Genomic DNA, 48,617 nt, shown 5'->3' with positions numbered 1-48,617 from the left:
CTTTGATTACTGCGCTTTTCAGCAATTTTCTCAAACGAAAAAAGCTCCTATTTATTTTTTTAGGAGCTTTTATATGAGAATATTCAATCACCATCAAATAAAATTTGTTTGATTCGTTCCTTCAGTCTGTATTTTTCCATCCTTGTCACATCCTCACCTCTTAGATGTCGTTTCAGTAGTTTCCGGTATGAAGGTGTTAATTTTGTTATTACTTCCTTTACAAGACTGTCATAGACTATTATGTCTTCGGGGTTTGAGTTACTGGAATTAATTTGATTTTCAGATTCGTAAACATCAATACTCTCTGCATTATCCCAGATTCTTTTTTGCGCCTGTGATTTTCTAATCACGTCTATTAGCTTTTGTCGATATTTGACTTTAAAGTGAATGTATAGTTGTGACTCCTTACATCCTGAATTTAATATTTCATTTAATGTAATTAGACCCTCTTGATGATAATCCTCTGTAGTCCAAAAATTGATTTTTAATGTTCTCATAGATTTTGAAACGATCGGTTTCAATTTGTCATATATGTCGATTAATTCTTCGATTCGAAATCCCTCACTTATTAGTAATTATCTTAAAATATTTTTGTGTTTATTGACTTTGTTTTTAAGGTATATTTCAAGGCGGTTCAAAGTGAATATATTTCATAGCAGTTCCTCCTTCTAAATTAGATAATCTGAAAAACAGGATTGATTTTAAGATATTTAATAGTAGAAAACGAAGAATTAATGTCCTAATTTAATTATACAAGAATTTCCAACTATATTGAAATGATATACGTTTTTCATTATTAAGTTTCCACTACTTATTAACACTATATTAAATTTAAATTTTTGCGTTTTTTAATTTTCCATATCATTTTCAACAGAAATTACATTTATTTGACTGCTGTGGATAAGTCTGAAAACGTCTGCTGTTTCTATCTTTATGATAGTATCATATTTTTGGTTATCCACGTTATCCACATTTTTAGGTTATTTTATTCACATTTGTGGATAATTAATTTTCTTATTAAAAAGTTGTGGAAAAATATTTTTTATAATGATATAATGAGTTATCAACAATCAAGAATAAAGGAGTATTATGCCTCTCCTAAAAGAAAACCACGAATTTTGGACTAGGGTTAAAGAGTTGGCACAAAAAAATATTAAGTCAGGAGCTTATGAATATTTTATTGATCCAGCTCAATTATTAAGTATTGAGAATGATACAGCTAATATTTTAGTTGAATCAAGCTTTCATAAAGATTATTGGAGAAAACAGTCGGACTTGATTAGTACGGCCGGTTTTGAGGTTTTTGGAAAACCGATTTCTTATGCTTTATTTTCTAAGGATGAGTTATCGTCGCATGAACTTGAAGCCTTATCAGATGAGTTTCAGGAAGAAAAAACCTCATCCAAGATAAGTGAGCAAGCCACTCCTATTTTGACAGGTTTGAATGGAAAATATACATTTGAAAATTTTGTTCAAGGACCTGGAAACAGGTGGACGCTTGCAGCAGCTGTTGCAGTTGCCGATAAACCAGGTGATACCTATAATCCTCTTTTTATCTATGGTGGAGCAGGACTTGGTAAGACACATTTAATGCATGCGATTGGTAATGAAATTCTAACTGATAACCCCACTGCTAAGGTCAAATATGTTTCTTCAGAAAATTTCGTTAATGACTATGTCAATGCGACACGAAAGAATCAGATGGAAAGTTTTGAGCATACATACCGTAATTTGGATTTATTATTGCTCGATGATGTCCAGTTCTTTAGTGATAAAGAGGGGACAAAAACTGAGTTTTTCAATACTTTTAATACATTATATGAAAAAGGCGCCCAAATAGTATTGACTTCTGACCGTATTCCGCAGGAATTAAATAACCTGGAAGAACGTCTTGTAAGTCGATTCTCATGGGGATTGACTACTGATATTACAGCGCCAGACTATGAAACTCGTATGGCTATTCTATTAATAAAATCTGAAGCAAGTAATCTGGATTTTCCAAGTGAAACACTGAGTTATATTGCAGGTCAAATTGATTCAAATGTCCGTGAGCTTGAAGGCGCATTAAATCGTGTTGAATTTGTAGCAAATGCAAATAATGTCACGCGCGTAGATATTGAAACTGCAAGTCAAGCTTTACGATCTTTGAAAAGCCAGGCTAACCAGTCCCTATCAAATCTTACTGTTAAACGAATTCAAGACGAAGTTGCCAAATACTATCACATTTCTCTTTCTGATTTAATTGGACCAAAGCGTCCTAAAGAAATTGCTTTTCCTAGGCAAATTGCAATGTATTTGGTTAGGGAATTGCTTGGAACTAGCCTTCCAGCTATTGGGAATGCATTTGGAGGCCGTGACCATACAACTGTTATGTATGCCTACAAACAAATTTCGGATAAGATGAAAACAGAAATTGATGTCCAAAAAGATATTGATAACATCAAGCGAAAATTTTTATGATGTGGATAAGTTTCAACTTATTCCCAGGTTTATTAAAAAGTTATCCACAATGACTCAGTGATGATATGACTGTATCTTTGATGTTATCCACATACTCACTGGACCTATTACTACTACTAAATATATTTATATTAAATAAATAAGGAGTCTCATGATTAAATTTACCATTAACAAATCAGCATTCCAAAATGCATTAAGAATTACAAAACAAGCAATAGGATCTAAAGTAGCCATTCCAGCTTTGACTAAATTAAAAATTGTAGTCGCTACTGAAGGAATCACACTTGTCGGATCGAATGGTCAGATTTCAATTGAAAACTTTATTCCTGCCGACAATAAAGATGCTAATATGGTTATCGAAGGAACTGGTTCAATTTTGTTAGAGGCTTCTTTCTTCGAAAGTGTTGTTAGTCAATTACCAGAGGTTGTTTTAGAATTTACTGAAGATGACCAAAAACAAGTGGTTTTACATTCAGGAAAATCTGAAATTACATTAAAAGGTCTAGATGCTGAAGTTTATCCTCGAATTCAAGCCATTTCAAAAGATACATCTTTGAAAATTAAAGTGGGACATTTGAAATCTTTATTCAGTGAAACTGTTTTTGCTGTAAGTAATCAGGAGAACCGTCCTATCTTTACAGGTGTCCATTTGCAAGTCATTAATGACAATGAATTAAAAGCCGTCGCAACTGATTCTCATCGCATGAGCCAACGCATTTTGGCACTTGATGAATCAAATTTGTCATTTGATGTAATCCTTCCAAGCAAATCAATTAATTCTTTCAAAAATGTTTTTACAAATGATGAGGAAGAAATTGAAATTTTCATCAACAATAGTCAAATGTTGTTCAAAAATGAAACAATTAGCTACTATAGCCGCTTGATTGAGGGAAATTATCCTGATACTAATCGTTTGATTCCTAAAGAATCGGATTATAGTTTAGATTTGGTATTTGATGTTGCAGAGTTACGTCATTCGATGGAACGTGCACGTTTATTGACTACTCAAACAGCGAATGGTACTGTTAAATTAACTGTTTCAGGTGACTCAGTTATTACAACAGCAAATTCACCTGAAGTTGGTTCTGTACATGAAGAAATTTCAACTCTTGAAAAAAATGGTTCTGATTTGGCAATTAGTTTCAACCCTGAATATTTAATTGATGCTTTGAAAGTTATCAAATCGCCTGAAGTACGTATTCGTTTCATTTCAAATGTGCGTCCATTTACTTTACAACCTAAAAATGATGAAACAAGTTTTATTCAATTAATTACGCCTGTTCGTACAAACTAATGTTAATGGATATGGTTATTTAGATTAAGAAAATTTGATATAATAGACTTAACGAAAGTTGGGTTTATTTTTTATGGAAATTTTATATACCGACATTACACAGGATTTGACTGCAAGTTTGCTTGAAATAGCTGAGCAAGAAGTGGCAAAAAAGAAGAAAGTCTATTATATTGTTCCTTCTTCGATGTCTTTTGAAAAGGAGAAGGAAATATTAGAGCGGATCAACAATGGAGCTGATGCCGCCGTTTTTGATTTGATTGTTACGAGATTTAAGCAAATTCCATATTATTTTGATAAAAAGGAAATTCTTAGAGATCAAATTGAACTCAGTCCTGCTGGAATGACAATGCTTTTTAGAAAAGTATTGAAATCATTCAAAAAAGATGAAATTCCTCTTTATTTTGGTTTACAGAACGCATCTAGTTTTTTTGATTTACTCGTCAATTTACGAAATGAATTAGAAAAAAGTAATCTTGTCATTGATGACCTTCCTGATAATGAAAAAAATCGCGAATTAAAACTTATTTTTAATCAATTTGAAGAAGAATTGGCACTACATTTTGCAAATTTTTCAGATTTTAATGAATTTATCGAAAGAGGGATTGCACACGAATTCGATTCAGATTTAGAAAATACAGTATTTATAGTCGATGGCTATAGTCGCTTTAGTGCGGAAGAAGAAAAATTTATTTCTTGCTTTAATTCAAAAGTAGAGCGTTTTATTATTGGGACTTTTGCTGAACAAACTAACATTCAAGATGAGGATTCGGTTTATGCTAATGCTTTGGAAATGATGAATCGATTTTCATCAAAATATGCTGCAAAAAGAAATCAACTTGATAAAAAAGGTGTAAATAAAGTTTACAATAAGTTGACGGAACTTGTAAAACAAGATCAATCATATGTTCTAAGTGATAATCCAATTGTCATCACTGACAGTGAAAAGGATACTTTCGAAATTTGGGAAGCTGTAAACCAAACAGCTGAAATTGAAGGACTGGCAAAAGAAATCAGAAGAAAAATTTCAGAAGGTGCTCGATTTAAGGAATTTACAATTTTATTAGGTGATCCACAGCAATATGAAATTTCAATGAAAGAAATCTTTGAATTGTATGAGATTCCTTTCTTCTTTGCTGCTGAAGAAAAAATGAGTCACCATCCATTAATTGTTTTCATGGAAAGTTTGTATGCTATTAAATCAAATAATTATCGACCAGATGATGTTGTTAATTTAATCAAGTGTCAACTTTATTTTCAATCTGAAATTAGCCAAAATCAAATTGATCATTTTGAATATTTTGTTCATCAGAATAAGATTCAAGGCAAGAAGAAATTTAATAGTCCTTTTGAGGAAACAGAGGATGCAAAATTCCTAGAAATTGAAAATTTACGTCAACGTTTACTTGGGGAAAACTCTCCTTTAGACGATTTTCTTTCAAATAATCATGCTGTTAGTGGAAAAACATGGGTTACAAAATTTCAAAAATTCATGGAAGATGGACGAATAATTGATGAATTGAATCAACTTTATCAGGACTCGGAAATGTCAAATGATCATCAAATGGCGTCAAAACATGAACAAGTCTGGGCCCTTTTTATGTCTGTTTTGAAAGAATTTTTGGGTGTTTTTGCTGATACGAAAATGAAAATTGTTGACTTTCTTGATATTATCTTGGCTGGACTTAAAAATGCCAATTATCGTCAGATTCCAGCAAATGTGGACGTAGTTAATATCAAAGATTACGAACTTGTTGGGCCTAGGACAAATAAATATGTCTATGCAATTGGACTAAGTCAAACGAACTTTCCACGAAATAAAATCAATTCGACTCTCTTATCCGATGATGAACGTGCTGAAATTAATCAAACGAGTAGTGATAATCAGTATATTGAGCAATTGAATGTTGTAAATTATCAAAAAGCGACGTCAACTGTTCTTTCGTTGATGAACGCAGCTACAGAGAAATTGGTTCTTTCCGTCCCTAAAATCGTTGACAATGTTCAAGACGACATTTCTCCAATCATTCAACTATTGATTAATCATTCTGAGCCAGAAATTAAGAGAGTAATTCGGCCAAGTAATGCAGAAGAGTCAATTGAACACATTGGAAATGCCCGTGCAGTTATTGCGACAATTGGAAAGATTGAACGGGAAATTAATGAAAATAATACTGAAAATCAACCCAATAAAGTATTTTGGTCAAGTATTTTTAGACTTCTAACTAAAAATAATCATGATTTTCAACGGTTACTAATTGATCTAGATCAGGATATTGAACCAGTCAATCTGTCAGCAGCGACAATTGCCCAGCTTTACAACAAAAATATATATGCTTCTGTTTCTGCTTTTGAACGCTTCTATAATTGTGAATTCCAATATTTCATCGAAAATACTCTGAAACTTGAGATTTTTGAAGATATTGATATTAATTCTAAAGTTGTAGGAAATTTTTTCCATAAAGTATTTGAAACCCTTCTTGCTCAGCCACAATTAAACAGTGATAATTTTGATGCAACATTGAAGGCGGTCATTACTGATATCAATTCCGAGTATGGACGCTATATTAAACGGGATGCCACTTCACGCTTTAAATGGCAAAATCTCGAGGAAATCATTTTGCAAACAGCAATGATGATTAAGCGAAATGTAGTCTCACCACGGCTTCATACTAAAATGACTGAGAGTAGTTTTGGTATGGATTCCAGTGTATTAGGTGATTTTGTCGTCGATGACATTCATTTACGTGGACGAATTGACAGGATTGATGAGATTGAAAATCATAGCCTAGGTGCTATTGATTATAAATCAAGCTTACATCAATTTAAACTACAAGATGCCTACGATGGCACTAGTTTACAGTTTTTGACTTATTTGGATGTCTTAAATAATGCATTTAGCGACCAAAATATTTGGGGAGCACTTTATTTACAATTTCAAAATAATACGATTGATTTGTCTAAAATAGCCCAATTGTCAGATGTTTCAAAATTACTCGATAAGACAATGAATTACAATGGTCTGATTTTGTCAGAAAGTCTACCTGAAATTAAGAAGATTGACGAAATAACAGTAAGTTCAACTAATATTTATGACAATGATGAATTTAATGCGTTGCTCAAGATTAATGAGCAACATTTCAAAAAAGCAGGGAAACGACTTCGACAGGGAAAAATATCTATTAATCCAGTGATGAAGAGAAGTGAAGGAATTAATGCTTCAGGTAATGTTAAAGGCTGTAGCTTCTGTCCTCTCAAGTCAATTTGTCGATTTGAAGCTAATGTCCACATGAATGAATATGCGCGTGAAATAGGTCTTAAAACAAGCGCAGAAATTAAATCAGAATTGAAGGAACAATAAACCATGGCTGAGTTAAAATTAACACCAGAGCAAACAGAGGCAATTTTTAGTACAGGTCAAAATATTCTTGTATCAGCAAGTGCCGGTTCAGGAAAAACTTTTGTCATGGCTAATCGGATCGTTGAAAAAGTAAGACAAGGAATTGATATAGATTGTTTATTTATTTCTACCTTTACAAAAAAAGCAGCGGCAGAATTAAAAATTCGTCTTGAACGTGATTTGAAAAATGCTCGTAATTCAACAAATGAACCAGATGAAAAAAGAAGGTTTACACTTGCTTTACAAAAACTGTCAAACGCTGACATCGGCACAATGGACAGCTTTACGCAAAAATTAGTTCGACAACACTTTAATCGAATTAATATTGATCCAAATTTTAGAATTCTCGCTGATAAAGCAGAAAGTGACTTAATTAAACAAGATATTTTTGACCAACTCGTTGAAGAATATCTAGCAAATGATAAAGTCAATACTGACGGTTTGAGCAGTTCAGAGTTTAAAAAGTTGATTAAAAATTTTTCTAAAGACCGAAATATCACAGGCTTTCAAGAGATGGTTTACAGTGTTTACAACTTTATGACAGCAACGGAAAATCCATTAGGATGGCTTAATAATGAATATTTGACAGGCTTTAAGAAGTTTCAAAAATTTAATGATACTCCTCAATCAAATCCATTCGATGTCCTTCAGAATTGGAATGAACTATTTGAACTCCTCGAAACATCATTGACAAATGGAGTCCTCTCGGGTGCTGGAAGTGTGAACAACGCAAATGCTATATTGGATAGCAAAGATGAAATAATATCAACACTAACAAATCGAGATTTTTCAGCTTACAAAACATTATTTTTACAACTAAAAATTGATTTTCGATTTGGAAAAAAATCCTCCGATGAAATTTTACAAGCACAACGTGAAGAATTTAAAGGAATAAAGTCAGAATTAGTGGGCACAAAATCGAGTCCAGGTGCAATTTGGCAATTCTATGATCAGATTAAACACACTGACATTATTGAAAAATATCAACCATATGCATTCGAAATTGTTATTTCACTCCAAAAATTCATGAAAACCTTTTATGAAAAATATCTTGATAGAAAAATTCAAGAGAATGCTTTTGACTATTCAGATATTGCCCATTTTGCCATTCAAATTTTAGAAGAAAACCCAGATATTAGAGCTGATTTACAAGCTCATTATCATGAAATCATGATTGATGAGTATCAAGACACCAGTCATACTCAAGAAAGAATGTTAATTCTTCTTTCAAACGGTCATAATCTATTTATGGTTGGGGATATTAAACAATCAATTTACGGATTTAGATTAGCAGATCCAGGTTTATTTTTGGAAAAATATAAAACTTATGATGATGAAGAGAATCCAAATCAATTAATTCGACTGAAGGAAAATTTTCGTTCAAGAGGCGAGGTTTTAAACTTCACTAATGATGTTTTCAAACACCTTATGAATGAAGAAATTGGAGAAATGACTTATGGAAAAGAAGAAAAATTAATTCAAGGAAATACAACGGATTATCCAGTAGAAATTGACACTAATTTTTATCCAGAACTTCTTCTTTATGATGAAACTCAGAACGAAGGCGAGGGTGAGGAGGAAGTTGAAGATGAAACTCAAGTTCAAATCTCTAATGGTGAAATTAAGGTTGCTGCGCAACGCATTCAACAACTCATACAATCTGGCGTGGCACCTAAAGAAATTGCAATTCTTGTACGTTCTAAATCTTACAACAACAAAATTGAAAATATCTTAAATTCTTATGGCATACCAGTTGTTTTAGATGAGGGGCGAGTTGACTTCTTAAAATCGATGGAAGTACTTGTAATGCTTGATGTTTTAAGAGCAATTGACAATCCTCTTTACGATATTTCAATTGTTTCCATGCTTCGTTCACCTTTGTTCAAATTTAATGAAGATGAATTAACACGAATAAGTTTACAAGCAGGTAATGACACAAGGTATTGGGAAAAAATTAATTTAAGTCTTTCAGAACAAGGATTAAAACAAGAATTAATTGGTCAAGAATTAAAAAGCAAACTTGAAAAATTCAATCACAAGTTTACAGGTTGGCGTAAACTTGTAAATAAAATTTCAATTCACGAGTTGCTTTGGAAAATCTATGTTGAAACCTATTATTTTGATTATGTAGGTGCCCTTCCAAATGGTGAAATGAGACAGGCGAATTTGCAAGCTCTATCAGTTCGTGCTGAATCATATGAAAGTTCCGGGTTTAAAGGACTCTTTAAGTTCATTCGACTCATTGATAAATTTATGGAGCAAAATAATGATTTGGCTGCTGTTAATATTAAGCTTCCACAAAATGCAGTTCGGGTAATGACTTTTCACAAGTCAAAAGGATTAGAATTTGATTATGTTTTTCTGATGAATTTACAAAGCCGTTTTAATGAACGTGATTTGAGAGAAAATGGCATTATGACACGTGAAAATGGAATCGGAATTAGGTATGTTGCCGATTTAAAAAATGAGCCAGAAGTGTCGACTGATTTTCCATATGTGTTGGTTAAGATGGAAACATTTCCTTACCTTGTGAATCAAGAAAAGAAAAAAAGAGCGAATCTTTCAGAAGAAATGCGTGTCCTGTACGTAGCTTTTACTCGTGCAAAGAAAAAACTTTTTATGATTGGAAAAATCAAAGATTCTAAGGATAAGTCATTTTTTGACCAGTACAATGATTCTGTACTAGTACAAAATATATTAACTGATAAATATAGAGCAAATGCAAGTGGTTTTCAAAATTGGATTCTTGCTCTAAGCAATGCTACCAAGCTTTCAATGAATTTGCATATTTATTCAAAAAAAGATTTAGAGTTTGCAGATAACGATTTTCATGAGCCACTTGTCTTTAAAAATCTATTGAAATCATCTGAAGAATACGATGGACTGATGGAATCATCTGATCAAATTCAAAAGGCATATTCAATTATGAATTACCAATATCCAAATCAAGCAGCAACTGAACTATCAAGCATTCAAACACCTAGCCAAGTGAAAAAACGTTCCTATGAGAAAAAATTGGAACTTGGTGATGTACAACCTGTCGGAGAGTACATTAGAGCTAAAAAATTCACTTTTTCTGACCTCAAACCTCAAAAAGTTAGTGCTACAGAAATTGGCTCAGCGACTCACAGTTTGATGCAATTAGCTGATTTTTCTCAGCCGAATAAAGAAAAATTCGAACAGATATTAAATTCGATGCCTGTTGATGAATTAATCAAAAAACAAATTAATATCACTAAAATATTAACTCTATTTGAGACCGAATTTGGTCAGTTTTTGATTGACAATGTTGAAAATACGGTTAAAGAAGCTCCGTTTTCGATGCTAAAAACAGATTCAATAGCAAATGAGCAGTATATTGTTCGAGGAATATGTGATGGATATGTTAAAATAGATAAAAAAATTGTTTTATTCGATTATAAGACTGACCATTTCTCACGAACTAACCAAATCAATGAAATCAAAGAACGCTACCAAGTTCAGATGGATTTATATGCGGAGGCATTGCTTGATGCTTTTAAGAATGTAAACAAAGTTGACAAGTATTTGATTTTATTGGGTGGTCCTGGAAAAGTCAAAGTTGAAAAATTGAATTGATAGGGGGAGAAGGATGGCTGAATACCAACTTGGCTCAATTGTTGAAATGAAGAAACCACATGCTTGTACAATCAAATCAACTGGAAAAAAGGCAAATCGTTGGGAAATTACTCGTCTTGGAGCAGATATAAAAATCCGCTGCACAAATTGTAACCATGAGGTAATGATGGGGCGGTTTGATTTTAATAAAAAGTTACAAAAAGTTTTAGAGAATTAAAAAGTCCAGATAGCTGGATTTTTTTGTTTTTAGTGATAGATTGATTTCATATTGTATTTTAGAGAGTTGACAGTCCATTGTAAACTTAATTTAATTCCCCATAGAATAAAAGGAATGAGTAAAAAACCAACGAGAAACATTAAAAGCATACCGAAAATTTGGTACCAAATAAGTCCATTGGACAAAGTTCTACCAAAAAAATAGGATTGCTTTGATTTGATTGAAAAATATTTCGTATAAAACCACAAATGGTATGGAAAGTAAAGCTATCTCAGCCATGATAACACTAATCAAAAAAGATAAAATTATCATGACTATTGGTATGCCCAAAAAGCTATTAAATACAATAACACCAATGAGTGTAAAGGGATAAAAAAATTTATATTTTGAGGGACTTCTATTCCTGTACTAATTGTGTTCAATTCGCCTGATAAAATTGAGCTAGTTTGATCAGGGGATATATTGGGGATTGTCTTTTCCTGTTCTCGTCGAGGAATTGCTTGTCTTGTGTGAGTAAAATAGGTTGACACTGGATAAACTACTTATCCTTTGCAGATATATCGGTTAAGTGTGCCTGATCTATTTCTCATCTTGATACAATTTGTCCTGTAACAAATAATTTTTCCGAGCCCTCTTCTTGTGTTAGGTTGACAGTTTGTCGGGAAATTTTTAGTTTTCTCAAAAAGTATGTTCATCTTTGTTAATTCCCTCTCTCATTTTATAAATTTTATTTTAGCTAAAATATTAGTAAAAACAAGCAACAAACCTGTTACAACGAAGGTTTCTTTGTCTTTTTTACTGATTTACGATATAATTGAGAAAGATAATTTTACAAAGGAAAAAATAATAATGTCATTAACAGCAGGTATCGTCGGACTTCCTAACGTCGGCAAATCAACTTTATTTAATGCAATTACAAGGGCAGGTGCTGAAGCAGCCAACTATCCATTCGCTACAATTGATCCAAACGTTGGGATGGTTGAGGTACCGGATGCACGTTTGGATTCAATTGCTAAAATTTATAATCCTAAAAAAATAGTACCTACAACATTTGAATTTACCGATATTGCTGGTATTGTTAAAGGGGCATCACGAGGCGAAGGTCTTGGAAATAAATTTTTGGCCAATATCCGTGAAGTAGACGCAATTATCCATGTCGTTCGTGCCTTTGATGATGAAAATGTTATGCGTGAAGCAGGTCGTGAAAGTAATTTTGTTGACCCAATGGATGATATTGACACCATTAATTTAGAGTTAATTTTGGCAGATTTAGAATCTGTAAATAAACGATATACGAGAGTAGAAAAAGTTGCGCGGACAGTTAAAGACAAGGACGCCATCGCAGAATTTAATGTTTTGAAAAAAATTAAACCTGTCCTTGAGGATGGAAAATCTGCTCGTACGATTGAATTTGATGAAGACGAAAAGAAAGTTGTGAAGGGGTTATTCCTTTTGACAACTAAACCAGTTCTCTATGTTGCCAATGTCTCTGAAGATGAAGTCGGTGATGCTGACAACATTGAATATGTGAAACAAATTCGTGACTTTGCGGCAACAGAAAAAGCAGAAGTCGCTGTCATTTCCGCTCGTATTGAAGAAGAAATTGCAGAATTAGATGATGATGAGAAAAAAGAATTCTTGGAGTCAATTGGACTTGAAGAGTCGGGTGTTGATTTATTGACACGTGCAGCTTATCATTTACTCGGATTAGCAACATTCTTTACAGCAGGTGAAAAAGAAGTTCGTGCTTGGACATTTAAACAAGGTATGAAAGCTCCACAAATGGCTGGTGTTATCCATTCAGATTTTGAACGTGGTTTTATTCGGGCGGTCACGATGTCCTACGATGACTTAATGAAATATGGTTCAGAAAAAGCCGTTCGAGAAGCTGGGCGTCTTCGTGAAGAAGGAAAAGACTATGTGGGAAAAGATGGAGACATGATGGAATTCCGTTTTAATGTCTAAATTTAGAAGGTATTAAACAAAAAGTGTAAATTTTACACTTTTTTTGTTTCACGTGAAATCGAAAAACATAAATTTGAAAGGTAGTTTAAGCATCTGTACAAAGTAAAATCTGTCAGTTCTGAAAAAAAGAGAAGTTGGGTTTACAGCAAGTTTACAGCTGCCTGTTTACTAACAGTAAACAGGCATGAAAAAGGTTTTATTGATCGGCTGTTTTCAATGGTATTTTTCCTAACTCCTGAGACTTAAAAGAAGGATGGAAGCAACCTCATCAGACTTAGTTCTAAGCTAATTATCTCCAACAGGATTATATGGTACAGACTTGTAGCATCAATTTTTTAAACAATGACTGCAATAAAAAGGCTCAGTTTTTCAATTAGTTATTTTAGAGAGCTTCAAAAATAAAGAAAAAATTTATTGATAAAGTTGTAAGTTATTCAATATGATGGATAAATATTATGTTTAAATTTAATAATATTTTTTTAACCGAAAGATGAGCATGCAAAAATAAATTTTGCTATAATAAGACCAATAGCTGATTTAAAAAAATCAGCCTTTTGGCGTTTTTTGTAGAAAAGGAAATATAATGACAAAAATGATTGTTGGCTTGGGAAATCCAGGAGACCGTTACGATGGGACTAAGCATAATATGGGCTTCATGGCGCTTGATCTTTTAGCAAAAGAGTATCAAACAGATTTTAAAATGGAAAAAACTTTTATTGCAGAAGTCGCTCAAACATTTGTAAATGGAGAAAAAGTGTTTCTCGTGAAACCACAGACTTTTATGAACGAATCCGGTCGTGCTGTAAAGCCTCTGTTAACTTATTTTAATATTGATCCTGAAGATCTGAGCGTTGTTTTTGATGACATGGACTCGCCTGTTGGCCGTGTTCGTCTTCGACAAAAAGGTTCTTCTGGTGGACATAATGGTATTAAATCAATTTTAACTCATGTTGGAACGGAACATTTCAATCATGTTAAAATTGGAATAGGCCGACCTAAAAATGGGATGAAAGTAGTCAATCATGTATTAACAAAGTTTGATTCTGAAGATAATTCTGAAGCACAAGATGGAATCTTTAAAGCAGTAGACGCGATTAAATATTATATTGAGAACAATGACTTTACGAAAGCAATGAATAAATTTAACTGATGAATATTATTGAATTTTTTGACCAAAATCGAGAATTACAAATTTGGCAACGGAGTTTTTCTAAACGAGAACGGCATTTATTGACAGGACTTTCAGGAACTGCTAAAGCAATCGTCATGGCTAATGCATATGAAAATAATCCTGATAAATATATTGTTGTTACAGATACACAATTTCATGCCAATGAACTATACGATGAGTTGTCGTCATTAATTGATGAAGAAAAAGTCTATCAATTTTTCAGTGATGACAATGTCTATGCTGAATTCGCATTAGCATCAAAAGATAGAACAGCCTATCGACTAGAGGCGCTAAATTTCCTGTTGGACACCAATACAACAGGCTTTTTGGTTGTTCCATTTATGGCTTTGCGAAGTCCATTACCCAATCCTGATCACTACTCAGAAAATTATTTATTTTTGACACCGGGAGATGAATATAATTTGTCAGAACTGACCAATCTATTGGTTGGGGCTGGCTATGAAAAAACACAGCGCGTGATGACACCAGGAGAGTTTTCGCAAAGAGGAGATATACTTGATGTTTATCCGCTTGATGCAGAAAATCCAATTCGTGTCGAATTTTTTGGTGATGAGGTTGATGCGATTCGCTCTTTTGATGTAGAAAATCAGCGTTCAATTGCTAGTCTTGATGCCTTAGAAATATACCCTGCGAGTGATTTAATCATTACTGATAAAGAGTTTACGAACGGTGTAAACTTATTGTCAATTTTGTCTGATAAATTGGATGATGAAAAATCAAAATCATATTTTGAAGAAGTTATTTCAGCGAGCAAAAACAATAATATTCACAAAGATTTACGAAAATTTTTAGAATATTTTTATGAAAAACAATACTCTTTACTAGATTATTTTCCTAAAGGAGTACAAGTATTTATAGACGATTTCCAAAAAGTTAATGAAATGAATAATAAAATCGAACTGGAATTAGCAGATTTTATCCTTTCAGAAAAATCAATGGGACGATCATTTGAAAATCAGCACTACTTATTAGATACAATTGCAAAACTGAGGAATTATAAACCTGTTAGCTTCTTTTCAAATTTTCAAAAAGGACTCGGAAATATTAAATTTGATGGTTTACACCATTTCAATCAACATTCTATGCAACAATTTTTTGGGCAATTAGATTTATTTTACACCGAGGTTGACAGATATATTCGACAAGAATTCACAGTTGTTTTAGCTGTGTCCAATGAAAAATTAAGAAAAAGTATTCAAGAGTTAGAGTTAAATATTCAAGAAGTTGAAAAAAGTGCTCTTGAAATTGGAAAAGTAAACTTAGTAAATTTGGCCTTATCAAATGGTTTTAATTTTATTGATGAAAAACTTGTTGTGATTACAGAAGGTGAAATTTTCGGTAAGGTTCGCAAGAAAAAAGCACGTCGACTTAACATCACAAACGCAGAGCGACTAAAAGATTATAATGAACTCCAAGTTGGAGATTATGTTGTTCATAAAAATCATGGGATTGGTAAATATTTAGGGATTGAAACCATTGAAATTGATGGCATGCATAGGGATTATTTGACAATTCAATATCAAAATAATGATACCATTTCGATTCCTGTTGAACATCTCGAATTACTAAGTAAATATACCGCTGGTGAAGGTAAAACACCTAAGATCAATAAATTAAATGACGGACGTTGGCGTAGAACAATGACGTCCGTTAGTAAACAAGTCGAAGATATTTCGGATGACTTGATCAAGCTTTATGCTAAAAGACAGTCCCAAAAAGGATATGCTTTTTCACCAGATGATGCCAACCAAGACGAATTTGACAGTGGCTTTGCATATGCAGAAACAGAGGATCAAATCCGTTCGATTAATGAGATTAAAAAAGACATGGAATTAGAACGTCCCATGGACCGTTTGCTCGTAGGTGATGTTGGCTTTGGTAAAACAGAGGTTGCTATGCGTGCTGCTTTTAAAGCAATTAATGATGGCAAACAAGTTGCTGTATTAGTTCCAACAACCGTTCTAGCGGAGCAACATTATTCAACAATGACCGAGCGATTTGTAAACTTTGGTGTCAACGTAGCTGTACTCAGTCGTTTTCAAACTAAAGTTCAACAAGAAGAGATTTTAGCTAAATTACGAAAAGGACGCATTGATTTAATCATAGGGACACACCGTTTACTTTCAAAAGATATAGAATTTTTTGACTTGGGGTTAATGATAATCGACGAGGAACAACGCTTTGGTGTAAAGCATAAAGAAAGGCTTAAGTCGCTTAAGTCACAAGTTGACGTGTTGACACTTACAGCTACACCGATACCAAGAACGCTTCATATGTCTATGCTTGGAATTCGAGATTTATCAGTGATTGAAACACCCCCGACCAACCGTTACCCTGTTCAAACATATGTCATGGAAAATAATTATGGTGTGGTAAGGGACGCAGTCCTACGGGAAATTTCCCGTGGTGGACAGGTTTACTATGTTTACAACAGGGTTGACACTATTGAACAAAAAGTTTCTCAATTAGAGGAACTTATTCCAGAAGCGAGAATTGGTTTTATTCACGGTCAGATGGGGGAGGTTCAGTTAGAAAACAACCTACTCGATTTTATTGCAGGTGATTATGATATTCTCGTTGCTACTACTATTATTGAAACGGGTGTGGATATTCCAAATGCAAACACTTTATTTATCGAAAATGCTGATAATATGGGCTTATCACAACTTTATCAATTAAGAGGTCGTGTAGGACGTACCAATCGAGTCGCCTATGCTTATTTTATGTATCGTCCAGAAAAGATTCTTTCTGAAGTCTCAGAAAAGAGACTTGACGCGATAAAGGGGTTCACAGAACTTGGATCGGGATTCAAAATTGCCATGCGCGATTTGTCGATTCGAGGGGCTGGCAATTTATTAGGTGCAGAACAATCAGGTTTCATTGATAGTATTGGTTTTGATTTATATTCTCAACTTTTAGAGGAAGCTGTCCAAAAAAGGATGGGTCATTCTCCATCAAAAAGAAAATCCAATGTGGAAATTTTACTCGGATTGGATGCTTTTATTCCTGGATATTACATTTCAGACGAACGCCAAAAGATTGAAATATACAAACGAATTCGTCAAATTGATAGTCGCCAAAACTATCAGGAATTACAAGATGAAATTGTCGATCGCTTCGGTGAGTATCCAGACGAAGTAGCTTATTTACTCGAAATTGGTTTATTAAAATCATTTGCTGACAATGCGATGATTGAAAAAATTGATAAAACAAAATTTGAAATAATACTAACAATGGAAAAAGTGGCAAATACGATTTATGATCCTCAAGAGTATTTTGAAGCACTAGCTAAAACAAAAATGAAGGCCAGTGTTGGGGAAATTAGAGGAAAGATGACTTTCAAATTTAAGATAGAAAATAGAAAATCAGTTGTCTTATTAAGTGAAATCATGCAATTTGTCGAGACTTTATCAGCACTTAGAAATAAACATGAAGCAAAAAATTAATAAAAACAAAGCTCTTAAAACTGGAGAGCTTTTTTACTATAAATTTTAGTCTAGCCATTTTTCAAAAAAAAAGAAATATGTTATAATCTACACATGAGATTAGATAAGTTTTTAAAAGTATCACGTTTGATAAAACGTCGCACAATTGCTAAAGAAGTTGCTGATAAAGGCCGTGTAAAAATCAACGGAAAATTAGCCAAATCATCAAGCGATGTAAAATTTAATGACTTGCTTGAAATTCGTTTCGGAAATAAGGTTGTAGTTGCTAAAGTATTAGAAACTAAAGACTTCACAAAAAAAGAAGATGCTGAAAAAATGTATGAACTAGTATCTGAAACGAGAATCAAAGAGGATGAGAACGATGGATAATAAACAGATTATTCGTTTGAACAATGATTACACGAATGCAAAATTGAAAGAGAAGAATAAGGATTTGCCACCCAAAAGACGTCACCTCGGGCTTATCCTCATTTTTGCTATGGTTTTATTCAGTTTATTAAGTATGAGTTTAGTTCATGCGTATCAAAATCTTCAAAAACAACTTAAACTAGAACAAGTTGCTATTAAGACGAATGATCAATTAACTCAGGAAACAACTGCAAAGAGTCAGGAAATTCAAAAAATGAAAGACCCAGACTTTTTAGCAAAATATGCACGTACTCAAGGATACTCAGAAAGTAATGAAAAAATCTTTGAGATTCCAGGGATGAAAAACAATAGTAATAACTAATGATTGGTCAAATTTCAAATATAACAAAATATGGTGTATTTGTTCGGTTTTCTGAACAAAGGGAAGAAAATTTCAAAAAACTGGAAAAAGGACAAGATAAACGTGTTGGTTTAATCCGTTGGTCAGATGTACCCAAAAATTTACCTAAATTTCAAATTGGTGATTTTATCGGCTTCGAAATCATAAAAGAATATGATAATGACAAAATTGATTTGAAATTTGTTGATAAGGATTTTAAGAGCACCTTTGGCGCTTTTTTAAAAGCGAGCGATGAAAAAATCAAAGCATTGCACGTTATAAATAAGGAGATAAAATGAGCACAAAAAATGGAAACTTAAATGACGGACGTTCAGTTTTTTTTGGAGGAAGGAAAATTGATGATTTATCAAAAGAACCTGTCTTTTCTAAAACTTTAAAATATGTGCAACGTTATTATGAGCTTCAAGATGAGGATCCAGAAACTTTTCTTTACGAAGAGAATGGACAAAAACATTCAATTCTTTTTATGCCTACTTTAACAGTCGAAGATTTACAACATAAGCGGAAAATATATGAAAAAATCGCACGTGAATCATTTGGTTTCTTAGGACGTACACCAGATTTTATTGACACTGGCGTAGCAATCATTGAATATTACGCTGATGTTTTAGGTAAAGATGATCGTACAGATTATGCTAAAAATGCGCGTGATTGGGCCAAACGAGTTAAGGATGAAGATTTATTTATTTCACATGCGATTCAAAACCCTCAAGTTGATCGCCAAAAAGGTCTAGCTCAACTTTTAGAAGAAGGGCAAGAATTTGCTGCCGTTTGGATTAAGGAAAAACGTGATGATGGTATTATCGTTCGTGGGGCTAAACAAGTTAATACATTAGCACCTTTAGCAGATGAACTTTTAGTCTTTAATTTACCTGGCTTGAATGCTATTGACGAGCAATTTGCACTTGCCTTTTCATTACCTTTGGCTACAGATGGTGTTAAAATGGTTTGTCGCAAACCGACGATGAAAAAAGATTTTTCTTTGAAAGATTACCCATTATCTGGTGCTTTTGATGAAATGGATGCATTTATCATTTTAGATGATGTATTTGTCCCAAATGAAAATTTATTTGTTTGCGGTTCTGTTGAAAAATCAAATGCATTCTTCCCTGGTTCAGGTTTCTTCGTCCACACTGCTCATCAAGATGAAGTCAGAGGTTTCGTCAAGCTTGAATTTGTAACTGGATTGGCGGTTAGACTTGCCGAAAAGCTAGGTTTAGCAGGATTTATGCGTGTTCAAGAGATGCTAGGAAATCTAACTGTAAACTTGGAAATGATCAAATCCAGCATCATTGCTAGTGAAGTGACTGCACATTTGGAAAATGGAGTTATGACTCCTAATATGCAGGTATTACTCGCGGTTCGTGCAAGTTTGACCAAATATTACGATGAGGCACTACGTGTTATTGCAGAATTATCAAGTGGTTCTGTGATGGGAATTCCTGATTTCTCAGAATTTGATAATAAAGAAATATCAGATATTTTGAAAAAAAGTATGACTAGTCCTTTGATTGATGCTGAAGATCGTTCGTTACTTTTGAATTTGGCTTGGGATATAACAGGGGAGTCATTTGGACAAAGACAAAGAACTTATGAGTTCCTTCATGGTGGAAATCCAATGTGGATTAAAAATATGCACTGGTTAACAGAAGATCTATCTCAAGCTAATCAGATGTTGGATAAGGTTTTAAATAATGCAAAAGCTGAGCAGTAAGCTGAATATCGGAGTGGGCTTGGCGATGATCTTAATGATCATCCCAAGCTTTTTTACTTCATCATCACACAACCTAGCAGATATCAATAGAAAAATTGATGTCAACGTTTCAAGTTCTAAACAAGTTTCAAGAGATACAATATATTGGAAAAGCATTCCAGAGAATGCAGTTGCTAAATCAGCAATAATTCAATATAAAGATGCAAACTTAACACACAAAGTGGGGCAAATTAAGCCTAATACTGAACTTGAAATTGACAAACTAAAAAATAATAGCTTTGAATTGACAAATGGAAATTACATTTCAGCGAGTAAAACTCTTGTTAGCGATTTGGTTAGTAGTGTAAAGATTGAAAATATAACAGCCTATACCAAAGGTACTGTAAAAGTATTTTACAATCCATTTACAGCTTCCGATCAATCCATTGTCACAACTCTTGCACCAAATCTTGCTTTGAGAATTGATAAAATTGCCCAGACGAATTGGGGAGATTACTACGAAGTTCTTCTATCTGATGGTCAGAAAGGATGGGTTGAAGTTAGTGAGACCACATTGGAAAATCCAAAGTTAATTCAAGTTCAGACCTTACTAAATCAAAAATATAATAAATCTAATTATTCTATTTATGTCAAATTGCTTGATAGCAAGTTTACAGTTGGTGTAAACCAGACAAAACAGATGTATTCCGCAAGTTTATCCAAAATCCCGATATTATATTGGACACAGAAAAGTCTAAATGAGGGGACAGCCAATCTCTCAGATGGCTTACTTTATACAGATAAAATTAATTCATTTTATGGAGCTTTCCAGCCTGCTGGGACAGGAAATATTCCGAAAACAGCAAATAACATTATTTATAACCTCCAAGATGTAATCAATCGGACTGCCAAGTTGTCAGATAACGTGGGAAGTAATTTATTGGCTTATTATGAAACAGGTCAATTTAGTCCAACGTTTCAAAATGAGATTACAAAAATAGCAGGGCAACCATGGAATCCAAAAACGCGATTGGCATCGTCAGAGATGGTGGGGAAAGTTTTAGAAGCACTATATAACGAGGGCGGAGCTTCTTTTGATGCATTGTTCAATACAAATTTTGACAATATAAAAATTCAAGCTGGTCTTCCTTCAAATGTTTCAGTGGCTCACAAAATTGGAAGCGCAGGTAGCGATAATCATGATGCGGCGATTGTTTTTTCTTCACAACCCTATGTTCTGGTAATTGAAACAGAGGGGGGAAGCGATGAATTAATAGAACAAATTTCTAAAGATGTATATGAGGTTTTGAAATGACTAATTCCAGGAATAAATTTTTAAAAATTATTAAAGATAATCATTATTTCGATAAGCATCATAAAATACTAATTGCACTTTCGGGTGGGTTAGATTCGATGACTTTATTTAATTGGATGTATGAACTTAAAGATGTTTTGGAAATTGAAATCGGAATTGCACATATCAATCATGGATTACGTGAAGCATCAAATTTTGAAGAAATAGAAATCAGAAAAATTGCGAAAGCGCGCAATGTTGACTTATTTGTAGGGAGGTTTACAGGCAAGTTTACTGAGCAAAAAGCCCGTGATTTTCGTTATTCTTTCTTTGAGGATATCATGTTGAAAAATGGCTATACAGCGATTTTAACAGCTCATCATCAGGGAGATCTGGTTGAAACATTCCTTATGCGTGAAATTACCGGTCGTGCTTTACAAAGTTTACAGTCAATTCAAGCAGTTCGTCCGTTTGCCAACGGAGAGCTAATTCGTCCGCTTTTACAATTCAAGAAAAGTGAATTCGACGCACCATTGTATTTTGAAGACCAAACAAATCATGGCCTTGCATATTTCAGAAATCGGGTTCGCAATCAAATTATTCCTGAACTGAGTAATGAAAACCCAAAATTTTCGGACGGAATTGCAGACTTATCAACTGAAATTGAAATGGCAATGACAGTGATTAATGAAAAAATTGAATCTTGTTCTCTTATCGGTGAAAATGACAATAAAATAAGTATCTCCGATTTCTTGAAAGAATCTGACTCATTGAAATATTTTATTTTACGAACTTATTTTGCTAAATTTCCTCAAATACAATTGTCAAGGGCCAAGTTACAGGAATTAATTCACGTTATTAAGCGTCCCCAGCAATATCGTTCTGAATTAAATCGGGATTACTTTTTTGTAAAAACAGCCACTTCTTTTTACGTTGAAGAAAAAGATTATATTATTGCTTCTGATAACTGGCAAGATTTTATTGAGATTTTGGAAGAGAATCCGCATGACAAGTCTTATCAAGTTATTCATATACCTGAAAAAGGGAAAATTGAAATCCGTAGAAGAATGCCACATGATGAGATATTAATTAGAGGAAAACATAAAAAATTAAGGAAATTTTTCATTGATGAACATATTTCTTTAGAAGATAGAAATAATTTTCTTATTTTAGTTGAGAATAATGTATACGCAATAGCGAATTTAGCGTGTTCTGATTTGAGTAAAGTCGCTAAAAATGATAGAATGGGTAGGACATTATGGGTAAGACCCGTCCTAAGAGAGGAAAAATAAAAAATGCTTGAAAAAGATATAGAAAAAGTACTTGTGTCCGAAGAAGAAATTCGTATCCGCTCAACTGAGTTGGGTAAAGTACTTACTGAAGAATATAAAGATAAAGATCCATTGGTTCTTGGGATTTTGCGTGGTTCGGTTCCTTTCATGGCTGAACTTATTAAACATATTGATGCCCACATGGAAATGGACTTTATGACTGTTTCAAGCTACCATGGTGGTACAAAATCAAGCGGTGAAGTGAAATTGATCATGGACGTTGATACTGCCATTAGAGATCGCGAAATCCTAATTGTTGAAGATATTATTGATACTGGTCGTACCCTCAAGTATCTTAAAGAATTACTTGAACACCGTGGTGCACACGTAAGAATTGTTACTCTTCTTGATAAACCTGAAGGACGTATTGTTGAAATCGAACCAGATTGGACTGGATTTACAATCCCTAATGAATTTGTTGTTGGGTTTGGTTTAGATTACGAAAATCATTATCGTAACCTTCCATATGTCGGTGTTTTAAAAGAAGAAATTTATTCTAACTAATTTTTATCTCTCCTGATAAAAATGTCAGTGCTTACAGTCAAAAATCAGACTAAAGTATGAAAAAGAGTTTGACCAATACTTACCAATAGAATTTCGTTAAGAAATATGTTATAACTATTACAAAATGGTGCTGTTTTTACAGTGCTAAATAAAATAAAAGACAAGGAACTTATGAATAATAACAACAAAAAAAATGGCGGATTCATTAAAAATACATTTTTATGGGTTCTATTAGTCATCCTTGTTGTTGTCGGAATCAACTATTTCGTTAGTAACAATAACACCAATGTTGATAAGATTAGCTACAGCGAGTTAATGACTAAACTCAAAGATAGTGACATCAAGACAATCACGATGCAACCATCGGACAGTTTACTTACTGTAACAGGGGACTATAAACAGGCAAAAAAAGTTGAGACTAGCACTCCTTTAATGGGGACAACAACATCGGAAGTTACATCATTCCAAGCCTACATCATTCCAACTGATAGTGTCATTCAAGATATCCAAAAAGCCTCAGATAGCAGTGGTACAAAAGTTAATGTTATTCAAGCTTCATCAAGCGGAATCTGGCTTTCATTACTTTCACCATTGTTGACAGTGATTTTGATGGTTGGTATTTTCTGGCTCATGATGGGTGGAATGGGTAACCGCGGTGGCGGTGGCGCTGGAAATCCAATGTCATTCGGTAAATCTCGTGCAAAACAACAAGATGCTAAAACTTCCAAAGTACGTTTTGCTGACGTTGCTGGTTCAGAAGAGGAAAAACAAGAACTTGTTGAAGTTGTTGATTTCCTCAAAAATCCGAAAAAATATCATGATCTAGGTGCTCGTATTCCTGCAGGGGTCCTCCTTGAAGGCCCTCCAGGAACAGGTAAAACATTGCTTGCCAAAGCAGTTGCTGGTGAAGCAGGAGTACCTTTCTATAGTATTTCTGGTTCTGACTTCGTCGAAATGTTCGTCGGTGTTGGTGCCTCACGTGTACGTGATTTGTTCGAAAACGCAAAGAAAACAGCTCCATCAATTGTCTTTATTGATGAAATCGATGCCGTTGGTCGTCAACGTGGCGCTGGTCTTGGCGGTGGTAACGATGAACGTGAACAAACATTGAACCAATTATTGGTTGAAATGGATGGTTTTGCTGATACAGGTGAGTCAGTCATTGTAATTGCAGCAACTAACCGTTCAGATGTGTTGGACCCAGCATTGCTTCGTCCAGGCCGTTTTGACCGTAAAGTTTTAGTTGGTGCGCCAGATGTTAAAGGACGTGAAGCTGTCCTCAAAGTACATGCTAAAAACAAGCCATTGGGTGCAGATGTAGATCTTCATACTGTTGCTACCCAAACACCTGGTTATGTTGGTGCCGATTTGGAAAATGTTTTGAATGAAGCTGCACTTGTTGCTGCTCGCCAAAACAAAAAAGAAATTGATGCTGCAGATATTGACGAAGGTATGGACAGAGCAATGGCTGGTCCAGCTAAGAAAGATCGCATCCAGTCACTACGTGAACGTCAAATTGTTGCTTATCATGAAGCTGGGCATGCTATCGTAGGCCTTGTACTTGAAAATGGTAGTACGGTTCGTAAAGTCACAGTAGTTCCACGTGGACGTATTGGTGGCTATATGTTGGCCCTTCCAGATGAAGAAATTATGCAACCTACAGACAGCCATCTCAAAGACCAACTTGCTAGTCTTATGGGTGGTCGTTTAGGTGAAGAAATTGTCTTTGGTGTAGCTACTCCAGGTGCTTCGAATGATATTGAAAAGGCAACACATATTGCGCGTTCAATGGTAACTGAATATGGAATGTCTGAAAAACTTGGTATGGTTTCATATGAAGGAGATCATCAAGTCTTTATTGGTCGTGATTATGGACAAACGAAGACGTATTCTGAAGCAACAGCTGTTATGATCGACGACGAAGTACGTCGTATCTTGGGTGAGGCTTATGACCGCGCTAAAGAAGCAATTGAGACACATCGCGAACAACATAAAGCAATCGCAGAAGCTCTTCTTAAATATGAAACACTTGATGCGAATCAAATCAAGTCACTCTTTGATACTGGTAAAATGCCAAATGAGGCCGAAGCAGAAACTGTTCCAGAACCAAAAACATTTGAAGAATCACTTTCTGACAAAAATGATTTTACAAATCCCAATGTCTATACTGGTGGTGTAACGAATTCTTCTGATGAACCAAAAGTATCCGATGACAATGATAATAAAAAAGAAACAGAAACAGCTGAATAAGCTGTTTTTCTTTATATTATCAGGCTTTTTGAGTCAATAACCGAATTAACTTAAAAAAAAACAAAAAAATTCGTACTTTATTCTTGACATATATCTATAATACTGTATAATAGAGAAGTACTGTTTTGAGAGGTACGGATCAACAAGGTCGGTTGGTCAAGGGGTTAAGACACCGCCTTTTCACGGCGGTAACACGGGTTCGAATCCCGTACCGACTATTGATATTATATATCAGCCATGGAGGATTACCCAAGTCCGGCTGAAGGGAACGGTCTTGAAAACCGTCAGGTGTGTAAAAGCACGCGTGGGTTCGAATCCCACATCCTCCTTTTTATTTTATCGCGGGATGGAGCAGCTAGGTAGCTCGTCGGGCTCATAACCCGAAGGTCATAGGTTCAAATCCTATTCCCGCAATTACAATTTAATTTGTTTAGGCTCGGTAGCTCAGTTGGTAGAGCAATAGATTGAAGCTCTATGTGTCGGCGGTTCGATTCCGTCCCGCGCCATTGATGATATTAATCATCTCAATAATACCATGCGGATGTAGTTTAGTGGTAGAACTTCAGCCTTCCAAGCTGACCATGCGAGTTCGATTCTCGTCATCCGCTTAATATTTAGGGAGACTAGCTCAGTTGGTTAGAGCACTGTGTTGATAACGCAGGGGTCTCAGGTTCGAATCCTGAGTTTCCCATATTTGGTGATAATGCCATAGGAGATACACCTGTTCCCATGCCGAACACAGTAGTTAAGTCCTATCGGGTCGGAAGTAGTTGAGGGTTGCCCTCTGTGAGATAAGATCGTTGCCAAGTTAGATTGCGGTTTAGCTCAGTTGGTAGTAGCGCATGACTGTTAATCATGATGTCGTCAGTTCGAGTCTGACAACCGCAGTAAGTAAAATCAGCTTTGGCTGATTTTTTTGTTGTTTTGGTTTATATGGTAGAGGGTGTGATATAAATGAACTTCCTAATGTAAAGAAAATCAACCAGAAGGTTGATTTTTATTTTATATTAATTAATGAAATTATTTGTGAAGCAAGCTTATCATACGTAAGTGGAATTTCAAGCGTTTGACTACTATTCAGTAATTTTTTGGATTCTTCATTGACCCATGTTGGATCGTTGAGGTATCTTTCGTCTTGATAGTGGTTAGGATTTTTGTAAAATTTGATGGAACCATTTTGATTTGAATGATATGTAATATTTGTTGTTCCTGCCATTGTATTGTCATAGCTGAAAGACAGGGTAACAGTATCCTCAGGTATGGTTATTGAACCTTTATATGGGAAAACGTGGTGATTCTGACCATTTTTGGTAACTTCAATAGAGACAGGTTGGTAATCCCCCTTGTAATAATGAATAATTGCTTCTGTAACGCGTGCATATTCAATTTGGTCCTCGCTGTAACCGGAGAATAGAGTTGTTGCTGAAATACTTTCTTCAGTTTTTACTTTTGAACTAGATAGCACAGATTTACTAGAGCTTGAACCATCATTAGGATTACTTTTAGAAGATGCACTATTCTTATCTGAACAGGATGAAAGCACAACAATACAAAAAAGGGAAATCAATAAAAATCGTGTTTTTTTCATAACTCATCCTTCAATACATGATAAGGTAAATTATATCATAATATTATCTAATATTATTTATATTTTCCAATAAATTTTTTTAAATATCAAATGATTCTTTTTATCTAAAATGACTAAAAATCCTTTTCCAAAGTCAAAACTTGTGTTATAATCTTGACGTTGGGAGGGGAATATGAAAAAAAGAGCTAACAAATACCAGAAAAAACACCATGGCATAAGAAATGTAATATTTCTTATATTTTCGATTCTTTTAATCACACTAATTGTCTATGGGATTTCAGCTGTTTTGAATAGAGGTGAAGCTTCGGGAAGTAATTCAAAAGTTCCTCAAACCTCTTCGAGAAGTAATAGTAACAGAAAAACATCCAGCTCGGGACAATCGGAAACGACAGGTCCCACACAAAAATGGCTACAATCAAAAACTGACAATGAATTACCAATTTTAATGTTTCACTATGCTTCATCACAAGCAGCTGATTTGGCTGGTGGGAGTAACTGGATGCCTGATTCGACACTAGAGGCCGATCTTCTGGCTTTAAAGAATGCTGGATATACGACTGTTACTTCAGAACAGGCAATTAAGATTATGACTTCTCACACCAAACCGAGCAATAAAATGGTCTGGTTGACTTTTGATGACGGTTCATTGACACTTTATCGGGATGTTTTTCCATTGCTGAAAAAATATAATATGCATGCCACAGGTGCTATTATTACTGGATTTGTTGATAATCATCAGTCTGGAATTTTGACTTGGGAACAAATTAAGGAGATGAAGGCAAGTGGCTTGGTCGATTTTATAAGTCATACAGTGAGTCACTTGGATTTAGGGACATTGAGTACGGCAGATGCGACTTATCAACTTCAACAATCAAAAAAAGAATTAGATAGTGAACTAGGTCAGGATACGAATATTATCTGTTATCCAGCAGGGGGGTACAATCAAGAAACAATTCAAATCGCAAAAAATTTAGGTTATTCTTATGGTATCATCGATCCTGGACGAAATGGTGCTGTCGCAAAAGAAGCCACTGCTTCGGATGGATTGATGACACTGCCCCGCTTTAGGATGGCAAGTACGACTGGACCGAGTTTAATGATGTCCTATGTCTCGCCAGCAACAACCTTTAATGAACAAAATACAATGAAGTAAAACTTTAATATAAAATTAATCAGTTGAAAAATCTTGACACAGAAAAATGTGCCAAGGTTTTTATTTACAGGAAAAATGAAAACAGTTACAATTTAAGTATAGAACTTATTATTAATAATTGATATGAAATTTCTAATGAAATTATTATATCTGGAGGAGATACAAATGACTGAAAAAGTTAGCATGAAAATAAGAGTACAACGATTTGGTACTTTCTTGTCAATGATGGTCATGCCGAACATCCCTGCGTTGATTGCTTGGGGATTCTTGACATCATTATTCTTAACACCTGGTGGGTGGCTAGTTTCGTTATTCCCAGCGACAAAAGCATTCGACTTGGAGATTGCAAATGTTATTGGCCCAATGTTAGGATACATGATTCCACTATTAATTGCCTACACGGGTGGTAAAAACGTCTATGGCGGAGACCGTGGTGGTGTCGTTGGTGCAATTGGTGCTTTCGGAGCCTTTGTTGCTGCTGAAGTTGGCCCTGGTATCCCAATGATTCTTGGAGCCATGGTAGTCGGCCCTCTTGGTGGATATCTTCAAAAGAAATTTGACGAATGGGTTCAACCTAGAGTTAAAACTGGTCTTGAAATGTTAGTTAATAACTTCTCAGCTGGTTTTATGGGATTATTCCTTGCTGTTATTTCTTATAAAGTTGTAGAGCCATTTGTTTCATTCTTTACAAATATTGCGCATGATGGTGTTGATATCTTGATTTCAAATCATTTGATTCCACTTGCAAACTTATTCATTGAACCTGCAAAAATCTTGTTCTTGAATAATGCAATTAATCATGGTATATTGACACCTCTTGGTTTGGAACAAGCTAAGACGGCTGGAAAATCAATCCTCTTCCTTCTGGAAGCAAACCCTGGACCTGGTCTTGGTATCCTTATTGCCTTTTGGCTCTTCGGTAAAGGAACTGCAAAAGCAACAGCTCCTGGAGCAATTGTTGTTCAATTCATCGGTGGTATTCACGAAATTTATTTCCCATATGTTATGATGAAACCAGCCCTTTTCCTTGCTGTTATGGCAGGTGGTGTTACTGGTACGTTCACAAATAATATTTTGAATACTGGTTTAGTTGCTCCAGCAGCACCGGGTTCAATTATTGCTATTTTTGCTCAAGGTTCTTCTCCTGAGGCAGGTGGCTTAATGAACTTCGTGAAAATTTTCATTGCAATCATGGCTGCAGCTGCCGTATCATTCATCATTGCTGCAATCATCTTGAAACGTGATAAATCTTTAGTTGATGATACAGCTTTCGAAGATGCTAAAGCTGGTGTTGCTGCAGATAAAGCAGTTTCTAAAGGACAAGCTGTTCAAAGCAATACAAATGCTAACTTCGGAAATATTCAACACATTATCTTTGCATGTGATGCCGGAATGGGTTCTTCAGCAATGGGTGCTTCAATCTTACGTAATAAAGCTAAGAAAGCTGGCCTCCCTCAAGACGTCACAAACGTGGCTATTGCGAATCTAAAAGCAGGCGCCGATACAATTGTTGTCACACAAGAAGAACTAGCTCCACGAGCTGCGACAATGGCTCCTGACTCTATTCGATATACAGTGGCGAACTTTATGAGTTCTCCTACATATGACCAAATCATTGATTCGTTGACAGGTTTAGCTACAGCAGCAGCAACAACAACGGCATCTGTAAGTGCTGACGATATTGAAGATGATATTGATTTGAACCAGATTGACGAAGTCGTATTTGCACATGATGACGCTCATTTGGGATCAAGCGTAATGGGTAAAGAAACACTCAGCTCAATTTTCCGCAATCACGACGTTAAAATTCCTGTTTCTGAAACGAACTTTGTTGGCCTTGGCGCTTTCAATGCATCAAATATTATGATTGTTACAACAAAAGAGTTTACAGACCAAGCGCAGAAAGCAGCACCTAATGCACAACATTTGTCAGTTGAGAGCTTAATTACAACACCTGAATACGATAAAATGGTTGCTCGTTTAAATAAATAAACATCCTGTCAGCTCTGATTCTACCGTATCAGGGCTGATGATGCTTTTAGTAAACTAAAAGTGTTAAAATATAATAAAAAGGTATTTCAGGAGTATTGTGATGATAATTACAAGCCGCGAACAAAAACTTATTCAAGCTTTTATTAGCCAAGGCTCACTCACGATAGCGGAGATGCTGAAGGTTACAGAAACAAGCCGTCGTACACTTTACAGAGACTTAGAAAAATTACAGAATTCATTACCTTCAGGAATTGAGCTTAGAACAGATGACGAAGGATATTCTCTAAAAGGAGATTTGTCAGTCCTTATAAATGCCCAGGAGCTTATTGAATATTCTGTCACTGAACGCTTATTCGGTGAATTATTGATGCTTATTGACAACAAAGCTTCAATTCTTACACTGACCGAAAAATTTGGAATAAGTCAGCCAACAGTAACGAGTGATTTACGTTTGATTCAAAGTGTTTTGAATGAAAATGGTTTATATCTAAAACGTGAGCAAGGGTTGGAAATAGAAGGGAATGAAGAAAAAATTCGATCGGTTCTAGTATCTAGTTTGAACGCAATCAGTCATATTTCAGACATATTGACTGGTGAAATCAGCGAAAACAAACTGATCTCATTATTGGATTTAGAACAATTATTGATTGCACGAGAAGCTTTTCAAAAAGTTGACCTGCCTGAAATGACAGATAAAACACAGGCTTTAATGCAACTGTTCTTTACAGCAAGTTTACTTCGTTTACAGCAAGGAAAAACGGTCAGTACTGATGGAGTCCGGCGCCCAAGTAAAGCCGCATTGGCTTTTGTCAATCATTTAATTTCAAATCTACAGACGAGAGCATTTACGATTTCCGAAATTACATATCTTGCTGTTGTCTACGATGTTCTATACTTCGGCTTCGGCCGAGAAGTCTTATTCATGGAAAAATTCGATTCTGATTTTTCATATAAAATCAGAAAATTAATTGATACTGTTTCTATGGAGTTAGGTTTACAATTCAGTAAAGATGATCGTCTTTACGGATTGCTGTATGCTCACCTGAAAGAGACAGATTTGTTGCCGGATTTATTTTCAGAAAAGCAAAGTGATTTTGTGAAGAACATTGAATCAGATAATCCAAAAGTTTACGATGTTGTAAAGCAAAGTTTACCTTCTGTTTTTAAAAAGAACTTCTCTAGCATGGAAGTGGCTTTTGTTACAATGCATTTTGTGGCTACATTGGAGCGAAGTGATTTAGTTTTTCCATTGCGTTCGGCCTTGGTTACTAATAGGGGCTGGATTTCATGTGAATTACTTATGAGCAGTTTACGGAAAAATTTCCCGTTTCTTAAAAAAATTGATTTGATTCAACCTTCTTTTGATTTTGACAAAACAAGATATGATGTTATTTTTACTACGGAAACCAATTTAGAGGATTACATTTATGTCAATCGAACGCTTGAGCAGAACAATTTGGATGAAATTAGACACAAATTACGTGCCATTCAACAAAACACTAAACCTGTCATTAGTGATGAGAGCGAAAAAGAATTTGTCAATTTGAACCAGCTTTTCAGTATTGGAAATTCAATTTTGACCGATTTTGAGATAGTAAATCTCGAAAATCGGTCCTCTTTGACAGATGTAGTCAACCAAGTTGTCACACATGTCAACACAAGCAATCCTTCAGAATTGGCTTATGTGCTAAAAAAACGATTTGATGAGACGCATCTGGCGATTCCAGAGACTAAAATAGCACTTCTCCACGGTGTACATAAAACAGTTGAAGCACCACTTTTTCAAATTTTTGATTTAAGCCAAGAAATTGAAGTGATGGCGATGAATCGTAAAATGATTAGAATTAATCGGGTCTTATTGTTACTTTCACCACCTGAGGTTGCTGATTATGCGGCTTATCTCCTTGGGAAAATTTCAAGCTCGATTATTGAAAACAAACTTTACACAACGATTTATAGTTCAGGAAACTATGCCGTTGTAATTGAATTATTGAGACAAATAATTACAGAATCCATTCGAAAGTATGGCGAATAGAAAGGACGTGCAGTCTAAAGTTTAGCGACTGCCAAGTATAATAATGGAAATTCAAAAAAATCTTATTCAATTAAACAAACATTTTGAAAACAAAGAAGAGGCAATTAAATATTGCGGAAGCCTTCTTGTTGAGGGGGGCTACGTAAATCCAGAATATGTTCCTGCAATGATTAAACGAAACGAAGAATTATCAGTTTACATGGGGAATTTCATTGCAATTCCTCACGGTACCGATGAAGCCAAAAAAGAAGTTCTTAAAACGGGTATAACTATTGTACAAGTTCCAAGAGGTGTAAATTTTGGGACGGAAGAGGACCCTAAAATTGCAACAGTCCTCTTTGGTATTGCCGGTGTAGGCAACGAACATTTAGACTTAATTCAAAAAATCTCTATTTTCTGTGCTGATGTGGACAATGTAGTCAAAATTGCAGATGCAAAGAGTGTTGAAGAAATTGCTTCATTCTTTGAAAATTAATTTAAACAAATAAACTTTGGCACTTGTTTTTGTGCCAAAGTTTTTATTTAAAAGTGAATTAATTCGCATTATAATTAAGAGGTAGATAAAAACGGAAGAAGGAATTTAATCATGAAAAAAGCGGTACACTTCGGTGCAGGAAATATTGGACGTGGCTTTATTGGTGAAATTTTGAGTCAAAACGGATTCGAGATTGTCTTCATTGACATGAATGAAACTGTTATTGATGCACTCAATGCGCGTGGTAAATATGAAATTGGAATCGCTAGCCCAGAGCATGAAAAAGTGGGCGTCTCAGGTGTTCGAGGCATAAATAATGGGAAGAATCCAGAAGAAGTCGTTAAGGCAATTTCTGAAGCAGACGTAGTTACGACTGCAATTGGTCCAAATATTTTGCCTTATATCGCTGAGTTGATTGCCAAAGGTATTCAAACACGAAAATCAGCTGGTTCAAAGGCTCCACTTGATATAATTGCTTGTGAAAACATGATTGGTGGGTCAACATTTTTGGGCGATAAAGTCGATGAATATTTATCAGATGAAGATAAGGCTTATGTTACTGAATTTATCGGTTTTCCTAATGCAGCCGTTGACCGAATTGTCCCAGGACAACACCACGAGGATCCTCTTTATGTTGAAGTTGAGCCTTTCCATGAATGGGTAATTGACGAAAGCCAGTTAAAGAATTCTTCTTTCAAATTAGATGGTGTTCACTATGCCACTGATCTGGAACCTTTCATCGAACGTAAATTATTCTCCGTCAATTCTGGACATGCTACGGTTGCTTATAATTCAGCTTATAAGGGATACAAAACAATTCTCGAAGGATTACAAGACGAAGACATATTAGCTGCCTTAAAAGCCGTTCAGGCAGAAACACGGGCCTTGCTCCTTTCAAAATGGGGAGAATATTTCACTGAAGAAAGTCTTGTTGAATATCACAATGTTATCATCTCACGCTTTGCCAACCCTGAAATTATTGATGAAGTGACTCGAGTTGGAAGAACACCAATTCGTAAACTTGGCTACGATGAACGCTTTATTCGTCCCATTCGTGAACTTAAAGCGCATGGAAAAACTTATACAGCTCATCTAGATGTCGTCGGAAAAATTTTCGCTTATGATGATCCAGAAGACGCTCAAGCGGTAGAATTACAAGAAAAATTGGCTTCAGCAGAACTGACAGACGTTATCAAGGAGGTCACCGGACTTTCAGATAATGATTTGATTACAGAAATCGAAACTGTTGTCAAAAAATATGCAAAATAAACATAAAAAACCGCTTCATAAGGCGGATTTTTGTGTTTTTTATTTCATTCGTTTGAATTGCAGAAAGACATTAAAAAAACGTTTACAGTTGAAAAAAATTATATAAAATGATAAGATAAAGACATAGAGAAACACTGGAATGTGCGAGCTTACTCTTTTAATTGACCGACTATTTTTTGTATTGCATAGGGGTTCATGAGACATTCTACAGCATGGCATACCTTCGGGGAGCAGCTAAGTAGAAGCGAGAACACCCACCTGGCTTTTGAGCGGGTTCAATACGTGGGTGAGCATACGGCATTCAATCAGTGTTTTTTCTGTTCTCAATAATAAAATAATAAAAGTTATGGATTTGGATATCCTACTTTTTTTTCTAATTATAAGCAGAGCTTGTGAAATTTTTTGTTTTATGTGTTTTAATTAATCATCAAATAAAAATAATAGAGGTATTCGATGGATTTACAGCAACATTTAAAAAATGCAATGGAAAAATCGGAAAAAGTTCGTCCAAAAGTTGGAGGTTTTCCTTACCTAGCAGAGTGTTTGAGACGAGAAGGTTTTTTAAAGAATATGTGGCAACTCCCCTCCGCAACCAGTTTTTATATTTCGGAAGATGATGCTTTAGTGATTCCAGGAAAATCATTGATTGATGGTGCGTCTACCTGTCCGAAATTTAATAAAGAAAAATTAATAGCAATTCTCCGGATTGATCAGGCGGGACAAACAACTTTTCTTGAATTTCTAGAAAATACTTGGGGAGCAGGTGTGGTCAAATATGAAGTTGATTTTATCAACCGCAACGTTATTTACTATGGTTTAAATGGAGAGGAATACAGAGAGGATTATATGGCTGTGAAAATTGATTGATATTTTGAATCCTACTGAAAAAAATAAATTTTATCTGCAACTTTTTAAATTCAATAATATCAATATTTAACAGAGTGTTAGCAACGGACAGTTGCGCAAATTTCTCTTACTTTTGCTTTTTTCTAATTAGATTTATGATAGAATCATGTCAACAAACGAAATATAGCAGGAGGAAATATGATGGCAATAATTATTGGAGAACAAATTAAGAAGTTAAGAAAAGAACAAAATAAATCACAAGACTGGCTTGCGGAACAATTATTCTTCTCGAGGCAGGCTATTTCTAAGTGGGAATCTGGTGATTTTGTTCCTGATGTAGAAACATGTGAACGTCTATCAAAAATTTTTAACGTGAGTCTTGATTATTTAATTTCGGGCATCGAAACAAGTGGTCCTAAAATTGACCCTCAAGAATTTATTTATGATCCAAATAAAAATAAATACATCAGAAAAAGGGAAGAAATGAATGGTTGGCAATTTTTTGCAATGTACTGGTGGTTGCTTTTTCCGATTGGTGGATTTATTGACTTTGTGTTAAATATTAGGTAGGCTATGGGTCATATAATAAAAAAAGCACTCCTAACGGAGTGTTTTTTTAGTTTACTGTAATGTTTGTAGCTTGAGGTCCACGTTGACCTTGTTCTACTTCAAAAGAAACTTTTTGTCCTTCTTCAAGTGTTTTGAATCCAGATGTTTGAATTTGTGAAAAATGAGCGAACAAATCTGTGCCATCTTCCGCAGTGATGAAACCGAAACCTTTAGTTGGGTTAAACCATTTTACTGTACCTTGTGTCATTTAAGTGTATTCCTTTCCTTAAATTTTGTAAATCCCATTTTGAGAAAAGAATATCCTAAAATATATTACTAAGAATAAAATCTACTTGCTAATAGTAACACTAAATGTCAAGAATGTCAAAGGCTCATTCCAATTTGGCTTGAGTTCTATTTATCCAATTTCATGAGTTTCGAAGGAGAGTCAATCAAGAAATCTGGTTGCTCAGACTTTAAGCTTACGACATCATGCGCTCCCCACGTAACGCCACAAGTGTGAACTCCTGCGGCTTTTCCCATTTGGAGGTCAAAAATAGCATCTCCAATCATGATTGAATCCTTGGGTGATAAATGGTATTTGTCGACTAAAGCATTAATTCCGTCGGGTGCTGGTTTATAATTTTCAACCTGATCAGATCCAATAACGGCCTTAAAAAAATTGAGGATACCAAGCTGGTCCAAATTTCGTATTAATGATGAAGAATGCTTACTTGAAACGACGAATAGGTTTTTATCATTTTCAGAAAGATGAATGAGTGCCTCTTTGATACCGTCAAACAAACTCAAGTACTGATTTTCATAGGACTGGTAGAAGTCTCGAAAGGATTGCAATAATTCATCAAATTCAGCTGATGTGAATTGATGAGGTTCACTCATTTTTTTAAAAGATATTTCAATAGGAATCCCCATATAATATTGAATGGTTTCTGCGTTTGGAATATCAAGAGAAAAAGATTTGAAGGCCGCCTGAATTGCCATTATTCCAGTTTGCCCTGAATCCGCTAATGTGCCATCAAAATCAAAAAAATAGTTTTTCATTTCTGCTCCTTATCTTTCAAAATTATGGAATAAAAAAAGAGAATTGTCAAATTGTAATCTTATTTCGAATGGACGGAGTAAAACCAATGATTTTAATGGTTTACACTTTATAATTAATGTATAATGGTAAGAGGATAGTCACTTAAAAGTGTTAGAAAGTTTAATGATGATCACAATTATTTTAAAATCCACTGTTTTGTACTGGGCGACAGCGCTTGACTTACTGTTAATTTTAACCGTTTTATTTATTAAATTTGACAAGAAGAAACATGCTGCAATTGCTTGGGGGCAGATTGTTGGTTCGAGTCTTTTGGTATTAGCGAGCTTAGTTTTTGCACTGGTATTACAGTTAGTTCCACAACAATGGATTTTGGGTTTGATGGGATTGATTCCATTATCTTTTGGCCTGAAATATTTGTTTGTTGGTGATGATGACGAGGACGAGCTCGACGAGCTTTTAGAAAAACGAAATCAAAAAAATCTATTTGTAATGGTTGTTTTTCTTTCATTTGCAAGTTGTGGAGCAGATAATATAGCATTATTTACACCATTTTTCATGACTTTACATACTCATATACTCCTTATTTCGATCATTACATTTATGGTAAATATCTTTATTCTAGGATTTATTGGCCAATATCTAGCAAGGATACCGCATTTTCATGATCTATTGTCTAGGTACAGCAGATGGGTGCTCGCAATTGTTTATATTGGCCTTGGACTTATGATTCTTATTGAGACGAAGGCTTTAAGTCATTTAATTGATTTTATTAAGGCCATTTTATAGGAGGAATTAAAATGACATTGACATCGGAACGCATTAGACAGTCTCGTAAGGACAAGGCATTAACCTTGCAAGAGTTGGCTGAAATGATGAAAGTAAATAAAAGTACGATTGTGAAATGGGAGAATGGTACAAACGTTCCACGGATTCAGACCATAGAAAGCTTGTCTCAATTTTTAGAAGTCGATAAGGGTTATTTGTTGGGAACCCAAAACGAGCGACGGACAATGTCTCTTACCGAGTTTGTTGAATCGATTGACGAGAACCAATTGGTGTACAATTACCGCCATTTATCAAGAGAAAATAAAGTGATTCTCAAGGGAATAACTGACTTAATGCTAGAAAATCAAGAATAAATTCAGTACGAAAGTAGAGTATAGCCTATGAAAATTAGAGCATTGGAGCGAACGGATTTAAAAAATATTCATATTATCGATAATAAGGCTGAGACAATGCGTTTGTGGTTTGAGGAACCGTATGAGTCGCTTGATGAGTTAACAAGCTTGTACGACAAACATATTCACGATACGCATGAACGTCGTTTTGTTGTTGATTTAGATGGTATATTTGCGGGAATTGTTGAATTGGTCAGCATTGACTACATTCATCGGAACTGTGAAATACAAATTGTCATCACTGACAAATTTTCGGGTCTCGGGTATGCTCAACAATCTTTGAAAAAAGGTGTTGATTATGCATTCCATACGCTCAATATGTACAAAGTATATTTGTGGGTTGATGTCGATAATGCCAAAGCAGTTCATATATACAAAAAGCTCGGCTTTCAGATTGAAGGAACGATTAAACAACAATTTTTTGCTGGTGGTAAGTACCATGACTCTTATTTTATGGGAATATTGAAATCAGATTATATAAGGAGAAATGAAAATAAAACTAAAGTTAATAATTGAGAATTAATTTTCTCTTTTTTATTTCTTTGTTATCAATATTAAAACAAATTATCATAAATTAATTTTAGTCAATGCTATAATGTTGGTGTATAAATGTTTTTAATTAAGGAGGCGCTTATGGCGAACATTAGTATCTTTGGTAAAGGCAGTATGGGTAAAGCAATTGGTGATAATTTTACAAAGGCGGGCAATACTGTTCATTATCTCGACTCAAAAACACCCCGGACAAGTTTGGGGGATATCGTTGTTCTTGCAGTTCCTTATCCTGCGGTTTCAGACATTATTGAGCAGTATAAAGATGAATTGAAGGAAAAAATTGTTGTGGATATTACAAATCCGGTTGATTTTACAACTTTTGATGATTTAGTTGTCCCTGCTGATAGTTCGGCAGCGGCGTTAATTGCTGAAAAATTGCCAGATTCTTCTGTAGTAAAAGGGTTTAATACAACATTTGCTTCAACTCTGGTCACCAAAAAAGTAGCGAATGCCACCCAAACTACAGTTCTTTTTGCTGGCGATGATGTTGAGGCCAAAAAAACGTTGAAAAATGCGTTAGATGGCAGTGGACTGGCTGTTCTTGATGCAGGCGGCTTGAAACGTGCGCGTGAGTTGGAGTCCATTGGTTTCTTGCAAATCTCATTAGCTGGGGCCGAAAAAATTACATGGGGCGGCGGTTTTGCCCTTTACGAATAAGTTGAAAGTTAATCCCAAAGCGATTTGGGATTTTTTTATTGTGAAAGTCTTTCAGATGTAGATGAGAAAATTCTTGCAATTATTCCAATTTGTGGTAAAATAATAAAGTACGTTCTGTGAACGAATTCATATTTGGCCCGGTAGCTCAGTTGGTAGAGCAGTAGACTCTTAATCTATGGGTCCAGGGTTCGAGCCCCTGCCGAGCCATCACCTTTCCGTGAGTCGTATTTTACGATCTCACTCAAAAATTTCTAATCTTAGGATTAGTTTTTTTTATTCCTTCAGTTATTTGTTGTAATCGTGAAAATTATCAGAAAAAAGTATATAATGGAACGCAAATAGTTTTTATCGGAGGCTTTTATGGACTTAACAAAAAAATTCAACCCAAATTTAGACAAAATTGCTGTTTCAATGATTCGACAGTTTGACCAACAAGTATCTAATATCCCAGGGATTATCAAATTGACATTAGGTGAGCCTGATTTTTACACACCTGAACACGTTAAACAAGCAGGAATTGCAGCAATCGAAGCCAATCAGAGTCACTATACAGGGATGGCTGGCTTACTTGATTTAAGAATTGCAGCAAGTGAATTTTTGGCGTCAAAATATGGGTTACATTATAGCCCTGAAAATGAGATTTTGGTTACAGTTGGTGTTACAGAAGCAATTTCCGCAACCTTGTTGTCCATTTTAGTGCCTGGGGATGAAGTTTTGATTCCTGCTCCTGCCTACCCTGGCTATGAACCGCTCATAACGCTCGCTGGCGGAACTTTGGTCGAAATTGACACAACGGCTAATGATTTTGTTTTGACGCCTGAAATGCTCGATTCTGCGCTCACAGCGCATGCTGGAAAAGCTAAAGCGGTTATTTTGAATTATCCAGCTAATCCTACTGGCGTAACCTATAGTCGAGAGCAAATAAAAGCCTTGGCTGATGTAGTTAAGCGCCACGAGGTTTTTGTCATTGCTGACGAAGTTTATAGCGAACTGAATTACACTGACGAAGCGCATGCATCTATCGCCGAATTTGCGCGTGAACAGACGATTTTGTTGAACGGCTTATCAAAATCGCACGCGATGACAGGATGGCGAATTGGCTTGATTTTCGCTCCGTCAGAATTGACAGCGCAGATTATCAAGACCCACCAATATCTTGTCACGTCAGCCTCAACGCAGGCTCAATTTGCGGCGATTGAAGCGCTGAAAAACGGGCAGGACGACGCACTGCCAATGAAAGTCGAGTACCTCAAGCGTCGCGATTACATCATCGAGCACATGGAAAAGCTCGGTTTCGGGATTATCAAACCTGACGGTGCCTTTTACATTTTCGCCAAGATTCCAGCTGATTTGATTCAAAATTCGTTCGATTTCTGCGTAGATTTTGCCAAATCAAAAGCAGTTGCATTTATTCCTGGGGTCAGCTTCGGGCAATTCGGCGAAGGCTTTGTTCGCCTGTCTTATGCGGCTTCGATGGAGGTTATTAAGACTGCCATGGCGCGGTTGGAAGATTATGTAGCGGAGCAGCGGGGGTAATGGCTTGTGTATTTTGCGAGCTCACTCAAATATTATTTGAAAATGAATGGGAAAAATGTTTTCTTGACCAAAATCCAGTTTCAAACGGGCATATTCTAATTGTGCCCAAACGGCATGAAGCTAGCTTTTTTGAACTCACGAAAGCTGAAAAACTAGCGATTGACGAGCTACTAGAAAAATGCAAAAAATATGACGATGAAAAATTTAACCCGGATGCCTACAATGTCGGAATAAACATTGGCGAAGCTTCAGGGCAAACGGTTTTGCACTGTCATGTGCATCTGATTCCACGTTATGAAAATGATGTCGAAAATCCAATTGGTGGCGTTCGTGGCGTGATTCCTGAAAAACAAAATTATAAGTAATTACGGAACTTCTGTCAGTACTGACAGAAGTTTTTTGATATAATTAAACTAACAAATAATTAAAGTTTACACTACTGTAAACCAAGTTGATACAACCAATAGAAAGGAGCAAAATGAGAGACGCTGAAACACGAGCATTAGTGCTGTACAGTCAGAATTACAAAGAAAAAGACAAGCTTGTCAAGATGTTTACAGAAAGTTTCGGCAAGCGTATGTTTTTTGTCAAGAATTTCAGTAAATCTAAGTATGCGAGTAGTTTACAGAACTTTACAGCGGCGCAGATTAACGCAGTCATTAATGACGAGGGCTTTAGCTTTTTGGACGATGTTGGCGACACGACGACTTACAAGCACATTTCTGAGGATATTTTCGTCAATGCTCACGCGAGCTATATCATCAGCCTTGCGGACGCCGCGATTGCTGACAACCAGTACGATCCAACGCTTTACAGTTTTCTGATTCGGGCGCTGGAGCTGCTTGACCAAGGTTTTGACATGGAAATTATCACGAATATTTTCGAGCTGCAAGTCCTCGGACGTTTCGGAATTTCGCTCAATTTTGCCGAATGTACCTTTTGCCACACCACGCAAGGGCCGTTTGATTATTCTTACAAATTTAACGCCTGTCTGTGCCACAAGCATTTTAGCGAGGATTTACGCCGTTCACATCTCGACCCTAATGTGATTTATCTGTGCAATTTGTTTCAAGAAATTTCGCTCGAAGAGCTAAAAAAAATCTCTATCAAGCCAGAAATGAAGCAGAAGCTCCGTCAATTCATTGACGGACTCTATGACGAATACGTCGGGCTACGCCTCAAATCAAAGAAGTTTTTGGACAGTATGCAACCCGGCTCATGGGCTGATATTATGAAAAGATAAAGAAAGCGAAATATAATGGTTGAAGAATCTTGGGGCGAAACGTTCAGAGAATTAAGAGAATCTAAAAATTTATCATTGTCAAAAGTATCTGGAGATTATAAAAATTCTCCAAATTATATTACCTCAAAAGTCCAACTTTCTCGATTTGAACGGAATGAATCAGATATTACGCTGACTAAAATTAGCAAGTTGGTCGAAAAATTAGGAATAACTTTTGAAGAATATTTATCTTATGTGCGAGACTTTGAACAGTCTGAAGCATCAAACTTTATTGATGAATTACAACGCTTAACTGAGCTAGGTAACTATGAAGAAATTGAAAATTTGTATGAAAAATCAATACAAAATTTTTCAAAAATGAATCAAAAAATCTATTATTGGAATAGTTTGGAAGCTAAAGCTATACTTGCGTCAAATCATATCAAAAATTACCAAATTACTGAAAATGAAGCTCAAGAAGTTGCTGATTATCTCTTTTCTATATTAGAATGGGGACAGCAAGAAATTTATTTATTTGGAGAACTTCTTAATTTTTTGAGCGAAGCATTGATCTTTGAGTTCATAATTGAATTGTTAAATCGCAAAAGTTACTATAACAAATCCTCTCAAAATAAAGAGCTCATTATTCTGCTCACTAAAACGGTTACGCTCTATTTTATTGAAAAAAGGAATAAACAATTCTCAGAAAGTCTCATCAATAAATATCGTCAACTCTTAGACAGTCCTACTATGGATATTCATAACCGTAAAGAATTCATGTATGTTGAAGGTTGTTATTACTTGATGATTGATGAAACAGAAAAAGGAAAGAATATTCTAAACAATCTAAGTAATGGTTATAAAGCCTTTGGCTATCCAAATATTGCAAAACAAGTAAGAAAAGTTTTAAAAGAAAAGCTAGAAAATCGTAACAAATAAGTTACGATTTTTATAATCTCAAAATTTCGTGCTACACTCTTTTTATCAAGTTAAAAAGGAAAGGAGAAGTTAATGAAAATTATGAAAAAATTATCTCCCTATGTTGTTTCAAAATCTGTTGAAGACGGAATTATTTTATTCAATACTAAAAATAATATCTCAATTAAAGTTACCAATAACCTAATCAGTAAGATAGAAAATGACAAATCCACTCAGCTTGATTTTGAAAATTATTTAATTTCAAAAAATTTTTATTCAGAAGAAAGTGAATTTGAAAAATCAATAGCACAAATTTTTGACAAAGAGAATGAAATGTTGAGAATTACTGTTTTAACACATGGCGATTGCAATTTCCGCTGTCTTTACTGTTACGAAAAATTTGAAAATATTGCCATGTCTCAAGATACTATGGATAATATTGTTAAATTTACTGAACAAAAAATACTAGAGGGAAATTATAAAAAATTACGGGCTTCTTGGTTTGGTGGCGAGCCACTTTTAGGATATAAAGTAATTGTTTATCTCTCATCAAAGTTCCAAGAGCTTGCAGCAAAGTATAATTTAGACTATGTTTCTGATATTACAACTAATGGATATCTTTTAGATAAACGAAAATTGACTTGTTTAGTTGAAGTGTGTAAATGCGTATTTTTTCAAATCACGATTGACGGTAACCTTGAAAGTCATGATAAACAAAGAGTCTTAAAGAATGGCAAAGGAAGCTTTGAGCGAATTTATGCTAATCTATTAAAAGCTAAAGAGACTTTATTAAAGTTTGACATAGTTTTACGGTTCAATGTTTCAAAAGAGAATTACAAAAATGTAAAAGATTTTATGATTAATGAGAGAGTTCCATTCAAAAACGATAAACGTTTTTCTATGCTTTATCGAAACGTAGGTGATTGGGGGCAAGGAGATAGAAAAGAAGGATACGAGATTGAAAGATTATCGAAAGAAATTACTTTTCAATTTTCCGAAGAAGCTTTATCTCTTGGCTATCAATTAATAGATCCATTTTGGAGTGTTAACAATCAATTTTCATGTTATGCTCAAAATCCAAATCATTTTGCGTTTAATGTACGTGGAAAAATAATGGCTTGCACGGTATTATTATATGACACTAGGAATATATTTGGAGATGTCAATATTGGTATTTTAAATCAAGAAAAAAGACAAAAGTATTGGATTCAAACCTGTGAAAAAATCCCTAAGAAATGCTTAGAAAGTGAAATTGTCTTAATCTGCAAAGGGGGAACATGTCCTAAACTAAATTTTGCTGATAATAAAACTCAAGAATACATTTGTAACAAAAATAAAAATAAATTTTATCAAAATCTTGATTTATTTATTAAACAAAATTTATACGAGGTGACTTTAGATGCGGAATGAATTAAAAATATTATTTCAATATGCTCCAAAGTGGAAATTATTATTGTTTGTTTTGGCGACAATTTCCAATGCTTTAATGGGGTTAGCAACAGCGCTTATCGTCCAACGAGCTGCTGAGATGCAAGGCACAAGTGATATGGGAAAAATCCTAACATTTGGTTTTATCGGGGCACTTCTTTATGCTTATGTTGCCCTTGCAATGCTTTTTGGAAATGTTGTAATAAATAGTTTGGTTTACAGCTGGGTAGTGAATATAAAAAGTGGTTTGCTTCAATCGTTTGTTTGCACTAAGAATCAATATTCAAATTCAGAAATGATTTCAACGCTGACAAATGACATGGACCTTCTTTATCAAGCTTATCTTGCACAAATTTTGATTGTTCCTTTTTTCTCGGTTGTTTTCTTTTCCCCTTTGATTTATATGGTTTCTCAAAATCTTGTTTTGGGTTTATTGTTTGTTGTGGGGGCATTGAGCTTAATGCTTCCTCAACTTTTCTTCAATAAAAGATTAAATCAGCTTGGAAGTAATCTATCTGAAAAACGTGAAGAATTATTAAAAGTCGCAAGTGATAGTATCAACGGTAGAGCAACTATTTTAAGAAATGGAAGTAGCAAACCCGTTCTAAAATTAAACACCCAAAAAATAAAAGCTGCTGAACACGCCTTTTTCTGGCTTTCGACTACCAATAATATTGTTTTTTCTATAAGTACAGCCTTAAAAACACTGGCTGAGATTGTTCCCTTTGTTATTGGCTTAGTCATGATTGGAAATGGAAGTGACTTGAAATTCCCTGTTTTACTTGCTTTGTTTTCTGCGAGCCAACAATTAAAGCAACCCTTGCAACAGGTTCTCTATGCTTTTTCTTATATTCAAGAAGTTAAGGGAATAAGAAAGAAAATATTTAGTTTGCTCGGTTCTAAAATTGAACAAAGTGAAAATGAAGTTGCTTCGAGCTTCGATGAACTTGTTGTTTCTGATTTGTCCATGAATTTCGGAGAGAAAAAAATCTTTGATAAGCTTTCCATGAATGTTAAAGCAGGTCAAAAAGTGCTTATTCGAGGAAAAAGTGGTAGTGGGAAAAGTACGTTACTTAAGTTAATTTGCGGAGAACTAAAACAAAATTCAGGTGATATTTGTCTCCTTAGTCATGGTGAAAAATATCCATTGAATTTTAAAAATTTTGGTTTAGTTGGGCAAGAGCCTTTTATCTTTAACGGTACGGTGCGTTATAATCTTTGTTTGGGACAAAATTTTGATGACTCTGATTTGCTTCAAGTTTTGAGGGAAGTCAATCTTGCACAAGATTTGGATTTAAGTACAGTGCTTCAAAATAATGGTGAAAATATTTCCGGTGGTCAAAAGATTAGACTAGAATTAGCAAGATTTTTGTTAAGAAAAAAACAACTCATGCTTGTTGATGAAGTTACGGCTTCGCTGGATAATGAAACCGCCCAAAAAATACGTGATTTAATATTTAATTTACCTATTACAATTATTGAAGTGGCACATCACATTGATGATGAAAGTCGCTATGATGATATTATTACATTCAGAAAGGAGAACGCATATGAAAGTTGTTGAAAATAAACAAAAAGAAAATGACATTGAACTGAAAATCAATGCTGTTTGTGGTGCAGGTTGTTGAAGTAAGGATATCAAGGTAGAAGGGAGGGATAAAAGTATGAAAGTTATTGAAAATAAAGAACAATCAGAGGAAGATTTTGATATGAAATTTAATGTCCTCTGCGGCTAATGTTATTACTTGAAAATGTTGAAAACTAAAGGGGAAAAAGTATGGTTGTTATCAAAAATAAAGAACGTTCAGAAGAAATTGAACTGAAAATTAACGTTGTTTGTGGTTCAGGATGTTAAAAAATGGAGATAAACTCTGTCAGCGCTGACAGAGTGAGTAAAAAAAAGTTGTCAGAGCTGACAACTTTTTTTTAAACGTGAATTGGAAGACCATCAGCCAATTCAGCAGTATCCATGATTGCTTCACCGAGTGTTGGGTGAGGTTGGATAGTAAGCGAAATGTCTTTAGATGTCAACCCATTTTCAATTGCAAGTGAGAGACCTGAAATCAAGTCTGACGCACCAGGGCCAACGATTTGAGCACCAATGATGGCACCTTCTTTTGTTTCAGTAATCAAACGAAGGAAACCAGTTGTATCGTTCATTGAAATTGCACGTCCATTTGCTGCAAATGGGAATTTAGAAATCTTAACAGTATCCATGCGGTCTTTAACTGAATCTGGCGTTTCACCAACAGTTGCAAGCTCAGTTGTTGTATAAGCAACAGCAGGCAAAGCAACGTGGATATCAACAGAATCGTCAGCTCCAGCAACAGCAGCGGCAGCAACCTTGGCTTGGAATGATGCTTTGTGAGCAAGCATTGGACCAGGGACTACGTCACCGATTGCATAGATGTGTGGCACGTTCGTTTCATATGAGTCTGTAACTTCAATCAAGCCACGATCAGTCATTTTAACATCTGTATTGTTTAAGCCAAGCAAATCAGTGTTTGGACGGCGACCAACTGAAACAAGAAGGTAATCGCCAGTCACTGTTTGTTCTTTTCCATCAACTTCAAATGTCAATGTAACATCTTTGTCAGTTTGGACAGCTGATTTAGCCATTGCTGACGTAAAGATGTCAGAACCTGCAGATTTAACGCGTTTAACGATGATATCTGACATTTCTTTATCGAAGCCATTCAAGATATGGTCGAGTCCTTCAACAATAGTAATTTTAGAACCGAGCATACGGTATGCCCCACCAAGTTCAGAACCGATAACACCACCACCAACGATAATTAAGTGTTTAGGTACTTCAGGAAGTGAGAGCGCACCAGTTGAATCAACGATACGACCACCGAATGGGAATGGTGGAATTTCGATAGGACGTGAACCTGTTGCAATGATAACATCGTTAAAGTGAAGAAGTTTGAATCCATCTTCTTGCTCAACGTTGATCGTTTCATTATCAACAAATTCAGCTGTCCCTTTGATAACGTCAACTTTATGTTTTTTAAGCAACATTTTAACGCCACCAGTCAATTGGCTAACTACTTTATCTTGCTTCCAAGTTTGAGCAGCATCCCAGTCCAATTTGACATCGCCAACTGTAAGTCCAAATGGATTTTTCTTTTCAGCTTCTTCAATGGCATCAGTATAGTGATGACCAATGTTAATCAAAGCTTTTGAAGGAATACATCCGATATTCAAACAAACTCCGCCGACATTATCTTTTTCAATAATAGTAACTTTTTTTCCAAGTTCAGCAGCACGAATAGCGGCTACGTATCCGCCAGGGCCTGAACCAATAACAACCAAATCTACATCTGTGGCTTGTGCACCAACAACCATTTTATATATCCTCCAATTTAACCCATCAGTATGGACAATTGATTCGTCTGTACTGACAGACTTTTAACATCTTATTATGACGGTAAAGATTGAAAAAAGATTCTTCAACATCCGCCTAATAAGCGGGGCAGCTCGTTTACTAAGTAAATCGCCTAGCAGAAATAGACACTAAAGTGCCATTTCACCGCTATCAGATTTCCATTAACATGAACTCTGGATCAGCAAGAAGTGATTTCAAGTAGTTCAATGAAGTTTGTCCAAGCATACCATCGATCAAACGGTGGTCGTAAGTCATTGACAATTTCATGTTTTGACCAACAACGATTTCACCCTCAGCATTAACGATTGGTTCCTTAACGATTGATCCAAGACCAAGGATTACAACGTCAGAGCCGTTGATGATTGGAGTGAACCAAGTTCCACGAGCAGAACCAAGGTTTGAAATTGTAATTGTAGCGCCTTGCATTTGTGCAGGTTTCAAAGAACCATCACGCGTTGCAGCAGCTAATTCGGCAATTTCTTTAGCAATCTGAAGGATTGATTTGTTTTCAGCTTCATGAATAACTGGAACATAAAGTCCTGTTGGAGCATTTACTGCGATACCAACGTTTACATGCTCATGATGAACAATTTCTTGTTTTTCGTAATCAACAGATGAGTTAATGTCAGGGAATTTGTGAGCTGTTGTAGCCAAAGCTTTAGCAACATAGGCAAGATATGTCAATTTGATATCTTGTTTAGCAGCAAGTTCTTTGAAAGTCTTGCGGTGTTCAACCAATTTAGAAACTTCAACTTGATCAAAGTTTGTAACAGGTGGGATGTGTGTATGTTGTGCAGTCATGACTTTTGAAACAACTTTACGAGTTGGATTCATAGGTTCACGAGTATCACCAGCACCAGCTTTAACAGAAGGAGCTTTTTCTACCTTAGGAGCTTCGGCTTTAGGAACGTCAGCAACAGGAGCAGAAGTTGGAGCAGCAACAGGAGCTACAGCACCAGATTCAAATGCTTTAACGTCAGCAAGTGTAGTGTGACCATGGCGACCAGTTGAAGGGACTTGTGTCAAATCAATGCCAGCTTTACGCGCATAGTGACGTACTGAAGGCATTGCAAGAATGCGACCCATAGCTCCAGTTTTTGTATATTGAACATCTCCTGTTGTGGTAGGGGCTGGGCTAGCGGCTTGCGCAGGCGCAGCTGTTGGTGCAGGAGCTGCATTTCCATTACCATTATATTCAATCAATGGTTCCCCAACAGCTACAGTTGTACCAGCTTCAACGAATAATTTTGTAACTTTACCTGTGTAAGGAGACAAGATTTCTTGCATCAACTTGTCGTTTTGTACTTCTGCGACAGGATCATCTTCTTTGACATCATCGCCGACTTTAACGAGCCAGTT

39 protein-coding genes, 8 tRNA genes, 1 rRNA gene and 1 other RNA gene are annotated in these 48,617 nt (G+C 35.2%); 43 read left to right on the top strand and 6 right to left on the bottom strand.

Annotated elements, in window-relative coordinates; all coding sequences use genetic code 11:
- Positions 1-83 precede the first annotated feature (83 nt).
- Positions 84-497: a competence protein gene (locus tag RT41_RS08430; RefSeq protein ID WP_096818897.1), complete on the bottom strand. Its 414-nt coding sequence runs from the start codon at positions 495-497 to the stop codon at positions 84-86.
- 592 nt (positions 498-1,089) lie between these two features.
- Here RT41_RS08430 and dnaA point away from each other — a divergent pair.
- The 24 genes from dnaA (at position 1,090) to RT41_RS08310 (ending at position 26,297) form a co-directional block, all read left to right on the top strand.
- Entirely contained in the window at positions 1,090-2,460 is a 1,371-nt protein-coding gene (dnaA, locus tag RT41_RS08425) for a chromosomal replication initiator protein DnaA (protein ID WP_096818894.1), read from the top strand.
- A 151-nt stretch (positions 2,461-2,611) separates the two neighbouring features.
- Positions 2,612-3,754, top strand: coding sequence for a DNA polymerase III subunit beta (gene dnaN / locus RT41_RS08420; protein WP_054639719.1), 1,143 nt, complete (start codon positions 2,612-2,614; stop codon positions 3,752-3,754).
- A gap of 73 nt (positions 3,755-3,827) precedes the next feature.
- Positions 3,828-7,112, top strand: coding sequence for an ATP-dependent nuclease subunit B (gene rexB / locus RT41_RS08415; protein ID WP_096818891.1), 3,285 nt, complete (start codon positions 3,828-3,830; stop codon positions 7,110-7,112).
- 3 nt (positions 7,113-7,115) lie between these two features.
- Entirely contained in the window at positions 7,116-10,748 is a 3,633-nt protein-coding gene (addA, locus tag RT41_RS08410) for a helicase-exonuclease AddAB subunit AddA (protein WP_096818889.1), read from the top strand.
- 13 nt (positions 10,749-10,761) lie between these two features.
- Complete coding sequence (locus RT41_RS08405) at positions 10,762-10,965, top strand: DUF951 domain-containing protein (protein ID WP_096818887.1); 204 nt, start codon at positions 10,762-10,764, stop codon at positions 10,963-10,965.
- A gap of 849 nt (positions 10,966-11,814) precedes the next feature.
- Positions 11,815-12,930, top strand: a complete 1,116-nt coding sequence (gene ychF, locus RT41_RS08400; protein WP_054639718.1) for a redox-regulated ATPase YchF — start codon at positions 11,815-11,817, stop codon at positions 12,928-12,930.
- Between the two features lie 583 nt (positions 12,931-13,513).
- Positions 13,514-14,080, top strand: coding sequence for an aminoacyl-tRNA hydrolase (gene pth, locus RT41_RS08395; protein ID WP_096818885.1), 567 nt, complete (start codon positions 13,514-13,516; stop codon positions 14,078-14,080).
- Entirely contained in the window at positions 14,080-17,568 is a 3,489-nt protein-coding gene (mfd, locus tag RT41_RS08390; RefSeq protein WP_096818881.1) for a transcription-repair coupling factor, read from the top strand. Before pth ends, mfd begins: the two co-directional genes overlap by 1 nt.
- Before the next feature lie 93 nt (positions 17,569-17,661).
- Positions 17,662-17,937, top strand: coding sequence for an RNA-binding S4 domain-containing protein (locus RT41_RS08385; RefSeq protein WP_054639717.1), 276 nt, complete (start codon positions 17,662-17,664; stop codon positions 17,935-17,937).
- A complete protein-coding gene (locus RT41_RS08380) occupies positions 17,930-18,298 on the top strand; it encodes a septum formation initiator family protein (protein WP_096818879.1) in 369 nt (122 codons plus the stop codon). The genes RT41_RS08385 and RT41_RS08380 overlap by 8 nt, the downstream gene beginning before the upstream one ends.
- Entirely contained in the window at positions 18,298-18,615 is a 318-nt protein-coding gene (locus RT41_RS08375) for a S1 domain-containing protein (protein WP_096818877.1), read from the top strand. The genes RT41_RS08380 and RT41_RS08375 overlap by 1 nt, the downstream gene beginning before the upstream one ends.
- Complete coding sequence (locus RT41_RS08370; protein ID WP_096818875.1) at positions 18,612-20,051, top strand: 4-hydroxyphenylacetate 3-hydroxylase N-terminal domain-containing protein; 1,440 nt, start codon at positions 18,612-18,614, stop codon at positions 20,049-20,051. The genes RT41_RS08375 and RT41_RS08370 overlap by 4 nt, the downstream gene beginning before the upstream one ends.
- The gene (locus RT41_RS08365; protein ID WP_096818874.1) at positions 20,032-21,345 is read left to right on the top strand and encodes a serine hydrolase; all 1,314 of its coding nucleotides are present in this window, start codon (positions 20,032-20,034) and stop codon (positions 21,343-21,345) included. Before RT41_RS08370 ends, RT41_RS08365 begins: the two co-directional genes overlap by 20 nt.
- Positions 21,342-22,616 (top strand): tRNA lysidine(34) synthetase TilS, encoded by a 1,275-nt coding sequence (gene tilS, locus RT41_RS08360; protein WP_096818872.1) that lies wholly within the window; start codon positions 21,342-21,344, stop codon positions 22,614-22,616. The genes RT41_RS08365 and tilS overlap by 4 nt, the downstream gene beginning before the upstream one ends.
- Before the next feature lie 3 nt (positions 22,617-22,619).
- The gene (gene hpt / locus RT41_RS08355; protein ID WP_054639715.1) at positions 22,620-23,159 is read left to right on the top strand and encodes a hypoxanthine phosphoribosyltransferase; all 540 of its coding nucleotides are present in this window, start codon (positions 22,620-22,622) and stop codon (positions 23,157-23,159) included.
- A gap of 171 nt (positions 23,160-23,330) precedes the next feature.
- A complete protein-coding gene (gene ftsH / locus RT41_RS08350) occupies positions 23,331-25,409 on the top strand; it encodes an ATP-dependent zinc metalloprotease FtsH (protein WP_096818870.1) in 2,079 nt (692 codons plus the stop codon).
- A gap of 146 nt (positions 25,410-25,555) precedes the next feature.
- Positions 25,556-25,627, top strand: a tRNA-Glu gene (locus RT41_RS08345).
- A 21-nt stretch (positions 25,628-25,648) separates the two neighbouring features.
- A tRNA-Ser gene (locus RT41_RS08340) sits at positions 25,649-25,738 on the top strand.
- 11 nt (positions 25,739-25,749) lie between these two features.
- Positions 25,750-25,823 (top strand) — tRNA-Met (locus tag RT41_RS08335).
- 19 nt (positions 25,824-25,842) lie between these two features.
- Positions 25,843-25,915 (top strand) — tRNA-Phe (locus RT41_RS08330).
- Between the two features lie 31 nt (positions 25,916-25,946).
- Positions 25,947-26,017 (top strand) — tRNA-Gly (locus RT41_RS08325).
- 9 nt (positions 26,018-26,026) lie between these two features.
- A tRNA-Ile gene (locus RT41_RS08320) sits at positions 26,027-26,100 on the top strand.
- 2 nt (positions 26,101-26,102) lie between these two features.
- Positions 26,103-26,218: ribosomal RNA gene (gene rrf, locus RT41_RS08315) — 5S ribosomal RNA — on the top strand.
- A gap of 5 nt (positions 26,219-26,223) precedes the next feature.
- Positions 26,224-26,297 (top strand) — tRNA-Asn (locus RT41_RS08310).
- A 109-nt stretch (positions 26,298-26,406) separates the two neighbouring features.
- Here RT41_RS08310 and RT41_RS08305 read toward each other — a convergent pair.
- Positions 26,407-26,997: a hypothetical protein gene (locus RT41_RS08305; RefSeq protein ID WP_096818868.1), complete on the bottom strand. Its 591-nt coding sequence runs from the start codon at positions 26,995-26,997 to the stop codon at positions 26,407-26,409.
- Positions 26,998-27,169: 172 nt separating this feature from the next.
- On the opposite strand from RT41_RS08305, the gene RT41_RS08300 reads away from it, so the two are divergent.
- From RT41_RS08300 to RT41_RS08265, 8 genes are all read left to right on the top strand, one after another.
- Positions 27,170-28,150 (top strand): polysaccharide deacetylase family protein, encoded by a 981-nt coding sequence (locus tag RT41_RS08300; protein ID WP_096818866.1) that lies wholly within the window; start codon positions 27,170-27,172, stop codon positions 28,148-28,150.
- A gap of 165 nt (positions 28,151-28,315) precedes the next feature.
- Positions 28,316-30,142: a PTS mannitol transporter subunit IIBC gene (locus tag RT41_RS08295; protein ID WP_054639714.1), complete on the top strand. Its 1,827-nt coding sequence runs from the start codon at positions 28,316-28,318 to the stop codon at positions 30,140-30,142.
- A gap of 100 nt (positions 30,143-30,242) precedes the next feature.
- A complete protein-coding gene (locus RT41_RS08290) occupies positions 30,243-32,177 on the top strand; it encodes a BglG family transcription antiterminator (protein WP_054639713.1) in 1,935 nt (644 codons plus the stop codon).
- A 43-nt stretch (positions 32,178-32,220) separates the two neighbouring features.
- Positions 32,221-32,652 (top strand): PTS mannitol transporter subunit IIA, encoded by a 432-nt coding sequence (locus RT41_RS08285; RefSeq protein ID WP_096818864.1) that lies wholly within the window; start codon positions 32,221-32,223, stop codon positions 32,650-32,652.
- A 111-nt stretch (positions 32,653-32,763) separates the two neighbouring features.
- Positions 32,764-33,921, top strand: a complete 1,158-nt coding sequence (locus tag RT41_RS08280; protein WP_054639712.1) for a mannitol-1-phosphate 5-dehydrogenase — start codon at positions 32,764-32,766, stop codon at positions 33,919-33,921.
- 128 nt (positions 33,922-34,049) lie between these two features.
- Positions 34,050-34,237: non-coding RNA, 6S RNA (ssrS, locus tag RT41_RS08275), on the top strand.
- Between the two features lie 137 nt (positions 34,238-34,374).
- Positions 34,375-34,788, top strand: coding sequence for a DUF1398 family protein (locus tag RT41_RS08270; RefSeq protein ID WP_096818862.1), 414 nt, complete (start codon positions 34,375-34,377; stop codon positions 34,786-34,788).
- Positions 34,789-34,965: 177 nt separating this feature from the next.
- Positions 34,966-35,337, top strand: coding sequence for a helix-turn-helix domain-containing protein (locus RT41_RS08265; protein ID WP_096818860.1), 372 nt, complete (start codon positions 34,966-34,968; stop codon positions 35,335-35,337).
- A 46-nt stretch (positions 35,338-35,383) separates the two neighbouring features.
- On the opposite strand, the gene RT41_RS08260 is transcribed toward RT41_RS08265, so the two are convergent.
- Positions 35,384-35,584 (bottom strand): cold-shock protein, encoded by a 201-nt coding sequence (locus RT41_RS08260; protein WP_054639710.1) that lies wholly within the window; start codon positions 35,582-35,584, stop codon positions 35,384-35,386.
- Positions 35,585-35,730: 146 nt separating this feature from the next.
- The gene (locus RT41_RS08255; protein ID WP_054639709.1) at positions 35,731-36,378 is read right to left on the bottom strand and encodes an HAD family hydrolase; all 648 of its coding nucleotides are present in this window, start codon (positions 36,376-36,378) and stop codon (positions 35,731-35,733) included.
- Between the two features lie 163 nt (positions 36,379-36,541).
- Here RT41_RS08255 and RT41_RS08250 point away from each other — a divergent pair, with 163 nt between their 5' ends.
- From RT41_RS08250 to RT41_RS08200, 11 genes are all read left to right on the top strand, one after another.
- The gene (locus tag RT41_RS08250) at positions 36,542-37,165 is read left to right on the top strand and encodes a cadmium resistance transporter (RefSeq protein ID WP_245811650.1); all 624 of its coding nucleotides are present in this window, start codon (positions 36,542-36,544) and stop codon (positions 37,163-37,165) included.
- 11 nt (positions 37,166-37,176) lie between these two features.
- Positions 37,177-37,518 (top strand): helix-turn-helix domain-containing protein, encoded by a 342-nt coding sequence (locus RT41_RS08245; protein ID WP_054639708.1) that lies wholly within the window; start codon positions 37,177-37,179, stop codon positions 37,516-37,518.
- 27 nt (positions 37,519-37,545) lie between these two features.
- Positions 37,546-38,073 (top strand): GNAT family N-acetyltransferase, encoded by a 528-nt coding sequence (locus RT41_RS08240; RefSeq protein ID WP_096818858.1) that lies wholly within the window; start codon positions 37,546-37,548, stop codon positions 38,071-38,073.
- 117 nt (positions 38,074-38,190) lie between these two features.
- Positions 38,191-38,766 carry an NADPH-dependent F420 reductase gene (locus tag RT41_RS08235; RefSeq protein ID WP_096818856.1) on the top strand — a complete coding sequence of 192 codons (576 nt, stop codon included), beginning with the start codon at positions 38,191-38,193 and terminating at the stop codon, positions 38,764-38,766.
- A gap of 134 nt (positions 38,767-38,900) precedes the next feature.
- Positions 38,901-38,973 (top strand) — tRNA-Lys (locus tag RT41_RS08230).
- Positions 38,974-39,126: 153 nt separating this feature from the next.
- The gene (locus tag RT41_RS08225; protein WP_096818854.1) at positions 39,127-40,302 is read left to right on the top strand and encodes a pyridoxal phosphate-dependent aminotransferase; all 1,176 of its coding nucleotides are present in this window, start codon (positions 39,127-39,129) and stop codon (positions 40,300-40,302) included.
- Entirely contained in the window at positions 40,302-40,667 is a 366-nt protein-coding gene (locus tag RT41_RS08220; RefSeq protein WP_054639707.1) for an HIT family protein, read from the top strand. The genes RT41_RS08225 and RT41_RS08220 overlap by 1 nt, the downstream gene beginning before the upstream one ends.
- Before the next feature lie 113 nt (positions 40,668-40,780).
- Positions 40,781-41,545 carry a DNA repair protein RecO gene (gene recO, locus RT41_RS08215; protein WP_096818852.1) on the top strand — a complete coding sequence of 255 codons (765 nt, stop codon included), beginning with the start codon at positions 40,781-40,783 and terminating at the stop codon, positions 41,543-41,545.
- Between the two features lie 15 nt (positions 41,546-41,560).
- The gene (locus RT41_RS08210; RefSeq protein ID WP_096818850.1) at positions 41,561-42,463 is read left to right on the top strand and encodes an Rgg/GadR/MutR family transcriptional regulator; all 903 of its coding nucleotides are present in this window, start codon (positions 41,561-41,563) and stop codon (positions 42,461-42,463) included.
- Positions 42,464-42,535: 72 nt separating this feature from the next.
- Positions 42,536-43,852, top strand: a complete 1,317-nt coding sequence (locus tag RT41_RS08205; RefSeq protein ID WP_096818847.1) for a radical SAM protein — start codon at positions 42,536-42,538, stop codon at positions 43,850-43,852.
- On the top strand, positions 43,842-45,434 hold the full coding sequence (locus tag RT41_RS08200; RefSeq protein WP_096818845.1) for an ATP-binding cassette domain-containing protein: 1,593 nt from the start codon (positions 43,842-43,844) through the stop codon (positions 45,432-45,434). The genes RT41_RS08205 and RT41_RS08200 overlap by 11 nt, the downstream gene beginning before the upstream one ends.
- A gap of 362 nt (positions 45,435-45,796) precedes the next feature.
- Here RT41_RS08200 and lpdA read toward each other — a convergent pair whose 3' ends face one another.
- Both lpdA and RT41_RS08190 read right to left on the bottom strand, forming a co-directional pair.
- Complete coding sequence (gene lpdA, locus RT41_RS08195; RefSeq protein WP_054639700.1) at positions 45,797-47,218, bottom strand: dihydrolipoyl dehydrogenase; 1,422 nt, start codon at positions 47,216-47,218, stop codon at positions 45,797-45,799.
- Positions 47,219-47,408: 190 nt separating this feature from the next.
- The coding region (locus tag RT41_RS08190; protein WP_096818843.1) for a 2-oxo acid dehydrogenase subunit E2 at positions 47,409-48,617 on the bottom strand (1,209 nt) is incomplete at its 5' end.

It is taken from the genome of Lactococcus fujiensis JCM 16395 (genome assembly GCF_002441655.1).
GTDB classification, from domain to species: Bacteria; Bacillota; Bacilli; order Lactobacillales; family Streptococcaceae; genus Lactococcus; species Lactococcus fujiensis.
This window is presented reverse-complemented; position numbering and strand designations above follow the sequence as displayed.

Excerpts from the sequence above, each read along its gene's own strand:
- RT41_RS08430 (WP_096818897.1), bottom strand. The coding sequence starts at position 497 with ATGAGAACATTAAAAATCAATTTTTGGACTACAGAGGATTATCATCAA.
- dnaA (WP_096818894.1), top strand. The coding sequence starts at position 1,090 with ATGCCTCTCCTAAAAGAAAACCACGAATTTTGGACTAGGGTTAAAGAG.
- dnaN (WP_054639719.1), top strand. The coding sequence starts at position 2,612 with ATGATTAAATTTACCATTAACAAATCAGCATTCCAAAATGCATTAAGA.
- rexB (WP_096818891.1), top strand. The coding sequence starts at position 3,828 with ATGGAAATTTTATATACCGACATTACACAGGATTTGACTGCAAGTTTG.
- addA (WP_096818889.1), top strand. The coding sequence starts at position 7,116 with ATGGCTGAGTTAAAATTAACACCAGAGCAAACAGAGGCAATTTTTAGT.
- RT41_RS08405 (WP_096818887.1), top strand. The coding sequence starts at position 10,762 with ATGGCTGAATACCAACTTGGCTCAATTGTTGAAATGAAGAAACCACAT.
- ychF (WP_054639718.1), top strand. The coding sequence starts at position 11,815 with ATGTCATTAACAGCAGGTATCGTCGGACTTCCTAACGTCGGCAAATCA.
- pth (WP_096818885.1), top strand. The coding sequence starts at position 13,514 with ATGACAAAAATGATTGTTGGCTTGGGAAATCCAGGAGACCGTTACGAT.
- mfd (WP_096818881.1), top strand. The coding sequence starts at position 14,080 with ATGAATATTATTGAATTTTTTGACCAAAATCGAGAATTACAAATTTGG.
- RT41_RS08385 (WP_054639717.1), top strand. The coding sequence starts at position 17,662 with ATGAGATTAGATAAGTTTTTAAAAGTATCACGTTTGATAAAACGTCGC.
- RT41_RS08380 (WP_096818879.1), top strand. The coding sequence starts at position 17,930 with ATGGATAATAAACAGATTATTCGTTTGAACAATGATTACACGAATGCA.
- RT41_RS08375 (WP_096818877.1), top strand. The coding sequence starts at position 18,298 with ATGATTGGTCAAATTTCAAATATAACAAAATATGGTGTATTTGTTCGG.
- RT41_RS08370 (WP_096818875.1), top strand. The coding sequence starts at position 18,612 with ATGAGCACAAAAAATGGAAACTTAAATGACGGACGTTCAGTTTTTTTT.
- RT41_RS08365 (WP_096818874.1), top strand. The coding sequence starts at position 20,032 with ATGCAAAAGCTGAGCAGTAAGCTGAATATCGGAGTGGGCTTGGCGATG.
- tilS (WP_096818872.1), top strand. The coding sequence starts at position 21,342 with ATGACTAATTCCAGGAATAAATTTTTAAAAATTATTAAAGATAATCAT.
- hpt (WP_054639715.1), top strand. The coding sequence starts at position 22,620 with ATGCTTGAAAAAGATATAGAAAAAGTACTTGTGTCCGAAGAAGAAATT.
- ftsH (WP_096818870.1), top strand. The coding sequence starts at position 23,331 with ATGAATAATAACAACAAAAAAAATGGCGGATTCATTAAAAATACATTT.
- RT41_RS08305 (WP_096818868.1), bottom strand. The coding sequence starts at position 26,997 with ATGAAAAAAACACGATTTTTATTGATTTCCCTTTTTTGTATTGTTGTG.
- RT41_RS08300 (WP_096818866.1), top strand. The coding sequence starts at position 27,170 with ATGAAAAAAAGAGCTAACAAATACCAGAAAAAACACCATGGCATAAGA.
- RT41_RS08295 (WP_054639714.1), top strand. The coding sequence starts at position 28,316 with ATGACTGAAAAAGTTAGCATGAAAATAAGAGTACAACGATTTGGTACT.
- RT41_RS08290 (WP_054639713.1), top strand. The coding sequence starts at position 30,243 with ATGATAATTACAAGCCGCGAACAAAAACTTATTCAAGCTTTTATTAGC.
- RT41_RS08285 (WP_096818864.1), top strand. The coding sequence starts at position 32,221 with ATGGAAATTCAAAAAAATCTTATTCAATTAAACAAACATTTTGAAAAC.
- RT41_RS08280 (WP_054639712.1), top strand. The coding sequence starts at position 32,764 with ATGAAAAAAGCGGTACACTTCGGTGCAGGAAATATTGGACGTGGCTTT.
- RT41_RS08270 (WP_096818862.1), top strand. The coding sequence starts at position 34,375 with ATGGATTTACAGCAACATTTAAAAAATGCAATGGAAAAATCGGAAAAA.
- RT41_RS08265 (WP_096818860.1), top strand. The coding sequence starts at position 34,966 with ATGATGGCAATAATTATTGGAGAACAAATTAAGAAGTTAAGAAAAGAA.
- RT41_RS08260 (WP_054639710.1), bottom strand. The coding sequence starts at position 35,584 with ATGACACAAGGTACAGTAAAATGGTTTAACCCAACTAAAGGTTTCGGT.
- RT41_RS08255 (WP_054639709.1), bottom strand. The coding sequence starts at position 36,378 with ATGAAAAACTATTTTTTTGATTTTGATGGCACATTAGCGGATTCAGGG.
- RT41_RS08250 (WP_245811650.1), top strand. The coding sequence starts at position 36,542 with ATGATGATCACAATTATTTTAAAATCCACTGTTTTGTACTGGGCGACA.
- RT41_RS08245 (WP_054639708.1), top strand. The coding sequence starts at position 37,177 with ATGACATTGACATCGGAACGCATTAGACAGTCTCGTAAGGACAAGGCA.
- RT41_RS08240 (WP_096818858.1), top strand. The coding sequence starts at position 37,546 with ATGAAAATTAGAGCATTGGAGCGAACGGATTTAAAAAATATTCATATT.
- RT41_RS08235 (WP_096818856.1), top strand. The coding sequence starts at position 38,191 with ATGGCGAACATTAGTATCTTTGGTAAAGGCAGTATGGGTAAAGCAATT.
- RT41_RS08225 (WP_096818854.1), top strand. The coding sequence starts at position 39,127 with ATGGACTTAACAAAAAAATTCAACCCAAATTTAGACAAAATTGCTGTT.
- RT41_RS08220 (WP_054639707.1), top strand. The coding sequence starts at position 40,302 with ATGGCTTGTGTATTTTGCGAGCTCACTCAAATATTATTTGAAAATGAA.
- recO (WP_096818852.1), top strand. The coding sequence starts at position 40,781 with ATGAGAGACGCTGAAACACGAGCATTAGTGCTGTACAGTCAGAATTAC.
- RT41_RS08210 (WP_096818850.1), top strand. The coding sequence starts at position 41,561 with ATGGTTGAAGAATCTTGGGGCGAAACGTTCAGAGAATTAAGAGAATCT.
- RT41_RS08205 (WP_096818847.1), top strand. The coding sequence starts at position 42,536 with ATGAAAATTATGAAAAAATTATCTCCCTATGTTGTTTCAAAATCTGTT.
- RT41_RS08200 (WP_096818845.1), top strand. The coding sequence starts at position 43,842 with ATGCGGAATGAATTAAAAATATTATTTCAATATGCTCCAAAGTGGAAA.
- lpdA (WP_054639700.1), bottom strand. The coding sequence starts at position 47,218 with ATGGTTGTTGGTGCACAAGCCACAGATGTAGATTTGGTTGTTATTGGT.